General features: G+C 41.6%; 65 protein-coding genes and 1 riboswitch (2 of these 66 cut by a window edge). Of the genes, 53 read left to right on the forward strand and 12 right to left on the reverse strand.

Going from position 1 to position 57,442, the window contains the following annotated elements; all coding sequences use genetic code 11:
* The 4 genes from IEU81_RS09340 to IEU81_RS09355 form a co-directional block, all read left to right on the forward strand.
* Positions 1–1,262: the 3' portion of a heavy metal translocating P-type ATPase gene (locus tag IEU81_RS09340; protein WP_186089203.1), read on the forward strand. It extends 1,123 nt beyond the left edge of the window; the window shows 1,262 of its 2,385 coding nt (coding positions 1,124–2,385); its start codon lies beyond the left edge, outside the window; the stop codon is at positions 1,260–1,262.
* 39 nt (positions 1,263–1,301) lie between these two features.
* Positions 1,302–1,508: a copper chaperone CopZ gene (copZ, locus tag IEU81_RS09345; protein ID WP_092599475.1), complete on the forward strand. Its 207-nt coding sequence runs from the start codon at positions 1,302–1,304 to the stop codon at positions 1,506–1,508.
* Positions 1,509–1,633: 125 nt separating this feature from the next.
* Positions 1,634–2,866 carry a hemolysin family protein gene (locus IEU81_RS09350; RefSeq protein WP_308807836.1) on the forward strand — a complete coding sequence of 411 codons (1,233 nt, stop codon included), beginning with the start codon at positions 1,634–1,636 and terminating at the stop codon, positions 2,864–2,866.
* Positions 2,867–2,881: 15 nt separating this feature from the next.
* On the forward strand, positions 2,882–3,742 hold the full coding sequence (locus IEU81_RS09355; protein ID WP_092599481.1) for a metallophosphoesterase: 861 nt from the start codon (positions 2,882–2,884) through the stop codon (positions 3,740–3,742).
* Between the two features lie 49 nt (positions 3,743–3,791).
* Here the strand turns inward: IEU81_RS09355 and menC are convergent, their stop codons facing one another.
* The gene (gene menC / locus IEU81_RS09360; protein ID WP_186089201.1) at positions 3,792–4,931 is read right to left on the reverse strand and encodes an o-succinylbenzoate synthase; all 1,140 of its coding nucleotides are present in this window, start codon (positions 4,929–4,931) and stop codon (positions 3,792–3,794) included.
* A 19-nt stretch (positions 4,932–4,950) separates the two neighbouring features.
* Positions 4,951–6,369, reverse strand: coding sequence for a YfcC family protein (locus IEU81_RS09365; protein ID WP_186089199.1), 1,419 nt, complete (start codon positions 6,367–6,369; stop codon positions 4,951–4,953).
* Between the two features lie 90 nt (positions 6,370–6,459).
* On the opposite strand from IEU81_RS09365, the gene IEU81_RS09370 reads away from it, so the two are divergent.
* Positions 6,460–7,572, forward strand: coding sequence for an amidohydrolase (locus tag IEU81_RS09370; protein ID WP_186089197.1), 1,113 nt, complete (start codon positions 6,460–6,462; stop codon positions 7,570–7,572).
* A gap of 77 nt (positions 7,573–7,649) precedes the next feature.
* Positions 7,650–8,534: an SDR family oxidoreductase gene (locus IEU81_RS09375; RefSeq protein ID WP_186089195.1), complete on the forward strand. Its 885-nt coding sequence runs from the start codon at positions 7,650–7,652 to the stop codon at positions 8,532–8,534.
* A gap of 446 nt (positions 8,535–8,980) precedes the next feature.
* On the opposite strand, the gene IEU81_RS09380 is transcribed toward IEU81_RS09375, so the two are convergent.
* The 4 genes from IEU81_RS09380 to IEU81_RS09395 form a co-directional block, all read right to left on the reverse strand.
* Positions 8,981–9,559 (reverse strand): hypothetical protein, encoded by a 579-nt coding sequence (locus tag IEU81_RS09380; protein WP_186089193.1) that lies wholly within the window; start codon positions 9,557–9,559, stop codon positions 8,981–8,983.
* A gap of 97 nt (positions 9,560–9,656) precedes the next feature.
* Positions 9,657–9,902, reverse strand: coding sequence for a hypothetical protein (locus tag IEU81_RS09385; protein WP_092599702.1), 246 nt, complete (start codon positions 9,900–9,902; stop codon positions 9,657–9,659).
* A gap of 69 nt (positions 9,903–9,971) precedes the next feature.
* Positions 9,972–12,611 (reverse strand): MMPL family transporter, encoded by a 2,640-nt coding sequence (locus IEU81_RS09390; protein WP_186089191.1) that lies wholly within the window; start codon positions 12,609–12,611, stop codon positions 9,972–9,974.
* Complete coding sequence (locus IEU81_RS09395) at positions 12,595–13,065, reverse strand: MarR family winged helix-turn-helix transcriptional regulator (RefSeq protein WP_092599720.1); 471 nt, start codon at positions 13,063–13,065, stop codon at positions 12,595–12,597. The genes IEU81_RS09390 and IEU81_RS09395 overlap by 17 nt, the downstream gene beginning before the upstream one ends.
* Before the next feature lie 160 nt (positions 13,066–13,225).
* Here IEU81_RS09395 and IEU81_RS09400 point away from each other — a divergent pair, with 160 nt between their 5' ends.
* The 3 genes from IEU81_RS09400 to IEU81_RS09410 all read left to right on the forward strand — a co-directional run bounded on the left by IEU81_RS09400 (position 13,226) and on the right by IEU81_RS09410 (position 16,162).
* On the forward strand, positions 13,226–14,215 hold the full coding sequence (locus IEU81_RS09400) for a hypothetical protein (protein ID WP_092599696.1): 990 nt from the start codon (positions 13,226–13,228) through the stop codon (positions 14,213–14,215).
* Positions 14,216–14,332: 117 nt separating this feature from the next.
* Positions 14,333–15,256, forward strand: coding sequence for an EamA family transporter RarD (gene rarD / locus IEU81_RS09405; protein WP_186089189.1), 924 nt, complete (start codon positions 14,333–14,335; stop codon positions 15,254–15,256).
* 69 nt (positions 15,257–15,325) lie between these two features.
* Positions 15,326–16,162, forward strand: a complete 837-nt coding sequence (locus tag IEU81_RS09410) for a hypothetical protein (protein WP_186089187.1) — start codon at positions 15,326–15,328, stop codon at positions 16,160–16,162.
* Between the two features lie 75 nt (positions 16,163–16,237).
* On the opposite strand, the gene IEU81_RS09415 is transcribed toward IEU81_RS09410, so the two are convergent.
* Complete coding sequence (locus tag IEU81_RS09415) at positions 16,238–17,164, reverse strand: VOC family protein (RefSeq protein WP_186089185.1); 927 nt, start codon at positions 17,162–17,164, stop codon at positions 16,238–16,240.
* A gap of 74 nt (positions 17,165–17,238) precedes the next feature.
* On the opposite strand from IEU81_RS09415, the gene IEU81_RS09420 reads away from it, so the two are divergent.
* A complete protein-coding gene (locus tag IEU81_RS09420; protein ID WP_092599684.1) occupies positions 17,239–17,877 on the forward strand; it encodes an alpha/beta hydrolase in 639 nt (212 codons plus the stop codon).
* Here IEU81_RS09420 and IEU81_RS09425 read toward each other — a convergent pair.
* A complete protein-coding gene (locus IEU81_RS09425; RefSeq protein WP_092599681.1) occupies positions 17,872–18,723 on the reverse strand; it encodes a Cof-type HAD-IIB family hydrolase in 852 nt (283 codons plus the stop codon). The genes IEU81_RS09420 and IEU81_RS09425 overlap by 6 nt on opposite strands.
* Before the next feature lie 122 nt (positions 18,724–18,845).
* Here IEU81_RS09425 and IEU81_RS11060 point away from each other — a divergent pair, with 122 nt between their 5' ends.
* The 7 genes from IEU81_RS11060 (at position 18,846) to IEU81_RS09460 (ending at position 23,195) form a co-directional block, all read left to right on the forward strand.
* Positions 18,846–19,886 (forward strand): SEC-C metal-binding domain-containing protein, encoded by a 1,041-nt coding sequence (locus IEU81_RS11060; protein WP_269461384.1) that lies wholly within the window; start codon positions 18,846–18,848, stop codon positions 19,884–19,886.
* Positions 19,887–19,942: 56 nt separating this feature from the next.
* On the forward strand, positions 19,943–20,491 hold the full coding sequence (locus IEU81_RS09435) for a chromate transporter (protein ID WP_092599675.1): 549 nt from the start codon (positions 19,943–19,945) through the stop codon (positions 20,489–20,491).
* A complete protein-coding gene (locus IEU81_RS09440) occupies positions 20,488–21,018 on the forward strand; it encodes a chromate transporter (protein WP_186089183.1) in 531 nt (176 codons plus the stop codon). Before IEU81_RS09435 ends, IEU81_RS09440 begins: the two co-directional genes overlap by 4 nt.
* Before the next feature lie 83 nt (positions 21,019–21,101).
* A complete protein-coding gene (locus tag IEU81_RS09445; protein WP_186089181.1) occupies positions 21,102–21,608 on the forward strand; it encodes a GNAT family N-acetyltransferase in 507 nt (168 codons plus the stop codon).
* Positions 21,609–21,701: 93 nt separating this feature from the next.
* On the forward strand, positions 21,702–22,046 hold the full coding sequence (locus tag IEU81_RS09450) for a carboxymuconolactone decarboxylase family protein (protein ID WP_092599666.1): 345 nt from the start codon (positions 21,702–21,704) through the stop codon (positions 22,044–22,046).
* A gap of 23 nt (positions 22,047–22,069) precedes the next feature.
* Positions 22,070–22,486, forward strand: coding sequence for an OsmC family protein (locus tag IEU81_RS09455; RefSeq protein WP_092599663.1), 417 nt, complete (start codon positions 22,070–22,072; stop codon positions 22,484–22,486).
* Position 22,487: 1 nt separating this feature from the next.
* Positions 22,488–23,195, forward strand: coding sequence for an ABC transporter ATP-binding protein (locus tag IEU81_RS09460; protein WP_092599660.1), 708 nt, complete (start codon positions 22,488–22,490; stop codon positions 23,193–23,195).
* Here the strand turns inward: IEU81_RS09460 and coaW are convergent.
* On the reverse strand, positions 23,188–23,982 hold the full coding sequence (gene coaW, locus IEU81_RS09465) for a type II pantothenate kinase (RefSeq protein ID WP_186089179.1): 795 nt from the start codon (positions 23,980–23,982) through the stop codon (positions 23,188–23,190). The two genes, IEU81_RS09460 and coaW, sit on opposite strands and share 8 nt — an antisense overlap.
* A 78-nt stretch (positions 23,983–24,060) precedes the next feature.
* Positions 24,061–25,644, reverse strand: a complete 1,584-nt coding sequence (locus tag IEU81_RS09470) for a BCCT family transporter (protein ID WP_186089177.1) — start codon at positions 25,642–25,644, stop codon at positions 24,061–24,063.
* 165 nt (positions 25,645–25,809) lie between these two features.
* Between IEU81_RS09470 and IEU81_RS09475 the strand changes: the two genes are divergently transcribed.
* From IEU81_RS09475 to fabZ, 30 genes are all read left to right on the forward strand, one after another.
* Positions 25,810–26,640, forward strand: a complete 831-nt coding sequence (locus tag IEU81_RS09475) for a GNAT family N-acetyltransferase (RefSeq protein ID WP_186089175.1) — start codon at positions 25,810–25,812, stop codon at positions 26,638–26,640.
* A 73-nt stretch (positions 26,641–26,713) separates the two neighbouring features.
* Positions 26,714–27,223 carry a DNA-directed RNA polymerase subunit delta gene (rpoE, locus tag IEU81_RS09480; RefSeq protein ID WP_092599649.1) on the forward strand — a complete coding sequence of 170 codons (510 nt, stop codon included), beginning with the start codon at positions 26,714–26,716 and terminating at the stop codon, positions 27,221–27,223.
* Positions 27,224–27,353: 130 nt separating this feature from the next.
* Positions 27,354–28,973, forward strand: coding sequence for a CTP synthase (gene pyrG, locus IEU81_RS09485; RefSeq protein WP_186089173.1), 1,620 nt, complete (start codon positions 27,354–27,356; stop codon positions 28,971–28,973).
* Positions 28,974–29,175: 202 nt separating this feature from the next.
* A complete protein-coding gene (gene fsa / locus IEU81_RS09490; protein WP_092599643.1) occupies positions 29,176–29,817 on the forward strand; it encodes a fructose-6-phosphate aldolase in 642 nt (213 codons plus the stop codon).
* A gap of 38 nt (positions 29,818–29,855) precedes the next feature.
* Positions 29,856–31,124 (forward strand): UDP-N-acetylglucosamine 1-carboxyvinyltransferase, encoded by a 1,269-nt coding sequence (gene murA / locus IEU81_RS09495; RefSeq protein WP_092599640.1) that lies wholly within the window; start codon positions 29,856–29,858, stop codon positions 31,122–31,124.
* Between the two features lie 193 nt (positions 31,125–31,317).
* On the forward strand, positions 31,318–32,283 hold the full coding sequence (gene glpX / locus IEU81_RS09500; protein ID WP_186089171.1) for a class II fructose-bisphosphatase: 966 nt from the start codon (positions 31,318–31,320) through the stop codon (positions 32,281–32,283).
* Positions 32,284–32,497: 214 nt separating this feature from the next.
* Entirely contained in the window at positions 32,498–33,790 is a 1,293-nt protein-coding gene (gene rho, locus IEU81_RS09505) for a transcription termination factor Rho (protein WP_373867779.1), read from the forward strand.
* Between the two features lie 116 nt (positions 33,791–33,906).
* The gene (locus IEU81_RS09510; RefSeq protein ID WP_092599631.1) at positions 33,907–34,167 is read left to right on the forward strand and encodes a type B 50S ribosomal protein L31; all 261 of its coding nucleotides are present in this window, start codon (positions 33,907–33,909) and stop codon (positions 34,165–34,167) included.
* Positions 34,168–34,267: 100 nt separating this feature from the next.
* Positions 34,268–35,347: a peptide chain release factor 1 gene (prfA, locus tag IEU81_RS09515; protein ID WP_092599628.1), complete on the forward strand. Its 1,080-nt coding sequence runs from the start codon at positions 34,268–34,270 to the stop codon at positions 35,345–35,347.
* A complete protein-coding gene (gene prmC, locus IEU81_RS09520) occupies positions 35,334–36,188 on the forward strand; it encodes a peptide chain release factor N(5)-glutamine methyltransferase (RefSeq protein WP_092599625.1) in 855 nt (284 codons plus the stop codon). Before prfA ends, prmC begins: the two co-directional genes overlap by 14 nt.
* A complete protein-coding gene (locus IEU81_RS09525) occupies positions 36,181–37,230 on the forward strand; it encodes an L-threonylcarbamoyladenylate synthase (RefSeq protein WP_231957221.1) in 1,050 nt (349 codons plus the stop codon). Before prmC ends, IEU81_RS09525 begins: the two co-directional genes overlap by 8 nt.
* Positions 37,223–37,633, forward strand: a complete 411-nt coding sequence (locus IEU81_RS09530; protein WP_092599619.1) for an arsenate reductase/protein-tyrosine-phosphatase family protein — start codon at positions 37,223–37,225, stop codon at positions 37,631–37,633. The genes IEU81_RS09525 and IEU81_RS09530 overlap by 8 nt, the downstream gene beginning before the upstream one ends.
* A 63-nt stretch (positions 37,634–37,696) precedes the next feature.
* On the forward strand, positions 37,697–38,125 hold the full coding sequence (rpiB, locus tag IEU81_RS09535) for a ribose 5-phosphate isomerase B (RefSeq protein WP_092599616.1): 429 nt from the start codon (positions 37,697–37,699) through the stop codon (positions 38,123–38,125).
* Positions 38,094–38,642 (forward strand): TIGR01440 family protein, encoded by a 549-nt coding sequence (locus IEU81_RS09540; protein WP_092599613.1) that lies wholly within the window; start codon positions 38,094–38,096, stop codon positions 38,640–38,642. The genes rpiB and IEU81_RS09540 overlap by 32 nt, the downstream gene beginning before the upstream one ends.
* A 13-nt stretch (positions 38,643–38,655) precedes the next feature.
* Positions 38,656–39,891 carry a serine hydroxymethyltransferase gene (gene glyA / locus IEU81_RS09545; RefSeq protein WP_186089165.1) on the forward strand — a complete coding sequence of 412 codons (1,236 nt, stop codon included), beginning with the start codon at positions 38,656–38,658 and terminating at the stop codon, positions 39,889–39,891.
* A 61-nt stretch (positions 39,892–39,952) separates the two neighbouring features.
* The gene (upp, locus tag IEU81_RS09550; protein WP_092599607.1) at positions 39,953–40,582 is read left to right on the forward strand and encodes a uracil phosphoribosyltransferase; all 630 of its coding nucleotides are present in this window, start codon (positions 39,953–39,955) and stop codon (positions 40,580–40,582) included.
* A 19-nt stretch (positions 40,583–40,601) separates the two neighbouring features.
* On the forward strand, positions 40,602–41,741 hold the full coding sequence (wecB, locus tag IEU81_RS09555; RefSeq protein ID WP_186089163.1) for a non-hydrolyzing UDP-N-acetylglucosamine 2-epimerase: 1,140 nt from the start codon (positions 40,602–40,604) through the stop codon (positions 41,739–41,741).
* Between the two features lie 158 nt (positions 41,742–41,899).
* Entirely contained in the window at positions 41,900–42,229 is a 330-nt protein-coding gene (locus tag IEU81_RS09560) for an ATP synthase subunit I (protein ID WP_186089161.1), read from the forward strand.
* Positions 42,230–42,233: 4 nt separating this feature from the next.
* Complete coding sequence (atpB, locus tag IEU81_RS09565) at positions 42,234–42,968, forward strand: F0F1 ATP synthase subunit A (protein ID WP_092599598.1); 735 nt, start codon at positions 42,234–42,236, stop codon at positions 42,966–42,968.
* Between the two features lie 47 nt (positions 42,969–43,015).
* A complete protein-coding gene (gene atpE, locus IEU81_RS09570; protein WP_026859255.1) occupies positions 43,016–43,231 on the forward strand; it encodes a F0F1 ATP synthase subunit C in 216 nt (71 codons plus the stop codon).
* 99 nt (positions 43,232–43,330) lie between these two features.
* Complete coding sequence (locus IEU81_RS09575) at positions 43,331–43,849, forward strand: F0F1 ATP synthase subunit B (RefSeq protein ID WP_092599595.1); 519 nt, start codon at positions 43,331–43,333, stop codon at positions 43,847–43,849.
* Positions 43,849–44,391 carry an ATP synthase F1 subunit delta gene (gene atpH / locus IEU81_RS09580; RefSeq protein ID WP_092599592.1) on the forward strand — a complete coding sequence of 181 codons (543 nt, stop codon included), beginning with the start codon at positions 43,849–43,851 and terminating at the stop codon, positions 44,389–44,391. Before IEU81_RS09575 ends, atpH begins: the two co-directional genes overlap by 1 nt.
* A gap of 15 nt (positions 44,392–44,406) precedes the next feature.
* Positions 44,407–45,915 (forward strand): F0F1 ATP synthase subunit alpha, encoded by a 1,509-nt coding sequence (gene atpA / locus IEU81_RS09585; RefSeq protein WP_092599589.1) that lies wholly within the window; start codon positions 44,407–44,409, stop codon positions 45,913–45,915.
* Between the two features lie 30 nt (positions 45,916–45,945).
* Entirely contained in the window at positions 45,946–46,821 is an 876-nt protein-coding gene (gene atpG / locus IEU81_RS09590) for an ATP synthase F1 subunit gamma (RefSeq protein WP_092599586.1), read from the forward strand.
* 21 nt (positions 46,822–46,842) lie between these two features.
* Positions 46,843–48,258: a F0F1 ATP synthase subunit beta gene (gene atpD, locus IEU81_RS09595; protein WP_092599583.1), complete on the forward strand. Its 1,416-nt coding sequence runs from the start codon at positions 46,843–46,845 to the stop codon at positions 48,256–48,258.
* Between the two features lie 16 nt (positions 48,259–48,274).
* Entirely contained in the window at positions 48,275–48,679 is a 405-nt protein-coding gene (locus tag IEU81_RS09600) for a F0F1 ATP synthase subunit epsilon (RefSeq protein WP_092599580.1), read from the forward strand.
* A 55-nt stretch (positions 48,680–48,734) separates the two neighbouring features.
* On the forward strand, positions 48,735–48,965 hold the full coding sequence (locus IEU81_RS09605; protein ID WP_092599577.1) for a DUF1146 family protein: 231 nt from the start codon (positions 48,735–48,737) through the stop codon (positions 48,963–48,965).
* 70 nt (positions 48,966–49,035) lie between these two features.
* Positions 49,036–50,328 (forward strand): UDP-N-acetylglucosamine 1-carboxyvinyltransferase, encoded by a 1,293-nt coding sequence (gene murA, locus IEU81_RS09610; protein WP_092599574.1) that lies wholly within the window; start codon positions 49,036–49,038, stop codon positions 50,326–50,328.
* A gap of 57 nt (positions 50,329–50,385) precedes the next feature.
* Positions 50,386–50,529 (forward strand): DNA-directed RNA polymerase subunit beta, encoded by a 144-nt coding sequence (locus tag IEU81_RS09615; protein WP_228063505.1) that lies wholly within the window; start codon positions 50,386–50,388, stop codon positions 50,527–50,529.
* Between the two features lie 8 nt (positions 50,530–50,537).
* Positions 50,538–50,984 (forward strand): 3-hydroxyacyl-ACP dehydratase FabZ, encoded by a 447-nt coding sequence (gene fabZ / locus IEU81_RS09620; protein WP_092599569.1) that lies wholly within the window; start codon positions 50,538–50,540, stop codon positions 50,982–50,984.
* Between the two features lie 46 nt (positions 50,985–51,030).
* Here fabZ and IEU81_RS09625 read toward each other — a convergent pair whose 3' ends face one another.
* Positions 51,031–51,465 carry a YwpF family protein gene (locus IEU81_RS09625; RefSeq protein WP_186089159.1) on the reverse strand — a complete coding sequence of 145 codons (435 nt, stop codon included), beginning with the start codon at positions 51,463–51,465 and terminating at the stop codon, positions 51,031–51,033.
* A 193-nt stretch (positions 51,466–51,658) separates the two neighbouring features.
* On the opposite strand from IEU81_RS09625, the gene IEU81_RS09630 reads away from it, so the two are divergent.
* From IEU81_RS09630 to yidC, 6 genes are all read left to right on the forward strand, one after another.
* Positions 51,659–52,195, forward strand: a complete 537-nt coding sequence (locus IEU81_RS09630; protein WP_186089157.1) for a single-stranded DNA-binding protein — start codon at positions 51,659–51,661, stop codon at positions 52,193–52,195.
* A gap of 434 nt (positions 52,196–52,629) precedes the next feature.
* Entirely contained in the window at positions 52,630–53,499 is an 870-nt protein-coding gene (locus tag IEU81_RS11065) for a transglycosylase family protein (protein ID WP_186089155.1), read from the forward strand.
* A gap of 122 nt (positions 53,500–53,621) precedes the next feature.
* Positions 53,622–53,722, forward strand: a riboswitch (TPP riboswitch).
* A gap of 72 nt (positions 53,723–53,794) precedes the next feature.
* The gene (gene thiD / locus IEU81_RS09640; RefSeq protein WP_186089153.1) at positions 53,795–54,589 is read left to right on the forward strand and encodes a bifunctional hydroxymethylpyrimidine kinase/phosphomethylpyrimidine kinase; all 795 of its coding nucleotides are present in this window, start codon (positions 53,795–53,797) and stop codon (positions 54,587–54,589) included.
* 5 nt (positions 54,590–54,594) lie between these two features.
* Positions 54,595–55,365, forward strand: a complete 771-nt coding sequence (gene thiM / locus IEU81_RS09645) for a hydroxyethylthiazole kinase (protein ID WP_231957222.1) — start codon at positions 54,595–54,597, stop codon at positions 55,363–55,365.
* Complete coding sequence (gene thiE, locus IEU81_RS09650) at positions 55,358–55,972, forward strand: thiamine phosphate synthase (RefSeq protein ID WP_092599555.1); 615 nt, start codon at positions 55,358–55,360, stop codon at positions 55,970–55,972. The genes thiM and thiE overlap by 8 nt, the downstream gene beginning before the upstream one ends.
* A gap of 99 nt (positions 55,973–56,071) precedes the next feature.
* Entirely contained in the window at positions 56,072–56,938 is an 867-nt protein-coding gene (gene yidC / locus IEU81_RS09655; protein ID WP_186089151.1) for a membrane protein insertase YidC, read from the forward strand.
* 37 nt (positions 56,939–56,975) lie between these two features.
* On the opposite strand, the gene cls is transcribed toward yidC, so the two are convergent.
* Positions 56,976–57,442, reverse strand: the 3' end of a protein-coding gene (cls, locus tag IEU81_RS09660) for a cardiolipin synthase (protein ID WP_092599549.1). Its footprint extends 1,018 nt past the window's final position; 467 of the gene's 1,485 nt are visible here — the last part of the coding sequence; the start codon falls outside the window, past its right edge — the gene reads right to left on this strand; it ends in the stop codon at positions 56,976–56,978.

Below are 57,442 nucleotides of genomic sequence, written 5' to 3' on the forward strand. Positions count from 1 at the left end.
TAACAAAAACTGGTGAAGACACTGCCTTGGCGGGCATTATTAAAGTAGTTGAAGCAGCTCAAGGCAACAAGGCGCCAATTCAAAGAATGGCAGATATAATTTCAGGATACTTCGTCCCCATTGTTATCGGTATTGCACTGGTTACTTTCCTGGTGTGGTACTTCTTTGTCGATTCGGGGAATATGGAACCGGCGCTTGTTGCAGCAATTTCAGTATTGGTCATTGCGTGTCCATGTGCACTCGGCTTAGCTACACCGACATCAATTATGGTCGGAACAGGTAAAGGTGCTGAAAACGGTATTCTTTATAAAGGTGGAGAGCATTTAGAAAAAACGCATCAGGTAGATGTTATTGTACTGGATAAAACGGGAACGATTACTAACGGACAGCCTGAAGTCACAGACTTTAACGGTGACGATGAGGCACTTCGTCTTTTAGCAAGTGCAGAGAAGGGGTCGGAACACCCGCTGGCTTCAGCTATTACTTCATATGCAGCAGAAAAAAATATTGAATTATTAAATGCAGATGACTTTTCGGCAATACCGGGGCACGGTATTGAAGCATTAATTGACAATAAACGTATTCTGGTTGGGACACGGAGATTAATGAGCAATGAAAATATCGACGTATCCTCTGTTGAAGAAGAAATGCAGCAGTATGAATACGAAGGTAAAACAGCAATGATTATCGCTGCAGAGGGCAAGCTTCTCGGAACAGTGGCAGTTCTTGATACAGTCAAAGATACTGCTAAAAACGCTGTGGCAGAACTGCACAATCAGGGACTGCAGGTCATTATGCTGACGGGGGACAACCAGCGCACAGCAAGTGCCATTGCCCGTACAGTCGGTATCGATGAAGTGATTGCAGAAGTGCTTCCCGAACAAAAGGCCGATAAAATCCGTGACATTCAAAAGTCAGGCAAGATCGTTGCCATGGTGGGCGACGGTGTAAATGATGCGCCGGCGCTTGCATTGGCAGATGTAGGTATTGCCATGGGAACAGGTACAGAAGTCGCCATTGAAGCGGCTGACCTCACTATACTTGGGGAAGATTTAATGCTGATTCCAAGAGCGATTAACTTAAGTCATAAAACAATTAAAAATATTAAACAGAACTTATTCTGGGCATTTGCATACAACACACTCGGCATACCGATTGCGGCACTCGGCTTTTTAGCACCATGGGTTGCCGGTGCTGCAATGGCATTCAGTTCTGTCAGTGTGGTTGCCAATGCTTTACGTTTAAAACGTGTTAAAATATAGGTATATAATAATAAATAATAACGAGCAGGAGGGAAAATTATGGCTAAAACAGTAATAGATGTAGAAGGAATGACATGCAATCACTGCAAATCATCTGTGGAAGGTGCACTTCATAATTTAGAAGGTGTTTCAACAGCAGAAGTCAGCTTAGACGATAATAACGTCACTGTGGAGTACAATGATACGGTTGTTGACCGCGGTAAAATGACGGAAGCAATTGAAGATCAGGGTTACGATGTAAAATAAACGAGACTTTAAAAACCATCTGCAAAAGACGCAGATGGTTTTTTGTTTGTGTAATTTTTAAACAAAAATGATAGAATAATCTATAAGATTATAAGTCTATAAGGGGGATACCACACTTGATATTTGTGGTCATATTTTTACTATTTATGTCGCTGTTCTTTTCAGGCAGTGAAACGGCGCTTACAGCCGTCAATAAAATAAAACTGCAATCCAAAGCCGCCGGCGGAGATAAGCAGGCGGAGAAATTATTTAATTTAGTCAGCAAACCGAGCCAGTTTATCACGACAATACTGATCGGTAATAATATTGCCAATTTGATCGCGCCGGTACTCGTGACATCGATGGCGATAGAGTACGGCTGGAGCGTTACTATTGCATCAGTTGTGCTGACAGTCTCTATTATTATTTTCGCAGAAGTGATACCTAAATCTATTGCAGCAGCATTCCCAGAACAGATATCTCAACTGGTCAGGCCTGTGATTTCATTTTTAAATGTTGTATTTTTCCCGCTGACCTTTGTACTCAATAAAATGACAGATATGATTACGCGTTTTCTGTCGAAAGGTGAGCAGGCAAGCTGGACTGTTTCACGTGAAGAAATTGTTAACCTGGTTAGAATTGCCGATACAGAAGGGGCGATTGAAGGCGTAGAATCTCAGCGCTTAAAAGGGGTTCTGGATTTTAGAGAACTTAACGTAAAAGATGTCATGACCACACCGCGTACAGAAATGGTAGCGGTGCATATCGACGAGAGTTTTGAAACGGTCAGAAACAGAATTATTAATGAAATGCATACGAGATACCCGGTCTACGATGAGGACCTCGATAATATTGTCGGTGTATTTCATTCAAAATATTTACTGCAGTGGTCCATTGATCCTGACCAGCCGCTCATGAATTTTTGTGATAAAAAACCGCTGACTGTCAGAGAGTTCCAAAACGTTGAAGACGTTTTGCGCCGAATGAGCAAGCAGCGCCGTCACTTAGCTATCGTTCTCGATGAATACGGCGGTACTGAAGGTATTTTGACACATGAAGACATTATTGAAACGATGCTCGGTTTTGAAATCGAAGATGAGACCGATCTTGCTAATGATTCGGTAGTCCGGGCCTTCAGCGATAATAAAATTATTTGTGATGGTAAAATTACCCTGCACCGTTTAAATCAGCTGTTTGATACAGAAATACCTGAAGAAGAAGACACCTTATCCGGCTTCCTGCTGTCTGTTTTTGAAGAGGTGCCGTCAGTTAATGATGTGACACACCTCGATAATCTGGAATTTAAAATTATAGAGATGGACGACAATATGATTCGTCTCGTCAAGATTAAAAAAATGGATATGTCATTACCGGAGTAGAATGAGGCGAAAAAGATGAAGCGATTTAAATTAGTTACACCCGTTCAAATCATGTTAGGATTTATTTTTGCCTCGGCCCGATTTTTGTGGACTGAAGATAAGCATATCGGAACCACACATTACACCTACCGTTCAAATAAAATACCGAAAAGTTTTGACGGTTATAAAATCGTGCAAGTATCTGATTTTCACAACGCTTATTTTGGCCGCCGCTCAAAACATCTGCTGCGGGCAGTTGCGCAGGCAGAGCCTGATGTGATCGTTATTACGGGTGATATTGTAGACCGTCGGACCCCGTATTTAAAACGCGCAGCGGTTTTTATCGAACAAATTACTAAAATACAGCAGACTTACTATGTGACGGGGAATCATGAGGCGCATTATAAGCATTTTAATAAGCTGTACGAGGTGATCGGCAGGTCGGATATCCGCAATCTGACGAAGCATAGTGCTGTTTTAGAGCGTAATGGCGAGAAGATTAATCTTGCCGGGATTAACGATGTCTGGTTTTTTGGTGATGAAGAGAATCCTAAAACTTACCGGAGTTTCTATAATGAATTGAAAAATACGGTGAATGATTTGCCAAACAGAATGACGGTATTGCTGGCCCATCGTCCGGAACTGCTGTCTATGTATAGTGATACTGATGCAGATCTCGTATTTACTGGACATGCCCATGGCGGACAGATCAGACTGCCCGTGGTTAAAGGATTGTACGCGCCGCATCAAGGCGTAAATCCTAAATACACTCAAGGGATGCATGAAAATAATGGCACGACAATGATTGTCAGCAGAGGACTCGGTAACAGCCGTTTTCCATTCAGGGTGTTTAACCATCCGGAAGTGGTCGTTGTTGAATTAAAGACTGAAAGATAAAAATATCGCAGCAGACTGTTTGAAGTCCGCTGCGATATTTTTTTACGTATTAGTCGTGCATAATCATGTCTAATTTATCGTCTTCAGTGATCGTTTCAACTTTAACGAGGTATTGTTCCATCTTTTTGAAATCAATTTCTGCGCCGATTCCAGGTGCATCGCTAACTTTTACCACACCGTTTTCAGCAACGACTTCCGGAGTAATAATGTCTTCAAACCAGTATCTTGATGAAGAGGCTGTATCTCCTGGAAGCACGAAGTTGCTGAGTGTTGTAATGGCAACGTTATGCAGTCGTCCAACACCAGCTTCAAGCATGCCGCCACACCATAATGGAATGCCGTGTTTTTCAGCTAAGTCGTGGATTTTAATCGACTGGGTAATTCCGCCGACACGTCCGACCTTAACGTTGATAATTTTACAGCTGCCCATTTCAATAGCAGCGGCTGCAGATTCGTATGAATCAATACTTTCGTCGAGACATACAGGTGTTTTAATTTGTTTTTGCAGTTTAGCGTGGTCGATAATATCTCCTGCCATTAAAGGCTGTTCAATCATCATCAGGTTGTACTCATCCAGTGCTTTTAAAGTATCGATATCATCGAGTGTATATGCTGAGTTTGCATCGACCATTAAAGGAATATCCGGATAAACTTCACGGATTTTACCAACCATTTCTACGTCGCGTCCAGGCTTGATTTTAACTTTAATACGCTTATAGCCTTCTTCAACTTTCTCGCCGATACGTTCTAACAGCAGCTCATCGGTATCTTCAAGACCGAGAGAGACACCCACGTCGACTTCTTTTTTCTTGCCGCCCATTGCTGCAGCTAAAGTAATGCCTTTTTTCTTAGCATATAAATCCCAGACAGCACCTTCGATGCAGGCTTTGGCCATATTGTTGCGTTTAAACGGTTTATAAATATCCCATACTTCGTCAGGGTGAGAAATTTCTTTGTTGATTACCAGCGGGCCGAAATATTTTTTTAAGGCGATTAAAGTAGCGTCCATGAATTCTTCTGAGTAGAGCGGATCTTCACCGGATACGCATTCGCCAAAGCCGCTGACACCATCTTCGTCAATTGCTTCTACAATAGTGATAAAGCGCTTCTGCTGAGTACCGAAAGACGTTGTGAACGGTTTTTTCATCGTCATTAACAGCTGGTGCAGTTTAATTTCTTTAATTTTCATTTTATAGCCTCCGTTAGTTTTATACCGGTCCCCAATTCATTGCAACGAGAACGATTAAATATATTATACCTAAAACATACCATATACCAACAAGCGGCAAGGCAAATTTTAGCCATTTTGTAAAAGGAATCCCTGCAATCGCCAGATTAGCCATCAATACACCGGACAGCGGTGTGATGATGTTTGTAAAACCGTCACCCATAGAATAGGCTTGAACAGCAATTTGTCTCGGGAAGTCCATTAAATCGGCAATCGGGGCCATAATCGGCATTACAATCGCAGCTTGTCCACTTCCTGAGGAAACTAAAATATTGAATAAACCATTTCCGATAAACATCAATATGGCGCCGACAGTGCTGGAAAATGGATCGATCAGTGAAGCCATACCGTTTACGACTGTATCTAAAATCATACCATCTTCAAGAACGACAACAATGGATCTGGCTATTCCGATGATCAGAGCGCCGTATAAAACGGAACTCGCCCCTTTAATAAATTCCTGAATCGACTGGTTAATGCCGATTCGTGCGATGATTGTTGTGACGACCATAATCATTATAAATACAGCTGACATTTCAGTGAGGCTCCAGCTTTCGCCGAAAGCACCGAAGACGCCGGCAACGTATATTGCAATCCCTGTAATCAGTGTCAGCAGAACAAGGACGTGAGTGAGCGTCATTTTTGTTTTTCCAAGTTCAGTGTCCGTACTGTCTTTCGGGAAAGGTGTCTTGCCGAGTATTCCGGCATTCTGATCTTTCTTGATTCGTCTTGAATACCAAATGACATAAGCCATCGTAACTGCCAGGGTAATGACGTACATTACTACACGTTCTGTCACACCGGAGAATAAAGGCACTCCGGCAATCTGCTGAGCGAAACCTGTTGTTAAGGGATCGAGGACAGACATGGCAAAACCGGTATAGGCACCGATATATATAGTGGAAACCCCGATAATAGCATCCATCTTCATCGATTTAGCGAGAATAATTCCTAAAGGAATAAATGCAATGACGGCATTGACGACAATGCCGAGCGTACCAAAAATAGAGAAGATAAGCATGATTAATACAATCAGCAGCCACTCTTTGTTTTTAGTGAAGGTGATGACTTTAGACATCATCGCATCCATCGCACCTGTTTTTTCTATAACACCAAAGACTCCGCCGATAATTAATACGAGAAATATTAAGTCAGACGTGCTGGTTAATCCTGTAACGATAGAGGAGAATATATCCATTATCCCTGCAGGCTGAGATTCAATTACCTCATATGTACCTGGAACAATAGTATCCGGACCGCTGTCAGACGATTCGGTATCGAATTGCCCTGCGGGAATTAAATACGTCGCGATAGCTGCGAGAATTAAAAAGATAAACATTATGCCGTAAGCATCTGGAAATTGGAACTTTTTCTTTTTTTGATTCTGTTCGTTTTTCATGTATTCCCTCCAAATTATCAAATATTCATACTATTCAAAGTATGATATATTAGATTAAACTATAATTAAACGTTTTGAAAGAGGGATTTCATGAGTAATAGTAAAATTACTGAAATATTTAATCACGTGCACGATAATGCTGAACTCAGCAATGAGGAATATAAAACGACGGAATACATATATAATTTTTTAAAGAGTGCAGGATTTGAGCCTGTTAAATTTAAAAATATTACCGGTTTATATTGCGATGTCGGCAACTGGAGCGGTGACTATCCTTTAATCGGCATGCGTGCGGATATCGATGCCTTATACCAGGAAGTTGACGGGAAACTGCAGGCCAATCATTCATGCGGCCACGATTCTCATATATCGATGGTCATCGGTGCAATGCTGAAGATAAAAGATCACAAGGCTTTAGTCACTCGCGGGGTGCGTTTTATTTTCCAGCCGGCTGAAGAAGTAGGCACAGGTGCACTGGACGTCTTAAAAGAAGGTGTCATTGAACCCCTGGATTATATGTTCGGCATTCATGTCAGACCGATTGAAGAAGCGGCGGACGGTTATTTATCGCCGAGTATTGAACATGGTTCTGCCGGATCATTTGAATTTAAAATTGTAGGTAACGATGCGCACGGCGCGCGTCCGCATTTAAATGACAACGCCATTGAAGTCGGTGCGGATATTGTTAATATGCTGTCAAAAATTCATATTAATCCAATGGTGCCTTCAAGTGCCAAAATGACAAAATTCATGGCGGGCTCTAAATCATTGAACATTATTCCAGGTTCGGCAGAATGCGGAATAGATGTGCGTGCACAGACTAATGAAGCGATGACGGAACTGAAAGCAGGCGTTCGTAATATTTTAAGCAGCATCGAAGAACTTTACGATGTAAAAATCGAAGACTTAAAAGAGTCGAGTATCGTTGCGAGTGAGAGCAATGAAGAAGCGATTGAAGTATTCCGTTCGGCCATTCTTGATACAGTCGGAGAAGACTACCTGCTTGATCCAATCGTGACCAGCGGTGGAGATGATTTCCATAACTACACGGTTCAGTATCCAGAACTGAAAGGTGCTATGATCGGGCTGGGCTGTGATTTAACACCTGGACTGCACCATCCGGATATGACGTTTAACCGCGAACGCATGTTTACAGGAGCTGAAGTATTATACCAGACGATATTGAATGTACCAGCTGAGTAAAATGTTTAGTCTTATCATTTAAGTGGAAATTATAAGGTGTATTGGCTATTAAAGTTCTTGAAGGAGGATTTTTTAATATGACATCACTCAATGATCCACGAGACAAATTTTATACAGGACAATTCGATAAACAGAAGCAGCCATATCCAGGCGTTCAAAAAGAGATGACGCAAACACCCGATTGCGGGGAAGAAACTTATAAGGGCACCGGCCGTTTATCAGGCAGAAAAGCACTGGTTACAGGCGGAGACTCAGGGATCGGCCGCGGTGCAGCGATTGCATATGCTAAAGAAGGCGCGGACGTTGCGATTAACTATATGAAAGATGAACAAGCCGATGCTGAAGAGGTGAAGAAAGTCATCGAAGAAGCAGGGCAAAAAGCGCATTTATTCCCTGGTGATTTACGTGATGAAACGTTTGCGAGACAGCTGATTCATGATGCTGCAGAAGCACTCGGCGGGCTGGATACGCTTGTATTAAATGCATCTATGCAGCAAGCGGTGGAGAATTTCTCTGACTACACAAGTAAACATCTCGAAGACACATATAAAATAAATGTAGTCACACCAGTTATGCAGATGCAGGAAGCTGAAAAAATAATGCCTGCAGGGTCAAGCATTATTATCACGACTTCTATTCAGTCATTCGCGCCGTCAGCTCATATCGCAGATTATGCAATGACTAAGGCAGCTCAGACGAACTTAATTAAATCCCAAGCTAAACACTTTATGGAAAAAGGGATTCGTTTAAACGGTGTTGCACCAGGCCCAATATGGACACCGCTCCAAATATCAGGCGGGCAGCTGCAGGATTACATGCCCGAATTCGGACATGACTCATATGTCGGGCGTGCTGGACAGCCGGTCGAGCTCGCCGGAACCTATGTGCATTTAGCCAGTGAGGAATCGAGCTATACATCGGGGCAGGTGTACGGTGTGACAGGCGGTGAGCCAATTAACTAAATGATGATGAAAGCCAAAATTCGAAAGGAGTTTTGGCTTTTTTTGAGTTTGGGTGACGTGGTGAAAATGACGACGTCGTCCGGAGGGGTTTGGATGACGTGATGAAAATGACGACGTCGTCCGGAGGGGTTTGGATGACGTGGTGAAAATGGCGACGTCGTCCGGAGGGGTTTGGATGACGTGGTGAAAATAGCGACGTCGTCCGGAGCGGTTTGGGTGACGTGGTGAAAATGACGACGTCGTCCGGAGGGGTTTGGATGACGTGGTGAAAATGACGACGTCGTCCGGAGGGGTTTGGATGACGTGGTGAAAATGGCGACGTCGTCCGGAGGGGCTTGGGTGACGTGGTGAAAATGACGACATCGTCCGGACGTTCTTTATCTTCATAAAAGCACAAAAAAACGACTGAGCGCATCTTTAGCGTCCAGGCGTTATGTGTTTCTAATTTAGATATCTCTGTTTAAATTCGGATCGTTCGGATGTGAGTCTGAGCTGCTGTTGTTGTGAAACGTGTTTGTCGACTCTTCCTGATAAAAAGCGTCACTGCCGTGTTCGTTTCTCAATTTACGGCTGCATAAGAAGAGGATAACAATGGCTGCAATTCCTGCGGTAACTACGTTCAAGAGTGCGAGCAGCACACCGATGACGGGCTGTTTGACGTAAGCGGTAAAAATCCCGATGAAAGCGACGGATTCCATGAGCAGATAAGTGATGACCAAATCGCCGATCGACAGCCCCATTAAATAGAGCACGAGTCCGATAATCGCAAAAGCTAATCCAAGGTGTTTTGGATCAAATGAATTTTTCTTTAAGATATTGCCGTCATATGCTTGCCCGCCGATATAAAACGTTCCAAATGGTATGAAACTCAGCCATGGTAAGTGATAGTCTTTAATCTCTGAGACTCTGAATAAAAAGTAACCCTGCAGCAGCCATTTCAGTAATCCAATTATAAAAATAATGAACAGGATAAAAATCCCGAGTGCCGCAGCTCCGAAGAATAATGCAATAAATTCCCAGCCCATATATTCACATCCTTTATTAGTTATTTATTATTATACCATTATCCTGAATGAGACAAAATAAATAGGGACTGGATGATCCAGTCCCTAAATCAATTCATTATCTCCGCGATTGGTATAGTCTCCGATTAACCCGTTCGGCATGGCGGTATGCGTTAATTACACCGTATAACCATACGATTGGGAAGGTGATGAAACCAATCAGCAGATACATGAGTAAACCATTGATGACTTGTATGATAATGAGCAGAATACCTTTAAAAATCTGCCCGTTATAAATTTGTCCGAGTCCGGTAATGAAGAAGCTGAGTACAGCTGCAATTCCGGAATTTTTTGCTCCTGGCATAAGTGAGCCCCGCTTTCTGTATAAATTCGTTTTTTATTTATACCCGGTTTTTCTTAAGTTTAAACCGGATTATTTATCTTCGAAACGGTCCTCGCGTGCTTTGCCGCCAGGCATTCTGAGCGGCCACCAGTTACCGCGTTTCAGCGTAACAATTAATGCGGGTACTAAGAGCGGCAGTACGATAAACGCATAGAACAGCAGTGCAAAAATAATGATGCTGGTCACTTGAACCAGTATGGCAATTCCTGAAGGATACAGGGCTGCAAATGTACCGGTTAAAATAATGACTGCGGTAATGACGACAGTACCCATGCGGCGGATTGACGTTTCAATCGCATCGCGGATTGTACGGTATCTCACTTCTTCTTTGAAACGGTCGATAATGAAAATGGAGTAGTCAATACCGAGTGCGACAAAGATAATTAAACTGAAGAATGGTACTGCCCAGTTTAATTGATCGATTCCAAACATCGACAGAATCCATTGAGAGATTGTCATCGATGCAAAGTAAGTCATGAAGATGGAACCAATCATCACTACAGGAAGGACTAGAGATCTGAACAAGACAGTGAGAATAACGAATAGTGTCACGATAAACATAATCACTACATTCGTATAATCATCGCTGGTTAATGTGTCTAAGTCTCTGTTCATGCTGGTTACACCTGAGAAGTAAGCGTCAGTATCCTGACGGTCGAGACGTGACAGTTCGTTGTTTACACTTTCTTCTATCTCGTCCAGTACTTCGATTGCTTCATTGCTGTACGGATCAACGTCGAGCACAACGTTCATCTTCACAGCTTGTCCATCAGCAAATGAATACTGCTCAATTGCCGATTCAAATTCACTGTTTTCAAGTACTTCAGAAGGAACGTTGATACCCGTCTCATCGACAGCTTCATTGTCTTCGATAGAAGTCATTAAGTCACTGACACCCGTCAGTCCTTCGTTGATTTCATCGATACCAGAAGACATTTCACTCAGTCCGGCAGCGAGCTCTTCCATTTGAGCTGAGGCTTCTTCAGTCATCGTCTGCATTTGTGAATTCGCTTGTGAAACGCCTGAAGACAGCTGGTCAGCACCTGCTGATAATTGCTGCAGCTGCTCAGCTGCACCGGCAGTGTCACCGGTCGCAGTCAGATATTGACTGACACCGTCGATACCATCAGAGATATCATTAACCCCTGTTTCGATTTCGCTTAAATCGCCTGAAGCTGTGTCAGAATTGCTCAGCTGTTCGTTTATATCCGATAAGCTTGTAGACATTTCAGTCAGACCATCCTGAATTTCAGTTAAGCCTGAATTAGCTTCACCGAGCTGATAAGAGACAGTGAGTTCATCCATTTTGTCACCGAGAGGACGTGTCAGAGTCTGAACTTCTTTAACGCCTTCAACTTTTGATGCTGCTTCTGCAACTGAGTCGAGGCGGGATAGGCCGTCTTCTGTAACTAGGTCTTCACCGTTATTGAAAATCACTTCAACCGGGAATGTTGAACCTGCATCAAAGCTGTCGCCGATAACGTTAACAGCGTGTACTGCTGAGTATGAATCATCAAGTTCAGCCAATGAATCGTAGTGTACACTGTCATCGTGGAAGTAAATGAGTACTGCAAGAACTGCCAGCACTGAGAAAATCACACGTGTAGGATATTTCAGCGATAACATGCCAAGCGGTGTCCATATTTTACTTTCACCGGATCCTGATGTTTGTTTGCTCGGCCAGAAAATATATTTACCGAGTACGGCCATCAGTGTTGGAAGCACTGTAAATAGCGACAGTAAGAGCGCGAGAATACCAATTGCTACACCGACAGCTGAACGGTAAATTTCGAAGTTTGCAAAAAACAGCACTCCGAATAGGATGGCTCCGGAAATACCGCTAATAAATACTGTCTTACCAGCTGTTTTAAATGTATTGATGACAGCCTGGTGTTTATCGTGATGTTCAAGTTCCTCTTTAAAACGGTTGAGGAGCAAAATGACATAGTCGGTACCGATACCGAACAGTATTACGATAAGGAAACTTTGTGTTTGAGGTGAGATCGGGAAGCCGAACCATTCTACAAACCAGCCGACAAAAGATTGGCCAAGAAGGTAGGCGATACCGACGGCAATCAGCGGTATAAATGGTGTAACAACTGAACGGAACATTACGAGTAGAACGATAACAATAATTGCGATCGTAAATACTTCAGTTGTGCGAACACCGTTCATTGCATCTTCTTCCAATGTTTTCTGGATCATTTCATTAGAAGTGACCGAGATGTCACCAGCTGTATTATTTAAGCTTTCGACTTCTTCTGAGTTAGCTAATATTTCTTGAAGATCACCAACATACTCCATTGGAATCATTATGACGCCAGTATCAGTGTTGATAAAACTCTCCTGCATTTCATCGTCAAAGGTAAACGGGTTTATGACATTGTCTGCATAATCGAGACCTTCAAGTTCTGATATATATGTTTCAATGTCTTCTTGATGTTCTGCCGGATTTTCATCAAATTCCAGCACAATCGACATCATTTCTACGTCCTGGTCATGACTTTCTAAAAATTGTGCCGCTGCTTCACTCGGCATATTATCCGGCAGCTGCACATCGCCTTTTTCAGCGGCGAGCTGTGTTAAATTTGGTGAAACGATAAATGAAACTACAGCAGCAATCAGCATCAAGGCTGTAATCGGCCATTTAAATTTAAGCACGTGCTTCATTATATAATCCTCCGTCTATATTTATTATTTTGATAATTGTGCGTGTAGCATCGGTTAGGGCTTGAGTTTCTTCTTCGGAAAGACCTTGAATGTTTGAGGCGATGATATTTTGAATATTGCTGACGAATTCATCGAGCAGCTCAGCGGCGGCGGGCGTCAATGAAATCAGTTTCGAACGGTTGTCGTTCGTCAGTATATTTTTTTCTGTGTGAATCAGTTTTTTTAAACTGAGTTTCCTAAGTGCATGGGCAATCGAACTTTTATGTACGTTCAGTTCAATGGAGAGTTCTGTTGGAGTAGCCTCTTGTTTCAGGTACAAATATTCTATGATAGCGAGCTGTTCCTTAGAAATATGCATCTTTCGGACTGATTCCGTCACTTCAGAAAAAATATGTGAATAACCGTAGCCGAAAATCATCGTCAGATTATTTATCGGATCACTATTATCCGTCACGTTAACAGTCATTCCTTTCCATAAGTTTTTTAAGCAAACAAAAGTAGTTTAACATGTTCAACTAAATTAGGCAAAAGAAATACTTGAAGTATTTTCTATTATTATATGTATATGTATGATTGTAAGTGGGTATAAAATTATAAAGGGGTGAATCGGACTGATGTTTCAGTATATTTCGCTTTACAGAAAAAATGCTTCAGGCCAGCATGGTAAGGTAATCGGCTTTACTATTTTACAATTTATTCTTGCTGTGTTTCTGCCTTCTGCAGTAATTTTTGGTGCAATGATGCTGCCGCTTTTACTGACTATGACTGATATTAGCGACCAAGCAATTGGAATCAGCACTGCGATTTGGATGCTGATTATGATTATTGTATATATTCTGGTTATGATTTTTGTTATCTATCCAATTTTAATTGGTATTTTACGGTATTTTGCCAGCGCCTATAAAGGCCGCGATTTTTCATTTGGCGAGGCGTACAAAGTCTTTAAAAAAGGCAATTATTCAAAACTGGTTAAAATTGCATTGCTGGTCATTGTTTTAAACTTCGTACTGTCATTAATTATCGGTTTCATTATTAACATATTAATGACGGTTGTAATGATTCCGTTAATGCCGGTGGGGCTTATGATGGAAGATCCGAATGCAGCGATGACGGGTGCTTCGGTGGCATTGATTATTACAGCTTTTGTACTGATGTTTATCGTGATGATTATTGCGTATATCCCGTATATTATTCTCTACATCTACTTTGCAGTCGTATTTATGGTGTATATTGATGAACCGATGATTCCAACTGTGGATAAACTTAAAGTAGCATGGGATGTGACGTTTAAATCTGAAGCGAGCATGTTAAAACTGTTCTTCAGCAATTTAATTATGTATATTCTGATGACGGCTGCTATTTTCATTATATTTATCGGTGTCGGACTCATCGGCGCTTTCCTGATTGATGCGCCAGCTATGATTGGAGTACTTGCGATTATTGGTATGGTGATTTCAATTATTATCATGATGTATATTGTCTATCTGATCGTAGGTTCTATCGTGGCATACTACTTTGTCGGCCGCGACTCGCTGGACCGGATGAATGAAATGAGAAATAATACTGCACCGCTATATAATAATGAAACAGATGATTTACAGTAATACACGCAACAAAACCGCCGGAAATTTCCGGCGGTTTTTTTAATGGTTTAAATATTTGCATAATTCGAATTCCGAAGTAAAATTAGTATATACATAAAAAGAATAGTAGGTGAGTGGATGAACGCTGCAGGGAAAGGCATAATTTTTGTCGCAGGTGCATACATAATATGGGGCGTACTTCCAATATATTGGCGGCAGATTGAAGCTGTGTCGCCGCTCGAGATTATAGCCCATCGTATTTTCTGGTCTTTTATATTTATGGTGCTGTATATTTTAGCTACCGGCAGATGGCAGTATTTAAAAACCAATCTGACTTTTATTTTCAGTGATAAGAAGAAGGCGCTGACTTTAGTCGCAGCCTCGATCATCATTTCAGCAAACTGGCTGACATATATTTTTGCAGTCAATCAGGGTCATATACTGGAAGCAAGTCTCGGATATTACATCAATCCGTTTGTCAGTATTCTGCTCGCATTTTTTATTTTAAAAGAGCGATTTTCAAAAGGGGAATGGCTGGCGATTTTTATCGTGTCGCTGGGTGTAATCTATATGGCGATCGGTGTCGGACATATTCCATGGCTGGCCATTACTCTGGCAGTTACTTTTGGCGTATACGGTCTGATTAAAAAGACGATAAATCTGGATGCGACTTACGCACTGGCAGTAGAAACTGCAGTGCTGGCTCCTTTTGCACTTCTGTATATTTTATACTTGAATGCAACAGGCGCAAATACGCTCGATTTTGGTTTAAATGCCGATACAGCTTTTACTATGGGTACTGGTGTTGTTACAGCGATACCGCTTCTGCTGTTTGCCATCGGAGCTGTACAAATTCCGCTGTCACTGGTCGGACTGCTTCAATACATTGGTCCCACTTTAATGCTCTTCATCGGCATTTTTCTTTACGGCGAATCGTTTACTGATACTCACAAAATTGCCTATACATTTATCTGGGCGGGTCTAATTCTCTATACGGTGCTGAGATTTAAATCTTCCCGCCCGAAGATGAATAAACAGACTGTCAAGCTGACTGAGGATTAGCTTATCGTTAGATATAAAAATAACTCCGTGTTACTATTTAGAAAGATTTTAGTGTAAGGGGAATGAGTCATGCGATATTTAAAAAACTTTGGCTTATTGTTAATAGTGACTAGTACTTTGGCTGCTTGCCAAATGGATGATTTTGAAAATGACAGTGATGTCATTTCAAATGATACTAATGCGGCAGCGTCAAAAGAAGAAGCTAATACTGATTCAGACACCGAGACAGAAGAAACTGCAGAAACAGAACATACAGAAGCTGCTGAAACTGAAGAAACAGATCAGAGCAGCGATAGTGATACAGCTCAGCCGGCATTAGATGATATTACCGCGGCAGCGGCTGATGTCGAGAGCTACAAAGCTGAATTAAATATGTCCGCGTCTATAGATAATATGGAACCGCGCGAGCTCAATGCAGAAGTGCTCTATGTAAACTCCAGTCCCCCGGAACTTTTACTCCGTTCATTTGGTGAAGACCGGATGGTCTCAAAAGATGGCCAGTCGTATTATAATAACGGCAGTTCCTGGGTTGATATCAGTGACTCAGTAGACACATCATTACTGTATAAAGTCACTTATGATGAAGCGGTGGCTTCATTTAAAGAAATTGCACCGCACATGGAGAAGAAAGAAGAAAAGGATAAAACTGTTTATACTTATAACGGCAGCAATGATGAAATATATAAAACACTGGAATCATTAGTTCAGGTGAACTTTGGCGAAATGAAAGTGGAGAATGTCAATACGACTGTTGAAACGGTAGTCAACGAAGAGAATAATCTGATAGAAGAAATGAACTTTGAAGCAGATGGTACAGATGCCGTTGGAACATTTGAGTTTGACGGCACAGTTACATTTAATGACTTCAACTCGGTTGAAGAAGTTGAACTGCCGGATATAGAATAATGTATTTATAAAAAAAGAACCTGCCTGTTTTTCTTTCATGAAAACAGGCAGGTTCTTTTTTGAATTGATTTATATTTAATTTAACGGATGGAGTCTCATCTCTATAAAATCGCGGTCTTTTTCTAAAAACGGCGGGAGAGATAAGTTTTCTCCTAAAGACTCAAGCGGTTCATCAACAGTAAAGCCGGGTGAGTCCGTAGAAATTTCTACTGTAATGTTACCAGCTGCAGTGATATACAGTGCTTTAAAGTAATGGCGGTCGACGATACCGGAATTTGGCCACTTTTCAGCAGATACACGATCGGCCATTGCTTGAAGGGCAGCCTCATCTTTTACTCGAAGAGAGAAATGATGAACACTGCCGTAGCCTTGTTTTTCAATATTTGTCGTCCGGTCTTCTGTAATAAAGACCGAATCCTGACCGAAGCGGATCCGTGCCTCAGTATCGTTATCGATATCACCGTCATACTCGCCGCCGAGCAGCATTAGAAATTCTGCCATCGGTTTTAAATATTGCACCGTCAGCTCAACACCGAATATACCGGTTACGGCATATTCAAGCGGAATATTGCCCCCGGCAGCGTAAGGTACAGAATCATCGTAATCTGCATCAGCAAGCAGTGCGAAACGCTGGCCTTCAGCATCCGAAAATTTCATTATGGTTTCACCGAAATATTCGATAATTCCTTCGTGATATATACCTTGTTCTGACATGCGTGTTCTGAAATATTCGATGGCTTCAACTGAAGGAACTCTCAGGATGGTGCGGGATATTGAGTTAGTCCCCGGTGTGAATCTCGGTGCCATGCCAATTTCGAAAAATGTAACATCGGTGCCCGGAGAGCCCTTATAATCACTGTAAAATAGCTGGTACATACTCGGATCATCCTGATTGACTGTTTTTTTAACTAGTCTGTGTCCGAGGAATTGTGTGAAAAAATCGTGGTTTTCAATAATATCTTTCGTTATTGCAGATACGTGATGAATGCCGTAAGCGCCCAAAGTGCATCCTCCTTTAATCTCTTTGATGTTATTATATAATACAAGTATGTGTATCTCTATTAGGAGGACTTTTCATGAAACATTTATATATTAAAAGCAGGAAAGAAAATGCGAAAGAAACTTTGATTTTATTCCATGGTACAGGCGGCCGTGAAACGGACTTGCTTGAAGTGGCCACGACGGTTAACAGCGATGCGAATATTTTAAGTTTCAGAGGAGACGTCGATGAAAACGGACAGAGCCGCTTTTTTAAACGCTTATCAGTTAAAGAATATGATCAGGACAGTTTAAAAGAAGAGGGCGATAAAATAGCCGCTGAAATTAAAAGATTGAGTATTGAGTATAACTTTGACATATCTAAAGCTGTATTCGTCGGTTATTCAAACGGTGCGAATATTGCCGCCTACTTATTATTGAATGCCGGCTTAGGTGTTAAAGGTGCTATGCTGATGCACAGTGCTTACCGAAGTGAAATGATCGGTAAAGGTATGCTGTTTGACACTGAAATTCTGCTGACAGCCGGAGCCCAGGATGTCACTGCGACGGCAGGGGAGTCTTATACACTGAAAAAAGCACTTGAAAACAAAGGTGCGAATGTAACGGTGAAACTCACTGACGGTGCACATGAAATATCCCCTATGGAATTAATGGAAGGGCATATCTGGTACATGCCGATTAAAAAATCCATAAGGGATGAAGATAAATTATTATAAGTAATGTTTCTCTAAATATTTCTGGAGACCGTCTTCATCACAGCTGAACTCTGTAATATCGTCTGCGATTTGTTTAACGTCTTCCTGGCCGTTTTGCATAGCTGTCGACTTGCCGGCAATTTTAAACATAGGGATATCGTTCATCGAGTCACCAAAAGCGTGGACATCATCGATGGAAATACCTATGTCGTCCAGCAGAGTAATTAAGCCGGTGCCTTTGTCTGTCCCGTAGACCATAATTTCAGAGTTGTGATTTGAAGTGCGGTACACTTGGAAACCTGCTTCATTTGTAAAATGTGCATTCAAGAATTTAAACCAATTTTCGAGTTTTTCTTTATCGTTGCTGAAAAAGTAAAATTTAATAATGTCTGATTTGTCGATACCGTCATCATCAATCCACTGTTCTGTACTGTTTACCGTACGGGCTGTGCCGATATTTTCGTATTCGAGTACGGTAGGATCCGGTGTCTGAGTTAAATCATTTAAAGAATACGCGCGGTCTGTTTTAAATGTATACGGTCCGCCGTGTTGACTCGTTGTCATCTCGTAGTAAATTTCATGGTCGCGCACTTGTGTCAGCACAAACTCCACTTGTTCTTCACTAAAAGCTGTCCGCGATAAGAGCGTGTCGCCGCGGTGAACCGTCATACCGCTCGCACCGACGTAACCGTCGACGGGAACGATTTTAGGGACTTTTTGATGTATCATCGGCAAGGAGCGTCCAGTTGCAATGATAATCTTAATTCCTTTGTCGTGAACTTTCTGAAGCGTGCCTGCCAGGGAATCGGGAAACTCGCCTGAATGGTTTAATACCGTGCCGTCTAAATCCAGGGCAATTGCCTTCATAATAAATAAAAGCTCCTATCTCCAGTTAATTTTTGAAACTGTACTTCAGTTTAAATTTTAGCATAATTCGTCATGTATGATAAAATTACATTACCAATAGTTCAGTAAAGGAGTCGTTATATATGACAAACACTGCAGCTTATTTAGAAAAATATGATTTTGAAGATCTTCATCAGCTTGCGATTAATGCGGGAGTTACAAATGAAGAAGCACTTGATAAAGAGGGGCTGATAGCAGGGATTTCAAAAAATCTGCTGAACAGCGATGTGCTTGAATATGCTTTTCTTTACAGTGACGATGCTGCGATAAACAGCTGGCGAAATGGTGCGGAAAATAAAGAAGATGCTGTGAACCTGTCACTTTCAGACGTTTACGGTTTATATATAATGGGTTTTGCCTACGAATCATTAAATGAAGCGGACAGTTTCTTTATTATCGACGAGGTGCTGGATCAATTCGATACAGTCGATACAGAAGAAAATCGTGACAAGCGGACTGAAATCCAGCGGCAGCTAAATTTAATCCGTGCATCGCTTCATCTGTATGGTGTCGTTGAATTTAAACAAATTGTTCATCTCTTTAAAAAATATTACGGCATCGATGTGACGATTGATGAAATTAAAGATCTCGTCAGCCGTTCGCCTTATGTCATTACTGTAAACGAAAAAAATAAAGAATTTATAATCGATGATATGACACCTGAACAATATAAAATCATTAGAAATACTCAGCAGAAGTACAATTATTACGAACCGGAATTCGCCAAGTTTATAAAATTCAGCAATCCCGGCTTTATAGATGAATCTGCTGCACATGAAGATTTAAAACAGTGGGTGTCCGAACATCTCAATACGAGTGTTGCATCGGATTATGAATTATATCTCAGCGTACTTCGCATGGTAATCAGCGGTCAGAAGAGAGAAGATATTTCCGGGGAAATAAAAAATCTTGGACATGACTTTGAATCTGCAGAAGAAGAGAATCATTTCTTTGAAATGATTCAAGATGTCGTCAAACATACGCGTCATTTCCAATATCGCGGAAAAAGTTCAGCGGATATCGGCCAAAAGACCATTGTTAAAGAATATAAAGTGGGCCGAAACGATCCGTGTCCTTGCGGCAGCGGCAAAAAATATAAAAAATGCTGCGGCAAAGCAGTATAAAGTATGAGTGGCTGGTTTAAGGACCAACCACTTTTTACATAGTGAGAGGTGAGTACGTGCATTTCAAAATATTTATGGTGTTTTTTAGAGTGGGGATATTCGGCTTCGGCGGAGGGCCTTCATCGATACCGCTCGTTAAAGTTGAAGTTGTCGATAAATACCGCTGGATGACGAATGAGGAATTTCAGGATATTTTGGCCATTGCCAATGTCCTGCCTGGACCGATTATTACTAAAATAGCAGGTTACATCGGTTATCAGCTCAAGGGCTGGCCAGGTATTATTAATGCCCTGCTTGCCATTATTTTGCCAACAGCAATTTTAATGACTGTGCTGCTCACCTTGTTTTCCGAATTTAAGGACTTGGAGTGGGTGCAGGGAATGAGTGCGGGAGTCGTTCCTGTAGTGCTCGTTATGCTGCTCGTATTAACCGTTGAATTTATGAAGACAGCAAAAAAATCATCAACTTGGAAGTTTCTAATACCCTTTACTTTAGGTATGCTGATTATACTTGAAGTATTGAATGTTCACCCTGCTGTTGTGATTGGGATTATTATTATTTTCAGTCTGCTGCAGGGAAGCGGTAAGAAAAGAGGTGCGGCATGATTTACCTTGAGATATTTTTAGCGTTTTTAATTCCGGGTATTCTCGGTTACGGCGGCGGTCCTTCATCGATTCCTTTAGTTGAACGTGAAGTTGTCGGTACATATGAATGGATGACGACAGCAGAGTTTGCAGAAGTGCTGGCACTTGGAAATGCGCTGCCGGGACCGATATTAACAAAGATGGGCGCTTACATCGGCTATGAAGCAGGTGGTGTCCTCGGGAGCATTGTGGCAATCTCAGCCAGTGTGCTGCCCTCGCTGCTGTTAATGATTTTTCTTGCGGCAATTTTGTATAAGCTGAAAGGGACGAATAAGTTTAAGACGCTGACCTTGCTGATCCGCCCGGTCATTGCGATTCTGCTTGGTGTTATCGTCGTAGATTTTCTGTTTAATTCTTTCGACGTTTCAGGTACTTTTCACACTGTCTTTTTAATTATCGTTTCTTTTCTGCTGCTGCAAGTAGTCAAGCTGCATCCCGCTGTTGTTATTGTGATCGGCTTAATATACGGCGGTTTGTTTATCCGTTAATAAGCACAAAACTTAAACAAGCTTTTTGGATGTATTATAATTAAGTTAAATACACAGTCAATCCAGAAAGGAAGTCATCTTAAATGGCATTTGATATTCGTAAAATGGAAGTGAAAGACGCGGCCAGTATTATCGAGCATAAGAAAAAAGTAACAGAAGAAAATCCGGATACACTGGCAACAGCAATTGAAAACAAAACAATTACAATTGAAGAAGAAGAGGCTACGGTTAAATCACTAGGCCCGAACGACCTCGGTATCGTCGCAGTCGATGGAGACAAAGTCGTCGGAATGCTGAACATGCGCCAGGATCACCGTAAAAAGTTTGAACATATCGGCCAGTTCGGCATCAGTATGCAGCAGGCGTATACAGGATCAGGCACAGGGACTGAAATGGTGAAACAGGCCATACAATTTGCACGGGACAATGATATGCTTGAAAAAATTATTTTAACTGTCTTTTCAAATAATCCGGGTGCGATTAAATTATATAAAAAACTTGGTTTTGAAGAAGAAGCCACTTTGAAAAACCAGGTTAAACTGGCTCAAGGCTACACAGATTTAGTTTATATGTCGATAGATGTAAAATAATCGGTGACATAGAAACAGCAAAGATATTTAATGGGGAATCGCAGTTTGGCGATTCTCTTTGTCTTTATAGACAAAATAGGAGGGGAATAATCAATGGGAAACTTTGATGAAATTAATAAAAGAGCGCAGAAAAATACCGGCAGAATTCAACAAGAGCAGCCCGATTTTATGAGAGCATTTAAACAGCTGCAGCAGGAAGGGTATAAAGCAAATGCGCTGGACGAAAAAACGAAAGAGTATGTTGCTTTAACTTATGCGATTGCGGATAAGTGTGAAGGCTGTATTGGCAATCACGTTAATAAGCTGATTAAACTCGGTGCAACACGGCAGGAAATCAGTGATATTGTAGCAGTATCTATCGTAATGGGCGGCGGACCGGCAAGTGTCTACGGCGGTAAAGCACTGGAAGCATATGATGAGGGTACTGAGGGGAAATAAATTAAATAAAGGAGAGATTACAGATGAAAGTAAACTTAAATTGGCAAGGAAAATTGAAATTCGAATCAACTGGTGAAACAACCGGTCATTCTGTCACGATGGATGCCAACGAAGCAGCAGGCGGAGATGCGAGTGCACCGTCACCGATGGAAATGGTGCTGCACGGTGCGGCAGGCTGCATGGCGATCGATATTGGCGTCATTTTAAGACACCACATGGATAAAGTCACTAAACTTGCAATTGAAGCGGACGGTGAGCGTTCTGAAAGTGAACCGAAATATTATAAAAATATACAAATGAACATTATTATCGACGGAGACGTTCCGCCGAATCAGGCAAAACGCGCAGCAGATTTATCAAAAGATAAATATTGTTCAGCTGTGCATTCTCTCGTTGCTGACGTCGATGTCGAAGTTACTTTAAACGGCCAAGTGTTGTAAGATGTTAAATATAAAAAAGCTCGGCATTAATTACGGCACATTCAGTGCCGCAGTCAATGACCTTACTTTTGGTCAGGGAATTCATGTGCTAGTCGGTGAAAACGGCAGCGGTAAAAGTTCTATTTTGACTGGTATTACTGGATATAATACACAGAATATCACTGAGAGAACACTGAAAATAAACGGTGAAAATATTGACAGAACAGCTGAGTATATCAGCTATTTACCGCAGCAGAATGTGCCATTCCAAATTACAGTGGAAGACTTTATCAGCATGACAGCTAAAAAGAAAGTATCGAAAAAAGATGTTGAACAGGCACTCTATGATTTTAATCTGACGCATTTAAAAAATGCTTCTGCTGAAAGTTTAAGCGGGGGAGAATATAAGCGTGCCTTATGTGCACAAGTCCATTTAGAAGATAAACCGGTAATGATGTTCGATGAAATCGAGCAGGGTCTGGATATTAATTATCAGCATTTGGTTATGGACTGGCTCAAAAATTTAAGCAAAGATAAAGTAATTATTATGGCCATGCACGATTTAAATCTGGCTCTTTTGTATGCAGACAGTGTAACCTGTATGAAAAAAGGCACTTTAACCGAAGTAAAAGTGCCTGCAGAACAAGTGAATGAAACGATGTTATCCAATACTTTTTCACGTGAAATGAAGATTATTAATTATGAAGGTAAATTGATCGCCATCAGCTGATGGCGCCGAGCGCACCGCTGTATTCGCCGTCTTTGACGACGTAGGCGCGTGCGTTTTTTAGTTCGCTGTATCTGTAAATAATATCTGTCATGACTTCGTTATCGAGTAAGGTTGAACCAATAAACACCATGTTTTTAGTTTCAAAAGTATCGGCTAAATTAATCGCCATAGCAGTAACTGTTTCTGCAACGAGTCCGATCACTGAAATCAGCTGGTCTTCAGCAGTGGCTGATTTTTGAGTCTGCTGGTCCTGACCGAAGTTGCTGGCTGTTAAATCACCGGGAATCGGCGTCGGTCTGCCGTTATAAATATGATGAACTTTTAAATCAACACGATCCCGGTTGCCTGCTTTGGCCCGTTCGATAATGGTATTAAAATCTTCAATGCCAGTTAACAGATGGCTTAACCCCATCAATGTTCCGCCCCCGACACCGGAACCGCCGACTCTTTTTTGAGAATCCTTAGTAGCCTGATGAAAACTCGTTCCCGTACCGACATTTAAATAGACATAGCGGTCGAAATCCAGACCTTCCTCTTTTAGCAGCTGGCTTAAGCCGCGGAAAGTAGCATCGAACTCTATAGATACTGCGGCATCAAAATTTAAATTTTCTTTAATATACTCTGCTTTACCGCCTGTTAAATAAACATCTTCAGATGAGTACTCAGCATTCAGTGTATCAATCACCTGATCAATTTCTGCAGATGGATATTTTTTAAACGTTCTGCCGGCCTCATTTAAAATGGCAATTTTAATTAAAGTGCCGCCGGCATCGATTCCTATTTTCATATAGATACTCCTTACATTTCATAAACTAAGCAGCGCCCAAAATCCTTGAGCGCTGCTTTTTATATCGATAATTCTATTTTAATACTTTCTGCGTCGCTGTCTACGTTTCATTGCCTCGTTAGGTTCTCTGCGGAGCCCTTTGGAGACCGAAGCAATCATCATAATGAGTATGAGCGCAAACGGCAGACCGGCAAGGAGAGATGCTGCCTGAAGGCTCGTCAGACCGCCGGCTAAAATTAAGGCGATTGTTAAAAGACCAAGGAGCAGACCCCAAAGTATTTTAAGTCCTGTCGGCGGATTATCCGTATTGCCTATACTCATTCCTGCAACGATAAAGGTTGCGGAGTCAGCAGATGTGACCAGGAAGGTAAATATTAAAGTAATCGCAATAGCTGATGTGAGCCATGAAATAGGCAGAGTATTAAACAAGGCAAAGAGTGCCTGTGTCTGATCGTTTAATACAATTTCCCCGATATTCGTGTTGTTAAATAAGTCAGAGTAAATGGCCGTTCCGCCAAGGGCTCCGACCCAAAGGAATGAAAGCATCGGCGGTACAATCAGAATACCCATTACATATTCACGAATGCTGCGTCCGCGTGATACGCGTGCAACGAATGAACCGATAAACGGACTCCAGGCAATAACCCATGCCCAGTAGAATACTGTCCAGTCTTGAACCCATGCTTCTCCTGAATAAGGCTGCAGTCTTAATGAGTAGCCGACAAAGTTAGTCAAATAGTCACCAAGTCCGACAATAATCGTTTCCATTATGAACGTAAATGGACCGACTGCCATAATAAATACAGTTAATACCAGTGCGAGAATCATGTTTAAACTGCTTAGGAATTTCATTCCGCGTTTTAAGCCAGTAATTGTTGAGAAGATAAACAATCCGGTCATTAAAGCGGTCAGAATAATTTGAGTCATTGGACCTGACGGAATACCGAATGCGATATCCAGACCGCCGTCCATCTGCATAATACCTAAACCGACTGATGTTGACATACCAGTAATCGTCGCAATAATTGCGAGAATATCAATTGCTTTTCTGGCTGTCTGGCTATATTCGAGACCAAACAGCGGCTCTAATGCAGTTGATACCAGGCCGTCTCGGTTTTTACGGAACTGAAAATAACCGATTGCAAGACCTGCGACACCGAAGATTGACCACTGTGAGATACCCCAGTGGAAATAAGTATATCCCATTGCTATTCTGGCAGCTTCTGCTGATTCAACAGGTCCGCCTAAGAATGGTGATTTCATGTAATGTTCCATCGGTTCGGCAACACCGTAGAATACTAAACCGACACCTAAACCGCTTGAGAATAACATTCCGATCCATGACCAGAATGAGAATTCAGGTTTGGAATTATCGCCGCCGAGTTTAACGCGGCCATAAGGTGAGAGTGCCAGAAAGAGCAGGAACACTCCGAAACCAAATACAACCAGTAAGAAGAACCAGCTGAAATTTTGAGAAATTACTGAATACACATCTTCAGATGCGACCTGAAAGCGTGCAGGAATAACCATCGCTATTATAGAAACAACAATGATTATTAGCGTTGATATCCAGAATACAGGGCCGAGTTTCCTAAAATTAAATTTTTCCGGCTGATCTGGATTGTTACTTTGCTTTGACGTAGTGTTATCGTCATTCGTCAAGTGAGTTCCTCCTAAATTGATTGTTATTATCTTACTTACTACCCTTACAATACCAGCGACAAACGCTGAATGAGTGAAAGTTGTAATGTAATGTCTAAATTGTCACTATAGGGGGTATGGGACTATAATAGCAAACTATAATAAGATGTCAAAAAGGGGTCAAAAATGGAAATTAACATTAGAAAATTTACAGAAGCAGACAGGAAACACCTTGAGACTTATGAACTAAATGAAAAGCAGCAGGTGTATTCAAGCATGCCGCTGGAAGTGCTTGATGATGCATTGGCAGACAAAGATCGTACTGCAAACGTTGTCGTTACAGGGGACGGCAAAGTTATCGGATTTTTTGTCCTGCATAAGCATTATCAGCATGAAGGATACGATACGCCGCACGAAGTTGTGTATGTCCGTTCCTTATCGATTAATGAAAAATACCAGGGGAATGGATATGGCACAACGGTGGCGCAAAATTTACCGGTGTACGTCCAGGAAAACTTTTCTGCATTTGATCATTTATACTTAGTTGTCGACGGTGAAAATGCCGGGGCATGGAATTTATATGAACGGGCAGGTTTCTTACACCTGGCAACAAAAGAAGAGGGTCCAATCGGCAAAGAGCGTCTGTACTATTTAGACTTAAATCGAAACTATGTTCCGAATTTAAGACTGGAACTGGATGATTCTGTCGACAGACCTGCTGTAAGAATTATATTGAAAATGGATGACAAGGAAGCGGGATATATCGATGCGGAAATAGAGGGGACAACACTCGATATTAAACATATATTTGTAGATGAAAAACACAGGGGAGAAGGAGTGGCAGAAAGTGCCATGCGGCAGTTTGCAACTTCAGTCAGACGCAAGCTGGATATGGTGGAAACTGCAACAGTGACTGTAAAAGACCCGGTTTATAAAAACTTATTTACAGCAGCTGGTTTTGTTCTTGTAGACAGTCCCGGAAACACGGATCGATATACTAAATTAGTCAGATATTAATTTAAAGCTTGAAACATCGTATAAATATTTGTATTATATCCTAAGGTATTTACATCTTGAAAGGATGACGTGAATGAGACTTGACAGCTATACTAAAGAAATGATGGACGAGCATTCGTTTATAGATATGTCGCACATATATTTAGAAGATAAAGGAACGGAAACCAACCTCTATGAAATGGTAGATAAATTTAAAGAGGTCGGTAATTATACTGAAGGTGAAGTTGAGGATCGTATTCTTCAGTTTTACACTGACTTAAATACGGATGGACGCTTCTTAAGTACTGATGATGGTGTCTGGGGTCTTCGTGAATGGTATTCAGTCGATGACATCAACGATAAAGTCGCACCGACTATTCATAAGATAGAAGTGGCTGCTGAAGATGATTTCATCGAAGAAGAAGCAGATGCGGATTATCCTGGTGCTAAGGAACTGGGTGAAGAGCAGGAAGAAATTGACGGTGCTCTGCACGGCGAAGACGACGAAGAAGATATTGACAGTAAAGATGCTGATGACGAAATCCAATTCGACGAGAAAGAAAAGCTCGAGGATGAATACGATGACGAGGCAGATGCCTACTAATTTATATTGACTTTTTATTTTAAAGTGATAGTATTTTATTTGGGCTCCCTTAAAAAGGGACAAGTAAACCAGCTCCTTTTCACATTTGTGAAAGGGAGCTATTTTTTATTTTATACAGGAGGATACTTACATGACAAAATATATCTTTGTAACAGGTGGCGTAGTGTCATCATTAGGAAAAGGAATCACAGCGGCATCTCTCGGACGGCTGTTAAAAGACAGAGGCTTCAGCATTACGATTCAAAAATTCGACCCTTATTTAAATGTGGACCCGGGTACGATGAGCCCTTATCAGCACGGTGAAGTATTTGTAACTGAAGATGGTGCAGAAACGGACCTGGACTTAGGTCACTACGAGCGCTTTATCGATATTAATGTAAGTAAATACTCGAATGTTACGGCTGGGAAAGTATACTCAGAAGTCATTAGAAAAGAACGCCGCGGAGATTATCTCGGCGGAACTGTGCAGGTTATTCCGCACATCACGAATGAAATTAAATCCCGTATTAAAAAAGCTGGAGAATCTTCAGACGCGGATATTGTTATTACAGAAATCGGCGGAACTGCCGGTGATATTGAATCACTGCCGTTTATCGAATCGATTCGCCAGCTGAGAAGTGAACTGGGTAAAGATAATGTCATGTTTATCCACTGTACGTTACTGCCTTATATTAAAGCAGCGGGTGAAATGAAAACAAAACCGACTCAGCACAGTGTTAAGGAGCTGAGAGGGCTGGGAATTCAGCCGGATATGATCGTTGTCCGTTCTGAATATCCAATGACAGAGGATCTGCGCGATAAGATTGCATTGTTCTGTGATATTGATGAAGACAGTGTAATTAATGCAAAAGATGAAGAAACAATTTACGAGCTGGTCATGTCTCTGCAGGAGCAGGATATGGATGATCTGGTACTCGATAATCTGAAGCTTGAATCAAAAGGCGAGGCACAGCTGGAAGATTGGAAACACCTGCTCGATAATTTAAGTAAAATCGATAAAACAATTAAAATCGGCCTGGTCGGCAAATATGTCGAGCTGCAGGATGCATACTTATCAGTTGCTGAATCACTGCGTCACGCAGGATATGAAGTTCATGCAGATATCGATATTCACTGGATTAACTCACAGGATGTGACACCTCAAAATGTTAGGGATATTTTAGGTGAAGTTGACGGTATCGTCGTACCAGGCGGATTTGGCGACCGTGGTATCGAAGGGAAAATCCTGACTCTGAACTATGCACGTGAAAATCAGGTGCCGGTTCTTGGTATTTGCCTCGGCATGCAGCTTGCGACGGTTGAATTTGCAAGAAATGTTGCGGGCTTAAAAGGCGCAAACTCTTCAGAGCTTGATGAGCATACACCCCATGCAATTATCGACTTAATGCCGGACCAGAAAGATGTCGTCGATTTAGGCGGAACACTTCGTCTCGGCAGCTTCCCGTGCGTGATTAAAGAAGGTACGAAAGCACATGAATTGTATCAGGTAAATGAAGTGGATGAACGCCACCGCCACCGTTTTGAGTTTAACAACGGTTATAAAGAGCAGCTGGAAGAAGCGGGCATGATTTTCAGCGGCACGTCACCAGACGGGCGTCTGGTTGAAATGATTGAGCTTAAAGATCATCCTTATTATGTCGGCGTACAATTCCATCCGGAATTTCAGTCCCGTCCGACGCGTCCGCATCCTTTATTCAGTGGATTAATTAAAGCGTGCATCGATCATGGCACAAAAGAAGATAATAATTAAGAAATAGCTTTCAGCCGGAGAATATCCGGCTGTTTTTTACTCTTTTGATATAGATGGAAAACCAGCTGCAGCAAGGACTGTTGAGACTTATTAAAGGATTTTAATCAAATTTAAATGAACTGTTAATGGTAAAGCATTGTCAGTTTGAGAAGCTTTAATTTATAATGATAGTAATATCACATTATTGGAGGACGAAAATTACATGAAATACTTTATAGATACAGCAAATATGGATGAAATTAAAGAAATTCACGAGTGGGGCGTTTTAAGCGGTGTAACAACTAACCCGTCACTCGTTGCTAAAGAAAAGGATATCTCTTTTCACAACAGACTTGTTGAAATTTGTGAACTTGTCGGCGGTCCTGTCAGCGGTGAAGTCATTGCACTAGATGCTGCAGGCATGATCGAAGAAGGACGCGAATTGGCTAAACTTCACGAACACATCATCGTTAAAATTCCGATGACTGAAGACGGTATGAAAGCTGTTAAGGTACTTTCTGAAGAAGGTATTAAAACTAATGTTACTTTAGTATTTAATACGGTGCAGGCTCTGACAGCAGCACGTGCGGGTGCGACATATGTATCGCCGTTTATCGGACGCCTTGATGACATTGGTTTAGATGGACTTCAGTTAATCGAAGATATCGCAGCTATTTTTGCGATTCACGACATCGATACTGAAATTATCGCAGCATCTATCCGCAACTCTGGGCACATGCATGGTGCAGCGCTGCGCGGTGCAGACATAGCAACTGTCCCTTACAAAGTAATTAAAACATTAACGAAACATCCTTTAACTGACAAAGGAATCGAGCAATTCTTAAATGACTGGAACAATAAATAAGCTGTCTCCATATAATAAAATGACAAGGAGCTTTATATATGGCTAAAGATGTAATTAAAGTGCGCGGCGGTGAAACACTGACTGGAGAAGTTGATATCAGCGGTGCTAAAAATAGTGCGGTAGCACTAATACCTGCGTCGCTCATGGCTTCAAGCGGTACGGTAACTTTAGAAGGCCTGCCTGAAATCAGCGATGTTAAAACACTGATGAGTCTCTTGAATGATTTAAATATAAAAACAGAATTATCTGGAACCACGCTCGAAGTCAACGCTGAAGAAGCGGTAAATATGCCGCTGCCTAACAACAAAGTACAATCTTTACGCGCGTCTTATTATATGATGGGAGCGATGCTTTCCAGATTTAAAAAGTGTGTGATCGGACTGCCGGGCGGATGTCCGCTTGGACCGAGACCCATCGATCAGCATATCAAAGGATTTGAAGCGCTGGGTGCTGAAGTAACGAATGAGCATGGTGCAATGTATCTGACTGCTGAAAAGTTAACCGGAGCTAAAATATTCTTCGACGTTGTCTCGGTAGGCGCCACGATTAATATGATGCTTGCGGCGAGCTGTGCAGAAGGACGCACAACTTTAGAAAACGTTGCGAAAGAACCGGAAATTGTCGATGTTGCCTCATTATTAAATAATATGGGTGCGAACATTAAAGGTGCGGGAACGGATACGATTCGTATCGAAGGCGTAGAATCACTGCACGGTACGACACATAATATTATTCCCGACCGTATTGAGGCGGGAACTTATATGATTGTCGGCGCAGCAGCCGGTAAAAATTATAAAGTCAATAATATTATCCCGACGCATATGGAATCACTGTCTTCGAAACTGGAAGAAATGGGTGTTGAACTCGATATCGGCGATGACTATGTCATCATTAATAAGCCTGAAAAGTACAATCCTGTATCAATTAAAACACAGGTCTACCCTGGCTTTGCGACAGATCTGCAGCAGCCGATTACACCGCTGATGTTTTTAGCGGACGGCGTAAGCAAGATTACAGAGACGATTTATCCTGCCAGATTTAGACACGTCGATGAGCTCACACGCATGAGTGCGCATATCGAGAAGAAAAGCGGCAGTGCTTTGATTTATCCATCTGGACTTAAAGGCGCAGATGTCTACGCAAGCGACTTGCGTGCAGGTGCGTGTTTGTTAATTTCAGGACTGATCGCTGATGGCGTTACGACAATTCATAATGTAAACCACATCGACAGAGGATATTCAGATATTGTTAAAAAGCTGGCATCGCTCGGTGCGAATATATGGCGCGATGAACAAGAAGAAGAATAAATAAAAATTTGGCGGCTTGGAACTCCTGATAAGGGGGCTTTCAAGCCGTTTTTGGTGAAGATAGATGTTGAGCTGGCGGCAACGGCGGATTTCATTGTGAGGAGACACGATAAAAAACGACATCATCCGGACAAATCTCTCTGTGTTATAATAGTTAAGGAAAATCAGCATGGATATATAGGGGGAAGCAGTTTTGGAAAGAGGACTATCAATGGAACTCGTAAGAGTAACAGAAGCGGCCGCACTATCGAGTGCAGCCTGGACAGGTAAAGGTTTAAAAAATGAAGCGGATGATGCAGCGACAGAAGCGATGCGCAGACTTTTTGACACTATTCCTATGACAGGTACAGTTGTGATCGGCGAAGGTGAAATTGATGAGGCGCCGATGCTGTATATTGGCGAGAAGCTTGGCATGGGGAGCGGACCTGAACTGGATATTGCAGTTGATCCTCTTGAAGGAACTACGACTGTAGCAGAAGGCACTGCAGGTGCTATGACTGTGCTGGCGGCGGCTGATAAGGGGAACCTCCTTCATGCACCGGATATGTATATGGCAAAAATTGCGGCAGGACCGGATTGCCGCGGTGTAATCGACATCGATAAGTCTGTCGAAGACAATATTCGTGCGGTTGCCAAAGCAAAGAATAAAAATATATCTGATGTGACAGTAACGATTATTAAACGCGAACGCAGTTCGGAAATTATCGAGCAGGTGCGAGCGCTTGGTGCAAGGATTGTCATGTTTGAAAATGGCGATGTGGGCGCTGCGATTAATACTTGTTTTGACTGGACCGGAATTGATATTTTAATGGGTATCGGCGGAGCACCGGAAGGTGTAATCGCAGCTGCAGGAATTAAAGCGCTTGAGGGAGATTTCCAAGGACGCCTGCTGCCAAGAAACGATAAAGAACATGCCAGATGCCTGGAAATGGGTGTGGATCCTGAGAAAAAACTTGAATTGAGCGACCTGGTCAGCGGTGACGATGCAATTTTCGCAGCTACAGCTGTCACTGATGGAGAACTGATGAAAGGTGTTCAGTATAAGAGCTGGTTTGCTGAGACTTCTTCTGTCGTTATGCGGGCGAAATCAGGCACAGTACGGTTCATTAACAGCCGTCACAGTTTGAAGAAAAAACCGAATATGGTTATGGATAAATAAGACATATAAACACTCATTTACTTCAGTTTTTCTTTGACATGAGCAATGCATCGGATGTAATATGTGTATGCCTTTTAAAAATCACTTCAGCATTGGCCATCACCTCTGCCCTTTCAGTATACATTCTAAATCACTCCAGTAAACAACACATCAATCATTATAAAATTAGTATTAGGAAGTGGAAATATTGTCTGATAAACCAAAGACACAAGATATGAAATACGAAACATTTGATGCTTTGTATAAAAATAATACAACGAAAGCATTAACTGAACGTGCAAAAAATTTACGACTGTCGAACTACAGTAAATTAAATAAGAAAGAATTAGTGCTGGCAATTTTAGAAGCTGAAATGGAAAAAGACGGCAACTATTACATGGAGGGTATTTTAGATGATATCCAGCAGGATGGTTACGGCTTTTTACGTACGGTAAACTATTCAAAAGGTGAGAAAGACATTTACATTTCTGCATCGCAGATTCGCCGTTTTGAACTGAAAAAAGGCGATAAAGTGACGGGGAAAGTCAGAAAACCGAAAGAGAATGAGAAGTATTACGGTTTGCTGCAGGTTGACTTTATAAATGATCACAACGCTGAAGAAGTAAAAAAACGACCGCATTTCCAAGCTTTAACACCGCTGTACCCGGATGAACGGATTCATCTAGAAAACCAGCCGAATGATTTATCGACGCGTATTATGGATTTGGTCACACCGATTGGTTTCGGTCAGCGCGGCATGATTGTGGCACCGCCAAAAGCAGGTAAAACGTCACTGCTCAAAGAAATTGCACAGGCAATTACTACAAATCATCCGAATGTAAAATTATTTATTCTTTTAATCGGTGAACGTCCGGAGGAAGTTACGGATCTGGAACGCTCGGTAGAGCAGGCTGATGTTGTGCATTCGACATTTGACGAACCGCCGCAGCATCACGTAAAGGTGGCTGAATTGCTGCTTGAACGTGCAAAACGTCTCGTTGAGATGGGGGAAGATGTTATTATTTTAATGGATTCTATTACCCGTCTTGCAAGAGCTTACAACTTAGTTATCCCGGCGTCCGGGCGGACTTTATCCGGCGGACTGGACCCTGCGAGTCTGCACCGTCCGAAACATTTCTTCGGCGCGGCGCGTAATATTGAAGCCGGCGGCAGTCTCACGATTCTGTCGACTGCTTTAGTGGATACGGGCAGCCGCATGGATGACGTTATATACGAGGAATTTAAAGGGACGGGGAACATGGAATTGCATCTGGACCGTCACTTAAGTGAGCGACGGGTTTATCCTGCAATTGATATTAGACGTTCGAGCACGCGTAAAGAAGAACTGCTGCTGGATAAAAAAGAGCTGGAAATTCTATGGCAGCTGAGAAATCTGTTTACCGATTCATCGGACTTCACAGAACGCTTCTTAAGAATTTTGAAGACGACGAAAACGAACGAAGAATTTTTCGATGTGCTTAGAGAACGCATGATTACGTCTCAGAAAACAGGCAAACCAGTCATATAAATTTCGCGCTGGTTATTGATTTTTATAGTCTCAGCATGTATAATGGCAAAGTAATGCGTGGTGATAGCCACAAATAACTCTGTTCCAGATGGTTCAGGGCAAAGGAGCTGACAATTATGAAACAAGGAATTCATCCTGACTACAAAAAAGTAATCTTTTTAGATTCAACGACAGATTTTAAATTCTTGAGTGGATCTACTCGTACTTCTTCTGAAACTATGGAGTGGGAAGATGGCAACGAATACCCGGTTATTCGTTTAGATATTTCTTCTGATTCACACCCGTTCTACACAGGACGTCAGAAGTTCGCATCTGCAGATGGCCGTGTTGAGAAATTCAACAAAAAATTCGGTCTTAAATCAAGCAACGAACAATAACGAAACTTCAACTGCACTGAGATACTCAGTGCAGTTTTTTTGTCTAAAAAATATGCTATAATAAAGAAACTAAAAAGTACCAGGAAAAGGACGTATTCTTATGTTTGATCAACTCGAAATAATAGAAAATCGATATGAACAATTAACTGAATTACTCAGTGACCCGGATGTAGTCAGCGATCCGGATAAACTCCGCACGTATTCAAAAGAACAAAGTGATATTCAGGAAACTGTAGAAGTTTTCAGAGTATACAAAGGTCACCTTGAAACGATTGAAGAGTCTAAAGAAATGCTGAAGGAAACAGATGACCCTGAGATGGTTGAAATGCTGAAAGAAGAAATTTCAGAATCTGAAAACATACTGCCAAAATTGGAAGATGATCTTAAAATTCTTATTATTCCTAAGGATCCTAATGACGACAAAAACGTTATCATTGAAATTCGCGGTGCAGCCGGCGGTGATGAGGCGCAAATTTTTGCTGGAGATCTATTCAGAATGTACTCAAGATTTGCTGAGGATCAAGGCTGGCGTACAGAAGTAGTCGATGCTTCAAGCAGTGACCACGGCGGTTTTAAAGAGATCAGCTTCTTAGTTCAGGGGAAAGGTGCGTTTTCTAAACTGAAGTTTGAAAATGGTGCCCACCGTGTGCAGCGTGTGCCTGAAACTGAATCGGGCGGACGTATTCATACATCGACGGCAACAGTGGCTGTATTGCCGGAAGTTGAAGATGTTGAAGTGAATATCCGCAACGAAGATATTAAAATTGACACTTACCGCTCAAGCGGTGCCGGCGGTCAGCACGTTAACACGACTGACTCAGCTGTACGTATTACCCACTTGCCAAGTGGCACAGTCGTAACATCACAAGATGAAAAATCTCAAATTAAAAACAGAGAGCGCGCCATGAAAGTACTTAAAGCACGCGTCTACGATATGATGCAGCAGGAAGCGCATGCAGAATATGCGGAAAAGAGAAAATCAGCGGTTGGTACTGGTGACCGTTCTGAGCGTATTCGTACGTATAACTATCCACAAAACCGCGTGACAGATCACCGTATCGGGTTAACAATTCAAAAACTGGATCAGATTATCGATGGGAATCTGGGTGAAATCATTGAAGCGCTGGCTATTGAAGAACAGACTTCAAAACTGGATGATTTGAATAATGAAACAATATAAAGCAATACTTAAAGAGGCGGAAGCCTCTTTAAGTGTATCTGGACAAGAAAGCCGCATTGCATCGATTGTAATGGAAGAATTATTTGATATAAATTTAACCAGGCTCATGATCTACGGGGATGATATAATGCCGGCAGCTGACTGCGAAAAATATATGGATGTCATCAGCCGGGTCTGTAAAAACGAACCGTATCAGTATGTGCTGGGCAAGGCATTTTTTTACGATTCGTATTTTAAAGTCACACCGGATACGCTGATTCCCAGAAATGAAACGGAAGAGCTCGTTCAATTTATTTTAGACAAAGAAGCGGACGATGGTTTAACTGCGGTTGATATCGGTACTGGTACAGGTGCGATTGGATTAACTTTGCAAAGACACTGGACTTCGAATAAAGTGATAGTAACAGACTTATTTGAAGCCGCGCTCGAAGTTGCCAAAGACAATGGAGAATTGCTCGGAGTATCTGTTGAATATTTACAGGGCAGCTTATTTGAACCATTAACTGCTCAGAAAATAAAAGCAGATGTTATCGTGTCTAACCCGCCGTACATCAGTAATGAGGAAAGACATTTAATGACGCCTTCCGTGCTGGAGCATGAACCGGATACAGCCCTATTTGCAGCAGAGGACGGACTTGCCTTATATAAAGAAATGATTAACGGACTGCCTGAAGTGCTGAAACCAGGCGGCAGAGTGTATTTTGAAATCGGCTTTAACCAGGCGGCAGCCTTAAAGAGTTATATAGACAAGGTCTGGCCGGGGATCGATGTGCACGTCGTTAAAGATATTAATCAGCAGGACAGAATACTACATTTTACATGGGGTGAAGCAATTGACTAAAAAATGGACAATAACAGAGACGGATTTAAACGACGACAGCAAGAAAGAAGCAATTGATGCACAGCTTGAAGAAATTAAAATTGCCTTTACCTATGGTGAAATTATCGGCATCCCTACCGAAACTGTTTACGGACTCGCTGCGGATGCAAGAAATTCTGAAGCAATACATAAAGTATTTAATGCTAAAGGCCGTCCGGGAGATAACCCCTTAATCATTCATATACACAGCATCAAACAGCTAGAAAATTTTACTGCACCCCTTGATGAACGTGTCACTAAATTAATGGAAGCCTTTTGGCCGGGACCGATTTCTTTTATCCTGCCTTTAACTGGAGATTACTTATCCTCTAATGCTGTAGCGGAACTTGATTCAGTTGCTGTGCGCATGCCGAGTCATCCTGTGGGCCGAAAGATTCTTGAATATACGGATATACCGCTTGCAGCGCCAAGTGCTAATATCAGTGGCAAACCTTCTCCGACTAATGCTCAGCATGTCATCGATGATTTGGAAGGAAAACTGTATGGGGTGGTCGACAGTGAATCGGCAATTTACGGAATTGAAAGTACCGTTCTTGACTGTACGCAGTTTCCGTATAGAATTGCGCGTCCAGGTGCTGTGACGAGAGAAGAGTTGGAAGAAGTGCTTGAATCAGAAATCGATACGGTAAAAGATGAATCGGAAAAGCCGATTTCACCGGGAATGAAATATAAGCATTATGCACCCAGCCAGCCGCTGATTGTTATTGAAGGCGGGATTAATAATAATACGAAACTGCCTGTTGACCGTCATCAGAAAGTCGGTATTATTGCACCGGAATCTGCCAGAGAATTTATTTCAGAAGATATTCATTTTATCGGCCTGTGCAGAGACCGCGACAGTTACAGAGAAGCTGCGCGCAATTTATATTCGGCACTCCGTATTATGGATACGTCAGATGTCGATATTATTTTCATTCACGGTTTCGATAAAGTCCCGGAATCTGAAGGACTCATGAACCGTATCTATAAAGCAACAGGAAATGAAGTGATTCGAAGTGAGTAAATATTTATTTATTTGTACCGGCAACACATGCAGAAGCCCGCTGGCTGAAAGTTATGCACGTCAAAAGTTTCCAAAGACAGATATTTCTTCCCGCGGACTTTACGTTGCAGAGGATACAACGAACAGCCAGTCGCTTGAAATTATAAAAGATGAGCATCTGCCGCTGCCTTCACTGCCGCAGCAGCTGACAGAAGAAGATGTTAAAGACAGTACGCTGCTCGTCATGGGCAATGGTCATAAAGAAATCATCAAAAGTCGCTGGCCGGAGGCCAACGTTCAGCTGATCTCGGAATATGCTTCTGAAGAAACGGCAGATATAAACGATCCATACGGCGGGACAAAAAAGGATTATGACGCAGTTTTTTATCAGCTGAAGCACTATATCGATAAATTTAAGTGGTAATACCAGTAATCTTTTGAAAGTCGGTATACTGATGGTTATAATATGTTCTAAGGAGATGAGTGTATGAAAGTTGTTATCGCATCCGATCATGGCGGTGTGAATTTAAAAAAGACCGTCGCGGAATATTTAAGTGAGAAAGAAATAGACTTTACAGATCTCGGACCTGACAGCACAGAATCTGTGGATTATCCGGACTATGCTAAGCCGGTCGCAGAAAAAGTGGCGTCAGGAGAGTATGACAGAGGGATCTTAATTTGCGGCACCGGTATAGGTATGAACATTACTGCGAATAAAACAAAAGGCATCCGCTGTGCCCTGGTGCACGATACATTTTCAGCAAAAGCGACGCGCAGTCACAATGACTCTAACATTCTTGCTATGGGTGAAAGAGTGATTGGACCCGGTCTGGCACTCGAAGTGGTAGATACGTGGCTAAACACTGAATTTGAGGGAGGCAGACATGAAAGACGCGTTTGTAAAATTGAAGAATGATTTGGAGACTTTAACTAAAGAACTTTCCGAAACAGAATTTTTTACATCCGGCAAAGTACTGGTGATTGGATGTTCTACATCTGAAACAATTGGCGAACGGATTGGTAAAAACAGTTCAGCTGAAGCAGCAGCAGTCATTTACAGCCATTTTTCTAAGATTGCTGAAGATGAAGATCTGCACATACTGTTTCAGGGCTGTGAACATATCAACCGTTCGTTAACAACAACGAGACAAACGATGGAAGCACTGGACTTAGAAGAAGTATCAGTCGTTCCTCATAAAAATGCAGGCGGCAGTTTAAGTGAACACGCTTATAAAGAAATACCGGACCCGGCAGTTGTTGAATCGGTCACGGCAGATATCGGTATTGATATCGGCCAAACGCTGATCGGCATGCATTTAAAACATGTGGCCATTCCGGTAAGAACATCTGTTAAAACTGTAGGGGAAGCAGTTGTTACGATAGCGTCAAGCCGTCCGAAACTCGTCGGCGGACCAAGAGCACATTATAAATAAAGGGGAGAACACAATGTCTAATATTAAATCTCAGGATCCACAAGTACAGGAAGTTATCGATAAAGAACTGGACAGACAAAATAACAATATTGAATTAATTGCGAGTGAGAACTTTGTTTCACCTGCAGTGCTTGAAGCACAGGGTTCAATTTTAACGAACAAATATGTAGAAGGCTATCCTGGTAAACGCTACTACGGCGGCTGTGAACATGTAGATGTTGTGGAAAACCTTGCGCGTGACCGTGCCAAAGAAATTTTCGGTGCAGAGCATGCCAACGTTCAGCCGCATTCTGGTTCCCAGGCAAACATGGCAGTATATTTCTCTGTTCTTCAGCCGGGAGATACAGTGCTTGGCATGGACTTATCACACGGCGGACATTTAACACATGGTTCACCGGTGAATTTCAGCGGCAAGCTTTTCAACTTTGTATCTTACGGAGTTCAAAAAGAATCGGAAGAAATCGATTATGACGAAGTGCTGGAAATCGCTAAAAAAGAACAGCCTAAAATGATCGTTGCAGGCGGCAGTGCTTACGTTAAAACACTTGATTTTAAAAAGTTCCGTGAAATTGCAGATGAAGTCGGTGCCTATTTATTAGTAGATATGGCACATATCGCAGGGCTGGTTGCTGCTGGGTTACATCCTAATCCGGTTCCGCATGCGCACTTTGTAACGTCAACGACGCACAAAACATTACGCGGTCCGCGCGGCGGTTTGATTTTAACGTCTGCTGAATATGCAAAAGCAGTCGATAAAAATATCTTCCCGGGAATTCAGGGCGGACCGTTAATGCACGTTATCGCGGCGAAAGCAGTTGCGTTCGGCGAGGCACTTCAGCCTGATTTTAAAGACTATCAGCAGCGCGTTATAGACAATGCTAAGGCACTGGCAGAGTCACTTCATAAAGGCGGCCTGCGTATCGTCTCGGGTATGACTGATAACCATCTGGTTCTCGTCGATGTGAAATCATTCGGCTTAACAGGAAAAGCTGCTGAAGAGGCGCTGGACGAAGTGGGTATTACAGTAAATAAAAACACGATACCATTTGATGAAGCGTCACCGTTCGTAACGAGCGGTATTCGTCTCGGTACGCCTGCAATGACGACGCGCGGATTTACTGCAGAGGATATGACAGAAGTCGGCAATATTATCGTTGAAACACTGACACGATTGAAAAATGAAGAGGGACTTGATGGAATTTCAGATAAAGTGATGAAATTGACAGGAAAGTATCCACTATATAAATAAACTGCGTTATAATATAAACCGGATGGGATCATCCGGTTAATTTTAGAGTGGAGGAAGTAATATGGCGAAAGTACAAGTAATGGAGCATCCATTAATACAGCATAAGATGAGTTATATCCGCGACGAAAATACATCGACGAAAGAGTTCAGAGAACTGGTCGATGAAGTGGGTATGCTGATGGCTTATGAAGTAACGAGAGATCTTACACTCGAAGATGTGACAGTACAGACACCTGTGCAGGAAACAACTGCTAAACGTCTCAGCGGTAAAAAATTAGGTATCGTGCCTATTTTACGTGCGGGACTCGGTATGCAGGATGGTATTTTAAAATTGATTCCATCTGCACGTGTTGGACACATCGGTTTGTATCGTGATCCTGAAACATTAGAAGCAATCGAATATTATGCAAAATTCCCCGGCGATATAGAAGAAAGAGATATCTTCGTTATCGACCCGATGCTCGCTACAGGCGCGTCTGCAGTAGAAGCAATTACAGCTGTTAAAAAACACGGTGCAACAAAAATCCGTTTTATTTGCCTGATTGCTGCTCCGGAAGGTGTGGAAGTATTAAAAGAAGCGCATCCTGATGTCGATATTTATATTGCTGCACTCGATGAAAAACTGAATGAGAAAAGTTATATTGTTCCCGGCCTCGGAGATGCCGGCGACAGATTATTTGGTACACGATAAAAAAACTTAGGAGATTGTTATGAAAAAAATTATGACGATTTTTGGTACGAGACCGGAAGCGATTAAAATGGCGCCGCTCGTATTGGAAATGAAAAAAGATGAAGACATTGAACCTGTTGTAGTAGTGACGGCACAGCACAGAGAAATGCTCGATCAGGTCTTAACAACTTTTGATATTACACCGGACTATGATTTAAATATTATGAAAGCTGGACAGACTTTATCAGAAGTAACCGGACGGGTCATCAACGGTTTAGAATCTGTAATTAAAGAAGTGAAACCGGACATGATTTTAGTGCATGGAGATACAACGACAACTTTCGCAGGTTCACTCGCAGCTTTTTATAACGAAGTAGATATCGGTCATGTTGAAGCAGGTCTTCGTACGCATAATAAATATTCACCATTCCCTGAAGAAGCAAACCGTCAAATGACCGGCGTTTTAGCAGATCTTCACTTCTCACCAACAGAAGATGCACGTCAGAATCTGCTTGATGAAGCTAAAAATCCAGAAGCGATTTCAGTAACAGGGAATACGGCAATCGACGCACTGAAAACGACTGTTAACGATAACTATCACAGCGATATTATCGAAAAACATAAAGATAACAAAGTCGTTCTGCTGACTGCTCACCGCCGTGAAAATATCGGACAGCCGATGCATAATATCTTCGGCGCGGTACGCCAGCTGGTCGATGAATTTGAAGATGTAACTGTCGTGTATCCAATGCACAAAAACCCTAAAGTTCGTGAAATTGCAGAGGAATACCTTGGCAATCATGATCGTGTTGAATTGATTGAACCTTTAGATGTACTTGATTTCCACAACTTTGCAGCGAGAAGTCATCTGATCTTAACAGATTCAGGCGGCGTCCAGGAAGAAGCGCCGTCACTAGGTAAGCCGGTACTTGTTCTGCGCGATACGACGGAACGTCCTGAAGGTGTTAAAGCAGGGACTCTGAAACTTGCGGGAATCGAACAGGAAAACATTTATAATATGGCAAAAGAACTCTTGACTGACCAGAAGCTGTACGAAGAAATGTCACAAACACAAAATCCTTATGGTGACGGACAGGCTTCACGCAGAATTTGTGACAACATCAAGTATTATTATGGAATAACAAAAGAAAAACCTATCAGTTTTTCGGTAAATGATTAATAAATGTGAACATGTTGTTAATGTTTCCATATTTTGTTGACACAAAAATGTCGCTCCTTTAAAATAACATGAGTATGTAATTGTTTTCACAACGTGTTACATTACTTGAGGAGTCGTCAAAGTCAGTGAAAATTTTTAGAGGATATTTTAAATTTTTTATGAAATATTTAATAATACTTTTAGTTTTGAGTATTATTGCTTATATATTTACTTCTTTGCCATTTTTTGCGGGGTTGTGTGTTGGAATCATCGGTTCGATGGTGATGTCTTTTAATTGGTTTTACAATTTTAAAAATGCACAGCTCGAAGATGGCGGGAAAGTTAAAACAGGTACTTTAACGAGAATGCTTGTCGTTATTGCAGCTTGTTTAATATGGGTGAGGTTTCCAGAAACATTTAATATCATCGGTATTTTAATCGGACTGCTCCTCACTTATGCGCTGATTTTCTGGCGCGCAGCATCTGAACTTTTTAAACGGAAGAGGTGAAGAAATGGAACACGGAAGTCCAACGTGGTCGTTTGATCTGTTCGGAATACCTATCGTATTCGAACTTGCTACTTCATTGATGATTATCGTCACTTGTCTGCTTATCTTTTTTACACTGTTCTTTATGACGAGAAAACTCGCAGTACGCCCGACAGGTAAAAGCCAGGTCCTTATCGAGGCTTTAATGAACTTCGTCAAAGGTATCATCAAGAGTAACATGGCATGGAAAGAAGGCGCTCGATTTCACTTTTTAGCGCTGACACTGTTCTTATTTATTTTAGTCGGCAACTTAATCGGTATACCGCTGTCATTCGTTGCACCGGATGCAGAACACACATTGTGGGTTAAATCACCTACAGCTGACCCGGTTGTCACACTGACGCTGGCAGGGCTGATGATTGTACTGACACACTATTACGGTGTGAAGGCTCAAGGCATGCGCGGTTATCTGAAGCAATATGTAACACCAATGTGGTGGCTTGCACCGATTAAATTCATCGAAGAATTTACATATAACTTAACACTTGGTTTACGTCTTTACGGTAACGTTTATGCCGGTGAGATACTGTTACTGCTCCTCTTGGGACTGGTAACCGGCGGTACTGTACTCGGCGCATTAGGATTTATTCCAATGATGGTATGGCAAGGATTTAAAGTATTTATAGGTGCGATTCAAGCATTTATATTCGTAATGTTATCAATGGTTTATCTATCACATAAAGTGAGCGATGATCATTAATATAATAAAAAAATAATAATATACAATTTTCTAGGAGGAAATATTTTATGAATTTACTAGCAGCTGGTATTGCAGCAGGTTTAGCCGCTCTTGGCGCATCTTTTGGTATTGGTATGGTTGTTTCAAAAACAGTTGAAGGTGTTGCGCGTCAGCCTGAATCACGCGGACCGTTACAAACGATTATGTTCATCGGTATTGGTGTAGTTGAGGCCGTTCCAATTATGGCCATTGTTATCGCGTTCCTGCTTATGTTCACGTTCTAAGAGTCGTTAGATAAGGCGAAGTCTTACGTAAGATTTCGCCCTCTTATTATGTAAATAACTATTGAGAGTTAGAGACTTTTTTGAAAGGAGTGTACATAGGTGGAACTATTAATTTTAGGTGCTGCTGGTGAAACGATGGGTACGGCTGTAGGAACATCGCTTGTTCTGCTTGCGAGTTTCCTGACACTGCTTGCGGTATTGTCTTACTACGTATGGAAACCAGTTAAGAAAATTATGGATGACCGCGAACAGCTCATCCACGATGATATTGATTATGCTGAAGAAAGAAAAGTAGAAGCTGAACGCTTAAAAGAAGAGAATGAAGCGCTGCTGAAATCAACGCAGGCTGAAATCTCTGAACTTATGGAAAACGCTAAAGGCCAAGCTAAGAGAGAACAAGAGATGATCATCAAAGATGCTGAGGCTCGTTCTTCTCAAATGATTAATGATGCTCAGGCTGATATCGAAAGAGAAAAAGAAAAAGCAATTCGTGATATAAATGATCAGGTTGCTGAAATTTCAGTACTGATTGCAGAGAAGATGATTCGAAAAGAATTGAACTCTGAAGATCAGAAATCCCTGGTAGCGGAATACTTGCAGGAAGCAGGCGATAAATAATGGCTAATCTCAGTCAAAAATACGCCGGCGCTTTGTATGATGTTGCAGTAAAGAACTCCAGTCTTGAAAGCGTTAAAGCTGATTTCTTTGAAGTCATTGAAGCAACAGCTTCAGTGGAGAACTTCATCGATTTCATGGATAACCCGAAGATAACGCGTGAAAACAGAAAAGCTGCAGTAGAAGCAGCTTTCGGTAATAGTGACAGACTGCTGTTAAATCTGCTTTTAATCCTGTCGGATAAAAAGCATATGTCTGTATTAGAAGAAATCTACTCAGAGTTTCTGGCATTATATGATGAAGCTCATAACCAGGCACGTGTAACAGTAGAATCTGTATATAAATTATCTACAGAGGAACTGGATGAGCTCGGACAGATTTTTATCGACAAAACAGGCTATGAAAAGTTACTTATTACTAATGAAATCAACGAAGATCTTATCGGAGGCGTGCGTGTGCTGCTCGGCTCTAAAGTATATGACGGTTCAGTGAGAAATCAGCTGGATGGTATCAGAAATAATTTTAAAGAACATACGAATAGCTAAAGGAGTGACATTTTCATGGCAATCAAAGCTGACGAAATAAGTGCTCTCTTAAGAAGTCAAATTGAAAACTATGACAAGGATATGCAAGTTACCGATGTCGGTACTGTAATCCAGGTGGGTGACGGTATTGCACTTGCTCATGGTTTAAACGATGCGATGGCAGGAGAGTTAATTGAGTTCCCAAGTGGTGTACTTGGTCTTGCTCAAAACCTTGAAGAAAATAATGTTGGTATCGTAATACTTGGACCAAGTGACGATATTAAAGAAGGCGACGAAGTGAAACGTACTGGACGCATTATGGAAGTTCCAGTAGGCGACGAACTTATCGGCCGCGTAGTAAATCCGCTCGGTCAGCCAATCGATGGCAAAGGCCCAATTAACACGACTAAAACACGTCCTATCGAAAGCCCTGCAACTGGGGTGATGGACCGTAAAAGTGTTGACGAACCTCTGCAAACAGGAATTAAAGCAATTGACGCCTTAGTACCAATCGGCCGCGGACAGCGTGAGTTAATCATCGGTGACCGTCAGACTGGTAAAACGACAATTGCAATCGATACAATTTTAAACCAGAAAGACCAGGACATGATTTGTGTATATGTTGCTATCGGTCAAAAAGAATCGACAGTACGTGCGACAGTTGAAACTTTACGTAAAAATGGCGCACTTGATTACACAATCGTTGTTACTGCCGGTGCAGCAGATCCAGCACCATTACTATACATTTCACCATATGCAGGTGTGTCAATGGCCGAAGAATTTATGTTCAACGGCAAACACGTTTTAATCGTATATGATGACTTAACTAAGCAAGCTGCAGCTTACCGTGAGCTGTCATTACTATTACGTCGCCCGCCGGGCCGTGAAGCCTTCCCAGGTGACGTGTTCTACCTTCACAGCCGTTTACTTGAGCGAGCTGCGAAATTGAACGACGATTTAGGCGGCGGTTCAATTACTGCTCTGCCATTTATCGAAACTCAAGCAGGCGATATCAGTGCTTTCGTTCCGACGAACGTTATCTCTATCACTGACGGACAAATCTTCCTTCAGTCAGACTTATTCCACTCAGGTGTGCGTCCGGCGATTAACGCTGGTCTGTCAGTATCACGTGTCGGCGGTTCAGCGCAAATTAAAGCGATGAAAAAAGTTGCCGGTACACTGCGTCTTGACCTTGCAGCCTACCGTGAGTTAGAAGCATTTGCTCAGTTCGGTTCTGATTTAGATGAATCAACTAAAGCTAAACTTGATCGCGGTGCACGTACAGTTGAAGTGCTCAAACAGCCTGAGAACGCACCATTGAAAGTAGAAAAACAAGTTGTGATTCTTTTCGCACTGGTTAACGGCTACTTAGATGACGTTCCAGTCGAAGACGTTACACGTTTTGAAGCTGAGTTCTTAAACTGGCTTGAAGCGAATGATAAAGATTTACTAAACAACATTGCACAAACTAAACAGCTTCCGGACAGCGAAGCGTACGATACAGCAATTAAGAGTTTCAAAAAACTTTTTAACCCTTCTAACTAGGAAGCAAGTAATTACTAAGGTGGTGAATTCATGGCTTCACTCAGAGAAATTAAAGGTCGTATAGGCTCTACTAAAAAAATGAGTCAATTGACAAGTGCAATGCACATGGTTGCCAACTCGAAACTGTCCAGAGCTGAACAGAATTCAAAAAAATTCCAGCCGTACATGGATAAAATCCAGGAAACGGTCAGAGCAATTGCTGCTGGTGATACTGAAAGCTCACACCCTATGTTAGAAGAAAGACCAATTAAGAGAACGGGCTATATCATAATTTCAAGTGATACAGGTAAGGCTGGTCCTTATAACAACAACGTCGTTAAAGCAATTACCGAACAGGTTGCTAAACGGCATGATAACAACCCCGATTCATATGATTTATTCGTCCTCGGAAAAATTGGCTATGAAACTTTAACAGGGCGCGGCTTCCATATTACGAATCACCGTCTTGGTTTACCCGATCAGCCTGACTTTGCCAGCGTAAAAGAAATTGCGCAGCAGTCGGTGAACGGATTCATCAATGAAGATATTGATGAGCTTTATATTATTTACAACAAGTTTGTAAATATTTTAGAGCAGCAAGTCACGGTTCGTAAAATATTACCATTGACTGAAACTGATATTCAGACAGATCAGTCTGAAACAGCACTGGCAAGTTACGAGTTTGAACCAGATAAAGAAACAATTTTAGAAACCATATTACCTCAGTACGCTGAAAGTCTGATCTACGGCGCACTTCTCGACGCAAAAGCGAGCGAGCATGCCGCACGTATGACAGCGATGAAAGCAGCAACTGATAATGCGACAGAGCTCGTTGGCGATCTGCAGCTTCAGTATAACCGCTTAAGACAAGCGGCAATTACTCAGGAGATTACAGAAATCGTCGGTGGCGCAGCTGCACTAGAATAATTGAGATTAGGAGGAAATTAAATGGCTTTAGGTCAAGTAGTCCAAGTAATGGGACCTGTAGTTGACGTGCGTTTTAACGAAGGTGAATTACCGGAAATTAACAACGCACTTATAGTTAAAATTGACAATGCTGATTCAGAGCCGATCTCTCTGACACTTGAAGTTGCGTTACACCGCGGCGATAATGTAGTCAGAACGATTGCGATGAGTTCTACTGACGGTTTACGCCGCGGTGCTGATGTAGAGAACACCGGTTCTCCAATTTCAGTACCAGTAGGTGAAATCACGCTCGGACGTGTATTCAACGTATTGGGTGAACACATCGACTTAGATGGTCCGATTCCAGCATCTGAACGCCGTGATCCAATTCACCGTTTAGCGCCGAAGTTTGATGAATTGTCAACTTCAACAGAAATTCTTGAAACAGGTATTAAAGTAGTAGACTTACTCGCACCATATACAAAAGGTGGTAAAGTAGGACTCTTCGGCGGTGCCGGTGTAGGGAAAACAGTACTGATTCAGGAACTGATTAACAACGTAGCACAAGAACACGGCGGTATTTCTGTATTCGCGGGTGTTGGTGAACGTACACGTGAAGGTAACGACCTTTACTACGAAATGAAAGACTCAGGTGTTATCGAGAAAACTGCGATGGTTTTCGGTCAGATGAATGAACCGCCTGGTGCGCGTATGCGTGTTGCACTTTCAGGATTAACAATGGCAGAATATTTCCGTGACGAACAAGGTCAGGACGTACTTCTGTTTATCGATAACATTTTCCGTTTCACTCAAGCAGGTTCTGAAGTGTCTGCACTCTTAGGACGCATGCCTTCTGCCGTAGGTTACCAGCCTACACTTGCAACTGAGATGGGACAATTACAAGAAAGAATCACATCTACAAACGTAGGTTCAGTTACTTCGATTCAAGCGGTATTCGTACCTGCCGATGACTATACTGACCCGGCTCCGGCTCAAACGTTTGCTCACTTAGATGCAACAACTAACTTAGAACGTAAACTTTCAGAAATGGGTATTTACCCTGCGGTAGACCCATTAGCATCTACTTCACGTGCCTTATCTCCGGCTGTTGTCGGCGAAGAGCACTACAAAGTAGCGAGAGATGTTCAGTCTACACTTCAAAAATACCGTGAGCTGCAGGATATTATTGCAATCTTAGGTATGGATGAACTTTCTGAAGAAGATAAAAATACGGTAGCCCGTGCTCGCCGCATTCAGTTCTTCTTAAGTCAGAACTTCCACGTAGCAGAACAATTTACAGGACAAAAAGGTTCTTATGTACCTGTTAAAGAAACAGTTCAGGACTTTAAAGCAATTCTTGAAGGTAAGTACGACCATGTACCTGAAGATGCTTTCCGTCTTGTCGGCGGCATTGAAGATGTACTCGAAAAAGCGCGTCAGCAAGGTGTAGAAGTCTAAAACGGGAGGGTAAAACATGGCAACAATTGCACTTGATGTAGTTACTCCTAACGGTTCTGTTTTCCACGAAGACGATTGTGAAATTGTCGTTCTTCAAACTAAACAGGGTGAGCTCGGTGTAATGGCCGGCCATATTCCAACTGTTACACCGCTCAAAATAGGTGTCCTTCGTATTAAGATCAATGGTAAATTTGAATATCTTGCTGTGACTGAAGGGTTTGCTGAAATCAGACCTGAACAAGTAACAGTACTTGTCCAAGCGGGCGAGTTTTCAAAAGATATCGACTCTGAGCGTGCAGAAGCTGCGAAAGAGAGAGCGGAAAAACTGCTCAAAGATTCACAGGATGAACGCATTGACAGTTATCGTGCGGAACTTGCATTGCAGCGTGCGGTTAACCGTTTAGAAGTATCTAAATATTAATTTAAACTAAAAGACTGGAGAATCCAGTCTTTTTTTATTGAAAGGGGAATGTGCTATGGAGTTTTCGCAGCTTGCAGTGATGCATATAATTCTTCATTTTCTGTGTATCGGACTTGCTTTTTGGGTATTAAAAGGAGTAAGGCTTGAAATTATATTTATTAAAGGTGAAATTGGAAGAGTGCGAATACTGCTTATTTTGCTGAGTATTTTGCTCGGTACAGCATTGAGCAATTTTATTATGGACATCTTCAGATATACACAAGAAGCATCGCTGCTGTTTAGCTAATTACTTTACAAGTGATGTTCAAACACCGTATTATTATAATGAATGGTATAGAGAATTATGGAGTGAGAAGATGGATAAAATTATTGTTAAAGGCGGCGAAAAGCTGTCAGGTTCTGTTGAAATAGAAGGAGCCAAAAATGCAGTTCTGCCTATACTGGCAGCATCACTGCTGGCAGGTGAAGGTCGTTCAATAATTAAGAATGTACCAGAACTTTCAGATGTAAATACATTAACAAAGTTATTAACTACGCTTGGTGCAAACGCATCTGCGGATAAAAATAGTGTGGAAATTGATGCGAGCAGTGAATTAAACTGTTTTGCACCTTATGAACTGGTCAGCAAAATGCGTGCAAGCATGCTTGTAATGGGACCTTTGCTTAGCCGTTACGGATATTGTAATATTGCAATGCCCGGCGGCTGTGCAATAGGATCCCGTCCAATCGAGCAGCATATTAAAGGGCTGGAAAAGATGGGTGCTACTTTTGATCAGGCTGGCGGTTATATTGAAGGCAAGAGTGAAGGACGTCTGCAAGGCGCTAAGATTCATATGGACTTCCCAAGTGTGGGAGCAACTCAAAACCTTATGATGGCAGCGAGTCTGGCTGAAGGTACAACACATATAGAAAATGCTGCGATGGAACCGGAAATCGTCGATCTTGCAAACTATATCAATGCAATGGGCGGCCGCATCAGCGGAGCAGGCACCGGTCATATTAGAATAATCGGTGTAGAAGGTCTGCAGGGAACAGAGCATTCTGTTATCCCGGACCGTATAGAAGCCGGGACATTTATGGTAGCTGCTGCGATTACAAGAAGTGAGATATTATTAAAAAATGTAGTCATTGAGCATTTATCTGCAGTTGTAGCTAAACTTGAAGAAATCGGTATTCAATTTGTTGAAGAAGGCAATGATGTGAGAGTGATTCCAGAAGCATCTTATAAACCGACAGATATTAAAACTATGCCTCACCCGGGATTCCCGACAGATATGCAGAGCCAGATGATGGCCTTGCTGACAACGATTGAAGGCACGAGTATTGTAACTGAAACAATTTTCGAAAACCGTTTTATGCATGTGAGAGAATTTACAGCTATGAATGCTAATATATCTCTTGAAGACAACCATGCGGTAATTCGCGGCGGCGGCCAGCTCTTTGGTGCACCGGTCCGAGCATCTGATTTACGTGCAGGCGCAGCATTAGTTCTCGCCGGCTTAGCGGCAGAAGGCTTGACTACAGTAACTGAACTGCAGCATTTAGACCGCGGCTATGTAAGATTCCATGAAAAATTAAAAGCACTGGGTGCAAATGTTGAGCGCGTGAATGACAGTGCCTCAGATAAGCATTTGGTGACATCGAAGTAAAGGGGTAATACTATGGCAGAACAGCAGCAAAAAATCGTTCACCGTAGGTTCCCTTTGTTGGTTAGAATTCTATTGTTTTTCTACGTTGCCATCGTCTTAGTTTTTCTAGGACTGATGATTGGCTTTGGTATACTGGATAATCCATTTGGAGTATTTCGTATCGAAACGTGGGAACATATCATTAACTTAACTAGGGGTTGACGACAGAAATGCTGACATATGATCAGATAAAAGCAATTATTCCGCACCGCCCGCCGTTTTTACTTATCGACAGAATTACAGAAGTTGAACCGGGCAAAAGTTGTAAGGGTATAAAACAAGTATCAGGAAACGAACCATTTTTTGAAGGACATTTCCCGGATTATGCAGTAATGCCGGGTGTACTAATTGTAGAATCTCTTGCTCAGGTTGGTGCAGTTGCACTGCTGCAGCAGGAAGAATTTAAAGGAAAGCTCGCTTTCTTTGCAGGAATTGATAAGTGCCGATTTAAAAAACAGGTGACGCCAGGTGATACTTTGGAATTATTTGTAGAAATTACAAAACTACGCGGACCGATTGGCAAAGGACAGGCAGTGGCAACAGTGGACGGCGAAGTTGCATGCCAATGTGAAATTACATTTGCAATTTCTGATATTAAAACAGGCGAAAGTAAATAAAAAAACGTTTGTAAATCTTAATTTAAAGATTTACAAACGTTTTTTCTTATTCACTTTTATCTTCATCTTTTTTAAAATCATCTTTTGACTCCATACGTGAATTAAATTCATTAATGAGTGACTTACCTTCATAGCCTTCTTTAACGAGAAATTCTAGCAGATCTTCGGCATAATTTGGACTGTGAACGATTATATCCCCTTTAAAGACAACTGAAATATTGTCATCCATCTCGTTAATATCCATAAGATGAGCAGAAAATTTTGCAGGCGCATTGGAAGGCCGAGTGATTGTGACCATCATTTCCAACAGCTGTTCTTTTAAATTTTCTAAGATGGAGTATAAATCCCCGTCGGTTACAATTTCAATAATCCAAGGATTTTCTCCATGTTCCATATTAATAATGACGCCATCTTTAATTTCAGGTACGATAAAATTCGGTTCCTGAATAATCTTCATATCAATAACCTTAAATGATTTCATAATAATTGCCCCTTTGAACAAAGTACAAATTTTATTATTCTGCATATAAAAATAAACTGATTTGGAAAAACTGTATAAGTTTTAGTATAGATTTATCATTATTGTATTATATATCGAACATAAATGAAATTATTGTCTTTTGCAGAAAATTTATTCACCCCTTACATTGTAATCAGGAAGGGGGTGATAATGAATGATGAACAAAGTATTACTTGTCGGTGAACTTATCAGCAATAATGTCATTGCAAAAAGTACGCAAGGAAGTGTCAATGCATTTATCATTGCAACAGTTCGCGTACCTAAAGATACCCGAAGAGATAAAGAGGTGCACTTTTTATACTGCAAAGCTTTTGGGAAAAGTATTCCAGGCGTGCTGGAAACTGCAAAACCGGGAGACATACTCTGTGTCAGCGGTCAGCTTGCGACGACATCTTTAACTAAAAATGACGGATCCCGAGAATACCGCATGGAAATTTGGGCAGAAAGCGTTAAACACGTACCAGATAAAATCCGTGACCGCACTGATATTTCGAATCCTTCGAGATTAATAGAACAAGCTGTCCATCATTATAATGTAACTGAAGCACTTGGCGAAAAGTATGTACATACAATCAGCCAGGAAAAGAACGATCCTAAGACAGAAAAAGAAAAACACATCGAAGTCATTTCGAGCATTGTGGAAGAAGATAAAGCTGCAGAAGATGATAACAAGGAAAAAGCACTCGCCTAAAAGATGATTACCCTCTTTAAATATGTACTCAATCATTCATTCTCACACACATAAGCACACTGATTACCTGCTGCGGGTATTCAGTGTGCTTTTAATTATTACAGAACTGACACATATATTACAGAAGGCTGACAAATCAGTCTTTTATAAATGATATCAGATGTTTACATAGCCTTAACAAAGCCCGCAGTGACAATGCTGTGACAACTTGATTATTTTCTTTGAATACCGCTTTAAAATAATGATTATAAGAATGTAATATAAGCCATAATTGAGAAATAAGTTTGTAACATAATTGTAAAATAGCGGCTTTCTTTTTATATACCTGTAACCTATGAAACGATTTTATACTCTATAATGTGAAACAGTGATAAATACATTAATGGCAAAAAAAGCCGTATATTATAAAAATTATTTTTGGAGGAATTACAATTATGAAGAAAGTTTTAGCATTAGGTGCAGCAGTAGCTGTATCATCTACGATTGCATATAGCGCAGAAGCAGCATCTCATACTGTAGAATCTGGAGACTCGCTTTGGGCTCTTGCTGAAGGAAATAATGTAACAGTAGAATCGATTAAAAAGGAAAACAAATTAACTTCAGACATTATCGTACCTGGTCAAGTTCTTGAAATTGACGGCAAAGAAGAAGTTAAAGAAGACAAAGAAGCAAAAGAAGCAAAAGAAGCAAAAGAAGATAAAGAAGAAACAGATGTATACATAATTAAAGCGGGCGACACTTTATTTGAAATTGGTGTTGAATTCGACGCAACAGTTGCAGAACTTAAAGAGTGGAACAATTTATCATCAGATTTAATTTTTGAAGGTAAAGAATTAATCGTTTCAGGTGAATCAGCTAAAGCAGCTGCACCTGTTGAGGAAGCACCGGCAGTAGAAGAAGTTGAAGAAGCAGCACCTGCACAAGAAGCAGCGCCTGCAGAAACTGAAAACAATGACTACAGCTACCAGACTGAAGAAGAAACTTATGAAGAACCAGCTCAGCAGGAACCTGTACAACAACAAGTTCAAGAGCCTAAAACTCAAAACGTCAGCACAAGTACCAACACAAACAGCGGTTTAAACTGGGGTGCTTTAGCAGCATGTGAATCAGGCGGCAATCCTAGCGTTGTCAGCTCAAACGGTTTATACCACGGTTTATACCAATTTGATGCTCAAACGTGGCAGTCAGTCGGCGGATCTGGTGTAGCATCAGATGCTTCAGCAGCTGAACAGACTCAAAGAGCTCAAACACTTTACAATCAAAGAGGGTCTTCACCATGGCCTGTATGTGGTGCTAGACTGTAATATAAAATTTATCCTGTAAGTCTCTTAAATGAGATTTACAGGTTTTTTAGTCTATACATACTTATACGCTAATTTGTATCTGCCTGAATCATTTTATGATACGATAGTGTAAATAATAAAATAAAACCCGCTGGGGGCGCCGTAACGGCTGAGATTGCGAAAGCTTGTCCCTTTTTCACCTGATCCAGGTTATGCTGGCGTAGGGAAGTGACCGTACAAACTTAAGACTATTTATATCTTTAGTTTATTCAGCCCGCCTCTCTGTGAAGCGGGCTTTTTGATGGGGGAATGAATAATGTCTGATTTACCAATCGCACTAACAGTTGCTGGTACTGACCCGACAGGCGGTGCCGGGGTTTTTGCAGATTTAAAAGCAATGCATTCACGAGACGTTTACGGCATGGCTGCAGTCACATCACTGACAGCACAAAACACAATGGGGGTACAGGATGTTTATAATATCCCCGCAGATTTTATCGATAAAGAGCTGAACAGCATCTTTTCGGATGAAGTGCCGCATGCTATGAAAACGGGCATGCTTGCAGAAACGGATATGATGTTTGTGATTGCTGAATACATTAGAAAATATAATATTCCTTATGTTATGGACCCTGTTATGATCGCCACAAGCGGGGACAGATTGATGACACCGGAGGCGATGAATACATTGATTGAAACACTGATTCCGCTGGCATCAGTTGTAGCGCCTAACTTGCATGAAGCAGCAGCCATTACGGGAATGAAAATTACTGAGGAAGCAGATATTCATCAGGCACTGAAAATTATTGTAGATGATATGCAGGCGGGGAGCGTTATTATTAAAGGCGGTCATCTGGAAGGTGACGCGAGGGATTATTTATACGATGGACAAACGATTACGACTTTATCTGCAAAACGGATTCAGACCAATCAAACACATGGCACAGGCTGCACATTCTCCGCGGTGTTGACAGCAGAACTGGCCAAGGGCCGTACGATTCAGCAGGCATTTAAAACAAGCAAAGCGTATATTACGAATGCTATAGAGCATTCGCCCGGCATCGGCAGGGGCAATGGTCCCGTCAATCATTTCAGTTATAAAGGAGAGTGATTTTAATGTTGAAAAAATTACGAGAACAAAGTCCGCTCATCGTCTGCATTACGAATGATGTGGTCAAACCTTTTACAGCAAACAGCCTGCTCGCACTCGGCGCATCTCCGATTATGAGCGGCGAGAAAAAAGAGGCTGACGATATTATGAAGCATGCTGGCGCCTTGCTGTTAAATATAGGGACATGTTCAGAAGATAAAATACCGCTTTATACAGAAATGGCTGCGCGAGCCAATCAATATAATGTACCGATTGTCTTAGACCCTGTCGGTTACGGCGCTTCTGAATTTAGAAAGGATTTAACAGATACGCTGATCCGGAATTACGATATTGCACTGGTTAAAGGAAATGCAGGAGAAATTCAGGCTTTAGGCGGTCAAGAAGGTGCTTCAAAAGGCGTGGATTCAATATTTAAGGGGAATGTTCTAAAAATCGCAGAAGCGGCTGAGAAGCTCTTAAAAGTGCCTGTACTGGTTACTGGTGAGACAGATGCATTTGTCAGCAGCAGTGAAAAATTGACCATGCATAACGGTCATAGCTTTCAGGAAAAAATCACCGGTTCCGGCTGTGTTCTCGGCGCCATTACTGCAGCATTTTTAGCTGTAAATAACAGTTCGAAAAGTATTGTTCATGCCGTCAGCCTGTATAATATTGCTGCAAAAAGAGCAGCTTTAAAAGCGAATGGTCCCGGGACTTTTGCCGCCAGCCTCATTGATGAAATATATTTATTTAAAGCAGAAGATGATAAAGAAAAAAGAGTGATGCACTATGAATAAAAATATATTGAGACTTTATCTGATAGCAAGTTCCAGCAGTTTTAACAATCCACTTAAAGATTTAGAAACAGCATTTAAACATGGTGTCACATGCTTTCAGCTGAGAGAAAAGGGCGAAAATATTAAGACGGGACAAGATCTTGAGGATTTTGCCTTTAAAGTTAAAGCCATCTGCCAAAAATACGGGGTGATATTGATTATTAATGATGATGTCTATCTTGCAGAACGAATTGAAGCAGACGGTATTCATATTGGACAGAGCGACATGAAACCGGACGATCTGCCGGCTTATTTTAACGATAAAATTGTCGGTTTATCAGTAGGGAATATAAAGGAACTAGAAAGCAGCAATTTAGACAGAGTGTCTTATATCGGGGTGGGTCCGGTATATGCGACTAAATCAAAAAATGATGCTGGAGATGCAATTGGCATCGACGTATTAAAACAAGTGACAGAACGTACTCAATTGCCTGCAGCAGCAATCGGCGGAATAACTGAAGATAACTATAAGTTGTGTCTAGATAATGGTGCAGATGGTATTTGTGTCATTTCAGCAATTACACAATCGGCAGATATTGAACAATCCGTGACAGCTTTATTACAATAAGTTTGTGAAATGTTTACCGATTACTGCGGAATTGGTTTTTATACACTTTCTTTTATGGTACAATCTTTTTTATGTGAGATATTACTTAGAGGTGAAGAAATGATTAAAAAGTGGCTATTACCAGCGTCTATGGTACTGGTACTATTCCTGGCGGGGTGTGACTATTCACAGCCTGAGAATAGAGACGGCTTCTTCTATAACACTCTCGTCCAGCCAATGGATACATTATTGCACTGGCTTGGAGATAATCTGGACAACAACTACGGTCTGGCTATTATCGTCATCACGCTGATTGTGAGACTGGCAATTTTCCCATTCATGATGCGTACATACAAAAATCAGATGATGATGAGAGAAAAAATGAAGATTGTCAAACCAGAAATGGAAGCAATCCAGCAGCGCGTTAAAGTTGCAACAACGCAGGAAGAAAAAATGGCAGCCCAGCAGGAAATGATGGGTCTTTATAAGAAACACGATATTAACCCGCTTAATATGGGTTGTTTACCTATTCTTATTCAGATGCCGGTTGTTATGGCTTTATACTTTGCATTAAAATTCCCGTCAGACGGCGGTATTGTTGCTCATCCTGATTTCTTATGGATGGACTTAACACAAACAGACTACTTCATGGTTGCTATTGCAGGTATTGTCTATGCAATTCAAGCATGGGTATCAACACGATATGTATCGGAAGAACAGCGTAAGCAAATGCAGCTGTTCATGTACATTTCTCCAATTATGATTATATGGATTTCAGCAATTTCACCATCAGCATTGCCATTATACTGGGCAGTCGGCGGTATATTCCTGATTTTCCAAACTTGGGCAGGTAATACTTTCTACCGCAAAAAAGTTAACGAAGAAATGGCACCGATTATCGAAGCGCACGAGCGTGAGCAGGCTGAAAAAGCAGCACGCGTGAAGAATGCTAAAGTAAAACCTAAGAAAAAACGCAAGAAAAAATAAAAAACAGGGCCAGCCGGCCCTGTTTTTTTTATTTGTCTTATAAGATTGGAGATATTAAGTTGGCGAGACCTTCTTTCAGCTTAATCCAGAAGCCGCGTTCTTCGTATCTCTCTACGGTCATTATTTCGCACTGATCAATGTCTGCTTCAAATATTTTACGCTGCTTGACAGCTTCGTCCTGATCGTACATAAAAGCATTCACTTCGAAGTTTAAGATGAAACTTCTGTTATCGATATTAGTAGTGCCGACAGAAACCACTTCATCATCGATATTAAATACTTTCTGATGCAGGAAACCGGGTTTGTACATGTATATTTCTGCCCCCATCTTCATGAGTGAGGCAGCATTTGAGTATGATGCCCAGTAAACAAACGGATGGTCTGGGAAACTCGGGATCATAATTTTTACTTTGACTCCGGAAAGAATAGCAATACGGATGGCCTCCATTATTGACTGGTCTGGAATAAAGTAGGGTGACTGAATGTGAATGCTTTTTTTAGCAC

The sequence above is a fragment of the Jeotgalicoccus aerolatus genome, assembly GCF_014635205.1.
In the GTDB taxonomy this organism is placed as follows: domain Bacteria; phylum Bacillota; class Bacilli; order Staphylococcales; family Salinicoccaceae; genus Jeotgalicoccus; species Jeotgalicoccus aerolatus.

What these genes read in the sequence shown, in the direction of transcription:
- copZ (WP_092599475.1), top strand. Translation starts at nt 1,302, where the DNA reads ATGGCTAAAACAGTAATAGATGTAGAAGGAATGACATGCAATCACTGC.
- IEU81_RS09355 (WP_092599481.1), top strand. Translation starts at nt 2,882, where the DNA reads ATGAAGCGATTTAAATTAGTTACACCCGTTCAAATCATGTTAGGATTT.
- menC (WP_186089201.1), bottom strand. Translation starts at nt 4,931, where the DNA reads ATGAAAATTAAAGAAATTAAACTGCACCAGCTGTTAATGACGATGAAA.
- IEU81_RS09365 (WP_186089199.1), bottom strand. Translation starts at nt 6,369, where the DNA reads ATGAAAAACGAACAGAATCAAAAAAAGAAAAAGTTCCAATTTCCAGAT.
- IEU81_RS09370 (WP_186089197.1), top strand. Translation starts at nt 6,460, where the DNA reads ATGAGTAATAGTAAAATTACTGAAATATTTAATCACGTGCACGATAAT.
- IEU81_RS09375 (WP_186089195.1), top strand. Translation starts at nt 7,650, where the DNA reads ATGACATCACTCAATGATCCACGAGACAAATTTTATACAGGACAATTC.
- IEU81_RS09380 (WP_186089193.1), bottom strand. Translation starts at nt 9,559, where the DNA reads ATGGGCTGGGAATTTATTGCATTATTCTTCGGAGCTGCGGCACTCGGG.
- IEU81_RS09385 (WP_092599702.1), bottom strand. Translation starts at nt 9,902, where the DNA reads ATGCCAGGAGCAAAAAATTCCGGAATTGCAGCTGTACTCAGCTTCTTC.
- IEU81_RS09390 (WP_186089191.1), bottom strand. Translation starts at nt 12,611, where the DNA reads ATGAAGCACGTGCTTAAATTTAAATGGCCGATTACAGCCTTGATGCTG.
- IEU81_RS09400 (WP_092599696.1), top strand. Translation starts at nt 13,226, where the DNA reads ATGTTTCAGTATATTTCGCTTTACAGAAAAAATGCTTCAGGCCAGCAT.
- rarD (WP_186089189.1), top strand. Translation starts at nt 14,333, where the DNA reads ATGAACGCTGCAGGGAAAGGCATAATTTTTGTCGCAGGTGCATACATA.
- IEU81_RS09410 (WP_186089187.1), top strand. Translation starts at nt 15,326, where the DNA reads ATGCGATATTTAAAAAACTTTGGCTTATTGTTAATAGTGACTAGTACT.
- IEU81_RS09420 (WP_092599684.1), top strand. Translation starts at nt 17,239, where the DNA reads ATGAAACATTTATATATTAAAAGCAGGAAAGAAAATGCGAAAGAAACT.
- IEU81_RS09425 (WP_092599681.1), bottom strand. Translation starts at nt 18,723, where the DNA reads ATGAAGGCAATTGCCCTGGATTTAGACGGCACGGTATTAAACCATTCA.
- IEU81_RS11060 (WP_269461384.1), top strand. Translation starts at nt 18,846, where the DNA reads ATGACAAACACTGCAGCTTATTTAGAAAAATATGATTTTGAAGATCTT.
- IEU81_RS09440 (WP_186089183.1), top strand. Translation starts at nt 20,488, where the DNA reads ATGATTTACCTTGAGATATTTTTAGCGTTTTTAATTCCGGGTATTCTC.
- IEU81_RS09445 (WP_186089181.1), top strand. Translation starts at nt 21,102, where the DNA reads ATGGCATTTGATATTCGTAAAATGGAAGTGAAAGACGCGGCCAGTATT.
- IEU81_RS09450 (WP_092599666.1), top strand. Translation starts at nt 21,702, where the DNA reads ATGGGAAACTTTGATGAAATTAATAAAAGAGCGCAGAAAAATACCGGC.
- IEU81_RS09455 (WP_092599663.1), top strand. Translation starts at nt 22,070, where the DNA reads ATGAAAGTAAACTTAAATTGGCAAGGAAAATTGAAATTCGAATCAACT.
- IEU81_RS09460 (WP_092599660.1), top strand. Translation starts at nt 22,488, where the DNA reads ATGTTAAATATAAAAAAGCTCGGCATTAATTACGGCACATTCAGTGCC.
- coaW (WP_186089179.1), bottom strand. Translation starts at nt 23,982, where the DNA reads ATGAAAATAGGAATCGATGCCGGCGGCACTTTAATTAAAATTGCCATT.
- IEU81_RS09475 (WP_186089175.1), top strand. Translation starts at nt 25,810, where the DNA reads ATGGAAATTAACATTAGAAAATTTACAGAAGCAGACAGGAAACACCTT.
- rpoE (WP_092599649.1), top strand. Translation starts at nt 26,714, where the DNA reads ATGAGACTTGACAGCTATACTAAAGAAATGATGGACGAGCATTCGTTT.
- pyrG (WP_186089173.1), top strand. Translation starts at nt 27,354, where the DNA reads ATGACAAAATATATCTTTGTAACAGGTGGCGTAGTGTCATCATTAGGA.
- fsa (WP_092599643.1), top strand. Translation starts at nt 29,176, where the DNA reads ATGAAATACTTTATAGATACAGCAAATATGGATGAAATTAAAGAAATT.
- murA (WP_092599640.1), top strand. Translation starts at nt 29,856, where the DNA reads ATGGCTAAAGATGTAATTAAAGTGCGCGGCGGTGAAACACTGACTGGA.
- rho (WP_373867779.1), top strand. Translation starts at nt 32,498, where the DNA reads ATGAAATACGAAACATTTGATGCTTTGTATAAAAATAATACAACGAAA.
- IEU81_RS09510 (WP_092599631.1), top strand. Translation starts at nt 33,907, where the DNA reads ATGAAACAAGGAATTCATCCTGACTACAAAAAAGTAATCTTTTTAGAT.
- prfA (WP_092599628.1), top strand. Translation starts at nt 34,268, where the DNA reads ATGTTTGATCAACTCGAAATAATAGAAAATCGATATGAACAATTAACT.
- prmC (WP_092599625.1), top strand. Translation starts at nt 35,334, where the DNA reads ATGAAACAATATAAAGCAATACTTAAAGAGGCGGAAGCCTCTTTAAGT.
- rpiB (WP_092599616.1), top strand. Translation starts at nt 37,697, where the DNA reads ATGAAAGTTGTTATCGCATCCGATCATGGCGGTGTGAATTTAAAAAAG.
- IEU81_RS09540 (WP_092599613.1), top strand. Translation starts at nt 38,094, where the DNA reads ATGAAAGACGCGTTTGTAAAATTGAAGAATGATTTGGAGACTTTAACT.
- glyA (WP_186089165.1), top strand. Translation starts at nt 38,656, where the DNA reads ATGTCTAATATTAAATCTCAGGATCCACAAGTACAGGAAGTTATCGAT.
- upp (WP_092599607.1), top strand. Translation starts at nt 39,953, where the DNA reads ATGGCGAAAGTACAAGTAATGGAGCATCCATTAATACAGCATAAGATG.
- wecB (WP_186089163.1), top strand. Translation starts at nt 40,602, where the DNA reads ATGAAAAAAATTATGACGATTTTTGGTACGAGACCGGAAGCGATTAAA.
- IEU81_RS09560 (WP_186089161.1), top strand. Translation starts at nt 41,900, where the DNA reads ATGAAATATTTAATAATACTTTTAGTTTTGAGTATTATTGCTTATATA.
- atpB (WP_092599598.1), top strand. Translation starts at nt 42,234, where the DNA reads ATGGAACACGGAAGTCCAACGTGGTCGTTTGATCTGTTCGGAATACCT.
- atpE (WP_026859255.1), top strand. Translation starts at nt 43,016, where the DNA reads ATGAATTTACTAGCAGCTGGTATTGCAGCAGGTTTAGCCGCTCTTGGC.
- atpH (WP_092599592.1), top strand. Translation starts at nt 43,849, where the DNA reads ATGGCTAATCTCAGTCAAAAATACGCCGGCGCTTTGTATGATGTTGCA.
- atpA (WP_092599589.1), top strand. Translation starts at nt 44,407, where the DNA reads ATGGCAATCAAAGCTGACGAAATAAGTGCTCTCTTAAGAAGTCAAATT.
- atpG (WP_092599586.1), top strand. Translation starts at nt 45,946, where the DNA reads ATGGCTTCACTCAGAGAAATTAAAGGTCGTATAGGCTCTACTAAAAAA.
- atpD (WP_092599583.1), top strand. Translation starts at nt 46,843, where the DNA reads ATGGCTTTAGGTCAAGTAGTCCAAGTAATGGGACCTGTAGTTGACGTG.
- IEU81_RS09600 (WP_092599580.1), top strand. Translation starts at nt 48,275, where the DNA reads ATGGCAACAATTGCACTTGATGTAGTTACTCCTAACGGTTCTGTTTTC.
- IEU81_RS09605 (WP_092599577.1), top strand. Translation starts at nt 48,735, where the DNA reads ATGGAGTTTTCGCAGCTTGCAGTGATGCATATAATTCTTCATTTTCTG.
- murA (WP_092599574.1), top strand. Translation starts at nt 49,036, where the DNA reads ATGGATAAAATTATTGTTAAAGGCGGCGAAAAGCTGTCAGGTTCTGTT.
- fabZ (WP_092599569.1), top strand. Translation starts at nt 50,538, where the DNA reads ATGCTGACATATGATCAGATAAAAGCAATTATTCCGCACCGCCCGCCG.
- IEU81_RS09625 (WP_186089159.1), bottom strand. Translation starts at nt 51,465, where the DNA reads ATGAAATCATTTAAGGTTATTGATATGAAGATTATTCAGGAACCGAAT.
- IEU81_RS09630 (WP_186089157.1), top strand. Translation starts at nt 51,659, where the DNA reads ATGATGAACAAAGTATTACTTGTCGGTGAACTTATCAGCAATAATGTC.
- IEU81_RS11065 (WP_186089155.1), top strand. Translation starts at nt 52,630, where the DNA reads ATGAAGAAAGTTTTAGCATTAGGTGCAGCAGTAGCTGTATCATCTACG.
- thiD (WP_186089153.1), top strand. Translation starts at nt 53,795, where the DNA reads ATGTCTGATTTACCAATCGCACTAACAGTTGCTGGTACTGACCCGACA.
- thiM (WP_231957222.1), top strand. Translation starts at nt 54,595, where the DNA reads ATGTTGAAAAAATTACGAGAACAAAGTCCGCTCATCGTCTGCATTACG.
- thiE (WP_092599555.1), top strand. Translation starts at nt 55,358, where the DNA reads ATGAATAAAAATATATTGAGACTTTATCTGATAGCAAGTTCCAGCAGT.
- yidC (WP_186089151.1), top strand. Translation starts at nt 56,072, where the DNA reads ATGATTAAAAAGTGGCTATTACCAGCGTCTATGGTACTGGTACTATTC.